This window comes from Nocardioides sp. Z38_18, assembly GCF_058215695.1.
This window is the reverse complement of the sequence record NZ_JBZAJE010000001.1, coordinates 1,909,109-1,964,405: the sequence shown is the minus strand read 5'-3', so window position 1 is coordinate 1,964,405 and position 55,297 is coordinate 1,909,109. Positions and strand designations below refer to the sequence as shown.

57 protein-coding genes and 1 pseudogene (2 of these 58 cut by a window edge) are annotated in these 55,297 nt (G+C 70.2%); 33 read left to right on the top strand and 25 right to left on the bottom strand.

Annotated elements, in window-relative coordinates; all coding sequences use genetic code 11:
• From AC4BGC_RS09500 to AC4BGC_RS09490, 3 genes are all read right to left on the bottom strand, one after another.
• Positions 1-155, bottom strand: partial view of a hypothetical protein gene (locus tag AC4BGC_RS09500; RefSeq protein WP_490555326.1) — the 5' portion only. The gene continues 1,153 nt to the left of window position 1, outside the view; 155 of the gene's 1,308 nt are visible here — the first part of the coding sequence; it begins with the start codon at positions 153-155; the stop codon falls past the left edge of the window.
• Positions 156-240: 85 nt separating this feature from the next.
• Positions 241-1,080 (bottom strand): RCC1 domain-containing protein, encoded by an 840-nt coding sequence (locus AC4BGC_RS09495; protein WP_490555325.1) that lies wholly within the window; start codon positions 1,078-1,080, stop codon positions 241-243.
• A 315-nt stretch (positions 1,081-1,395) separates the two neighbouring features.
• Positions 1,396-2,388: an aldo/keto reductase gene (locus tag AC4BGC_RS09490; protein ID WP_490555323.1), complete on the bottom strand. Its 993-nt coding sequence runs from the start codon at positions 2,386-2,388 to the stop codon at positions 1,396-1,398.
• A gap of 174 nt (positions 2,389-2,562) precedes the next feature.
• Between AC4BGC_RS09490 and AC4BGC_RS09485 the strand changes: the two genes are divergently transcribed.
• From AC4BGC_RS09485 to AC4BGC_RS09475, 3 genes are read left to right on the top strand one after another with little or no spacing between them, the layout of a single operon-like run.
• Positions 2,563-3,258 (top strand): class I SAM-dependent methyltransferase, encoded by a 696-nt coding sequence (locus tag AC4BGC_RS09485; RefSeq protein ID WP_490555322.1) that lies wholly within the window; start codon positions 2,563-2,565, stop codon positions 3,256-3,258.
• 28 nt (positions 3,259-3,286) lie between these two features.
• Positions 3,287-3,760, top strand: a complete 474-nt coding sequence (locus AC4BGC_RS09480) for a GNAT family N-acetyltransferase (RefSeq protein WP_490555321.1) — start codon at positions 3,287-3,289, stop codon at positions 3,758-3,760.
• A 36-nt stretch (positions 3,761-3,796) separates the two neighbouring features.
• Complete coding sequence (locus AC4BGC_RS09475) at positions 3,797-5,131, top strand: cytochrome P450 (RefSeq protein ID WP_490544087.1); 1,335 nt, start codon at positions 3,797-3,799, stop codon at positions 5,129-5,131.
• Here the strand turns inward: AC4BGC_RS09475 and AC4BGC_RS09470 are convergent.
• Positions 5,121-5,984, bottom strand: coding sequence for a hypothetical protein (locus tag AC4BGC_RS09470; protein ID WP_490555319.1), 864 nt, complete (start codon positions 5,982-5,984; stop codon positions 5,121-5,123). The genes AC4BGC_RS09475 and AC4BGC_RS09470 overlap by 11 nt on opposite strands.
• A gap of 27 nt (positions 5,985-6,011) precedes the next feature.
• Positions 6,012-6,833: a formate dehydrogenase accessory sulfurtransferase FdhD gene (locus AC4BGC_RS09465; RefSeq protein ID WP_490546765.1), complete on the bottom strand. Its 822-nt coding sequence runs from the start codon at positions 6,831-6,833 to the stop codon at positions 6,012-6,014.
• A gap of 79 nt (positions 6,834-6,912) precedes the next feature.
• Here AC4BGC_RS09465 and AC4BGC_RS09460 point away from each other — a divergent pair, with 79 nt between their 5' ends.
• Positions 6,913-7,542 (top strand): hypothetical protein, encoded by a 630-nt coding sequence (locus AC4BGC_RS09460; RefSeq protein ID WP_490555318.1) that lies wholly within the window; start codon positions 6,913-6,915, stop codon positions 7,540-7,542.
• Between the two features lie 58 nt (positions 7,543-7,600).
• Here the strand turns inward: AC4BGC_RS09460 and AC4BGC_RS09455 are convergent, their stop codons facing one another.
• From AC4BGC_RS09455 to AC4BGC_RS09440, 4 genes are read right to left on the bottom strand one after another with little or no spacing between them, the layout of a single operon-like run.
• Positions 7,601-8,611, bottom strand: coding sequence for an aldo/keto reductase family protein (locus AC4BGC_RS09455; RefSeq protein WP_490544090.1), 1,011 nt, complete (start codon positions 8,609-8,611; stop codon positions 7,601-7,603).
• Between the two features lie 41 nt (positions 8,612-8,652).
• Entirely contained in the window at positions 8,653-9,357 is a 705-nt protein-coding gene (locus tag AC4BGC_RS09450; protein ID WP_490555316.1) for a peptidylprolyl isomerase, read from the bottom strand.
• A gap of 9 nt (positions 9,358-9,366) precedes the next feature.
• Complete coding sequence (locus AC4BGC_RS09445) at positions 9,367-10,212, bottom strand: SDR family oxidoreductase (RefSeq protein ID WP_490555315.1); 846 nt, start codon at positions 10,210-10,212, stop codon at positions 9,367-9,369.
• Between the two features lie 11 nt (positions 10,213-10,223).
• Positions 10,224-10,589 (bottom strand): hypothetical protein, encoded by a 366-nt coding sequence (locus AC4BGC_RS09440; protein WP_490544093.1) that lies wholly within the window; start codon positions 10,587-10,589, stop codon positions 10,224-10,226.
• Between the two features lie 229 nt (positions 10,590-10,818).
• Here AC4BGC_RS09440 and AC4BGC_RS09435 point away from each other — a divergent pair, with 229 nt between their 5' ends.
• Both AC4BGC_RS09435 and AC4BGC_RS09430 read left to right on the top strand, forming a co-directional pair.
• Complete coding sequence (locus AC4BGC_RS09435; protein WP_490555314.1) at positions 10,819-13,128, top strand: LPXTG cell wall anchor domain-containing protein; 2,310 nt, start codon at positions 10,819-10,821, stop codon at positions 13,126-13,128.
• 22 nt (positions 13,129-13,150) lie between these two features.
• Entirely contained in the window at positions 13,151-13,519 is a 369-nt protein-coding gene (locus AC4BGC_RS09430) for a TraR/DksA family transcriptional regulator (RefSeq protein WP_490544095.1), read from the top strand.
• 3 nt (positions 13,520-13,522) lie between these two features.
• Here the strand turns inward: AC4BGC_RS09430 and AC4BGC_RS09425 are convergent, their stop codons facing one another.
• From AC4BGC_RS09425 to AC4BGC_RS09415, 3 genes are all read right to left on the bottom strand, one after another.
• Positions 13,523-14,794: a competence/damage-inducible protein A gene (locus AC4BGC_RS09425; RefSeq protein ID WP_490555313.1), complete on the bottom strand. Its 1,272-nt coding sequence runs from the start codon at positions 14,792-14,794 to the stop codon at positions 13,523-13,525.
• 9 nt (positions 14,795-14,803) lie between these two features.
• Positions 14,804-15,433 carry a GyrI-like domain-containing protein gene (locus AC4BGC_RS09420; protein WP_490555311.1) on the bottom strand — a complete coding sequence of 210 codons (630 nt, stop codon included), beginning with the start codon at positions 15,431-15,433 and terminating at the stop codon, positions 14,804-14,806.
• A 69-nt stretch (positions 15,434-15,502) separates the two neighbouring features.
• Positions 15,503-15,694 (bottom strand): rolling circle replication-associated protein, encoded by a 192-nt coding sequence (locus AC4BGC_RS09415; RefSeq protein WP_490555310.1) that lies wholly within the window; start codon positions 15,692-15,694, stop codon positions 15,503-15,505.
• A gap of 680 nt (positions 15,695-16,374) precedes the next feature.
• Here AC4BGC_RS09415 and AC4BGC_RS09410 point away from each other — a divergent pair.
• Both AC4BGC_RS09410 and AC4BGC_RS09405 read left to right on the top strand, forming a co-directional pair.
• Positions 16,375-16,842: pseudogene (locus AC4BGC_RS09410) on the top strand (putative immunity protein); the annotation flags it as partial.
• Positions 16,803-17,132: a putative immunity protein gene (locus AC4BGC_RS09405; protein WP_490555737.1), complete on the top strand. Its 330-nt coding sequence runs from the start codon at positions 16,803-16,805 to the stop codon at positions 17,130-17,132. The pseudogene AC4BGC_RS09410 and the gene AC4BGC_RS09405, both read left to right, overlap by 40 nt.
• A 207-nt stretch (positions 17,133-17,339) precedes the next feature.
• Here AC4BGC_RS09405 and AC4BGC_RS09400 read toward each other — a convergent pair whose 3' ends face one another.
• Positions 17,340-17,690, bottom strand: coding sequence for a hypothetical protein (locus tag AC4BGC_RS09400; protein WP_490555309.1), 351 nt, complete (start codon positions 17,688-17,690; stop codon positions 17,340-17,342).
• A 142-nt stretch (positions 17,691-17,832) separates the two neighbouring features.
• Between AC4BGC_RS09400 and AC4BGC_RS09395 the strand changes: the two genes are divergently transcribed.
• The 5 genes from AC4BGC_RS09395 (at position 17,833) to AC4BGC_RS09375 (ending at position 23,858) form a co-directional block, all read left to right on the top strand.
• Positions 17,833-18,180, top strand: a complete 348-nt coding sequence (locus AC4BGC_RS09395; protein WP_490555307.1) for a hypothetical protein — start codon at positions 17,833-17,835, stop codon at positions 18,178-18,180.
• Between the two features lie 916 nt (positions 18,181-19,096).
• On the top strand, positions 19,097-21,583 hold the full coding sequence (locus AC4BGC_RS09390) for a thioester domain-containing protein (RefSeq protein ID WP_490555306.1): 2,487 nt from the start codon (positions 19,097-19,099) through the stop codon (positions 21,581-21,583).
• 317 nt (positions 21,584-21,900) lie between these two features.
• A complete protein-coding gene (locus AC4BGC_RS09385; protein ID WP_490555305.1) occupies positions 21,901-22,446 on the top strand; it encodes a hypothetical protein in 546 nt (181 codons plus the stop codon).
• Between the two features lie 3 nt (positions 22,447-22,449).
• Positions 22,450-23,058, top strand: coding sequence for a signal peptidase I (locus AC4BGC_RS09380; RefSeq protein ID WP_490555304.1), 609 nt, complete (start codon positions 22,450-22,452; stop codon positions 23,056-23,058).
• Positions 23,059-23,156: 98 nt separating this feature from the next.
• On the top strand, positions 23,157-23,858 hold the full coding sequence (locus tag AC4BGC_RS09375; protein WP_490555303.1) for a hypothetical protein: 702 nt from the start codon (positions 23,157-23,159) through the stop codon (positions 23,856-23,858).
• A gap of 42 nt (positions 23,859-23,900) precedes the next feature.
• Here AC4BGC_RS09375 and AC4BGC_RS09370 read toward each other — a convergent pair whose 3' ends face one another.
• Together AC4BGC_RS09370 and AC4BGC_RS09365 are read right to left on the bottom strand one after the other, a co-directional pair.
• Positions 23,901-24,284 carry a DUF5709 domain-containing protein gene (locus AC4BGC_RS09370; protein WP_490544106.1) on the bottom strand — a complete coding sequence of 128 codons (384 nt, stop codon included), beginning with the start codon at positions 24,282-24,284 and terminating at the stop codon, positions 23,901-23,903.
• Between the two features lie 41 nt (positions 24,285-24,325).
• Positions 24,326-26,134, bottom strand: coding sequence for a response regulator (locus tag AC4BGC_RS09365; RefSeq protein WP_490555302.1), 1,809 nt, complete (start codon positions 26,132-26,134; stop codon positions 24,326-24,328).
• A 265-nt stretch (positions 26,135-26,399) separates the two neighbouring features.
• On the opposite strand from AC4BGC_RS09365, the gene AC4BGC_RS09360 reads away from it, so the two are divergent.
• From AC4BGC_RS09360 to AC4BGC_RS09345, 4 genes are all read left to right on the top strand, one after another.
• The gene (locus AC4BGC_RS09360; protein ID WP_490555301.1) at positions 26,400-27,926 is read left to right on the top strand and encodes a helix-turn-helix domain-containing protein; all 1,527 of its coding nucleotides are present in this window, start codon (positions 26,400-26,402) and stop codon (positions 27,924-27,926) included.
• A 76-nt stretch (positions 27,927-28,002) separates the two neighbouring features.
• Positions 28,003-28,866, top strand: coding sequence for a glycerophosphodiester phosphodiesterase family protein (locus AC4BGC_RS09355; RefSeq protein ID WP_490555299.1), 864 nt, complete (start codon positions 28,003-28,005; stop codon positions 28,864-28,866).
• Positions 28,863-30,218 (top strand): MFS transporter, encoded by a 1,356-nt coding sequence (locus AC4BGC_RS09350; protein ID WP_490544110.1) that lies wholly within the window; start codon positions 28,863-28,865, stop codon positions 30,216-30,218. The genes AC4BGC_RS09355 and AC4BGC_RS09350 overlap by 4 nt, the downstream gene beginning before the upstream one ends.
• Before the next feature lie 219 nt (positions 30,219-30,437).
• Positions 30,438-30,827, top strand: coding sequence for an RNA polymerase-binding protein RbpA (locus AC4BGC_RS09345; protein ID WP_490544111.1), 390 nt, complete (start codon positions 30,438-30,440; stop codon positions 30,825-30,827).
• A 4-nt stretch (positions 30,828-30,831) separates the two neighbouring features.
• Here AC4BGC_RS09345 and AC4BGC_RS09340 read toward each other — a convergent pair whose 3' ends face one another.
• The 6 genes from AC4BGC_RS09340 to kdd form a co-directional block, all read right to left on the bottom strand.
• The gene (locus AC4BGC_RS09340) at positions 30,832-31,410 is read right to left on the bottom strand and encodes an FxsA family protein (protein ID WP_490544112.1); all 579 of its coding nucleotides are present in this window, start codon (positions 31,408-31,410) and stop codon (positions 30,832-30,834) included.
• A complete protein-coding gene (locus AC4BGC_RS09335) occupies positions 31,407-32,231 on the bottom strand; it encodes a polyprenol monophosphomannose synthase (RefSeq protein WP_490555298.1) in 825 nt (274 codons plus the stop codon). The genes AC4BGC_RS09340 and AC4BGC_RS09335 overlap by 4 nt, the downstream gene beginning before the upstream one ends.
• Positions 32,232-32,668: 437 nt before the next feature.
• A complete protein-coding gene (kal, locus tag AC4BGC_RS09330) occupies positions 32,669-33,067 on the bottom strand; it encodes a 3-aminobutyryl-CoA ammonia lyase (protein WP_490544114.1) in 399 nt (132 codons plus the stop codon).
• Complete coding sequence (gene kamE, locus AC4BGC_RS09325) at positions 33,064-33,843, bottom strand: lysine 5,6-aminomutase subunit beta (protein WP_490555297.1); 780 nt, start codon at positions 33,841-33,843, stop codon at positions 33,064-33,066. Before kamE ends, kal begins: the two co-directional genes overlap by 4 nt.
• 1 nt (position 33,844) lies before the next feature.
• Entirely contained in the window at positions 33,845-35,428 is a 1,584-nt protein-coding gene (kamD, locus tag AC4BGC_RS09320; RefSeq protein WP_490555296.1) for a lysine 5,6-aminomutase subunit alpha, read from the bottom strand.
• Positions 35,425-36,468 carry an L-erythro-3,5-diaminohexanoate dehydrogenase gene (kdd, locus tag AC4BGC_RS09315; RefSeq protein ID WP_490555736.1) on the bottom strand — a complete coding sequence of 348 codons (1,044 nt, stop codon included), beginning with the start codon at positions 36,466-36,468 and terminating at the stop codon, positions 35,425-35,427. The genes kamD and kdd overlap by 4 nt, the downstream gene beginning before the upstream one ends.
• A gap of 159 nt (positions 36,469-36,627) precedes the next feature.
• Here kdd and AC4BGC_RS09310 point away from each other — a divergent pair, with 159 nt between their 5' ends.
• Positions 36,628-38,028: a KamA family radical SAM protein gene (locus tag AC4BGC_RS09310; RefSeq protein WP_490555295.1), complete on the top strand. Its 1,401-nt coding sequence runs from the start codon at positions 36,628-36,630 to the stop codon at positions 38,026-38,028.
• On the opposite strand, the gene AC4BGC_RS09305 is transcribed toward AC4BGC_RS09310, so the two are convergent.
• Positions 38,025-39,362, bottom strand: a complete 1,338-nt coding sequence (locus AC4BGC_RS09305) for an MFS transporter (RefSeq protein ID WP_490555294.1) — start codon at positions 39,360-39,362, stop codon at positions 38,025-38,027. The genes AC4BGC_RS09310 and AC4BGC_RS09305 overlap by 4 nt on opposite strands.
• Positions 39,363-39,476: 114 nt before the next feature.
• Between AC4BGC_RS09305 and AC4BGC_RS09300 the strand changes: the two genes are divergently transcribed.
• Positions 39,477-40,478: a DNA topoisomerase IB gene (locus AC4BGC_RS09300; protein ID WP_490555293.1), complete on the top strand. Its 1,002-nt coding sequence runs from the start codon at positions 39,477-39,479 to the stop codon at positions 40,476-40,478.
• Here AC4BGC_RS09300 and AC4BGC_RS09295 read toward each other — a convergent pair whose 3' ends face one another.
• Positions 40,479-42,383, bottom strand: coding sequence for a flavin-containing monooxygenase (locus tag AC4BGC_RS09295; RefSeq protein ID WP_490555292.1), 1,905 nt, complete (start codon positions 42,381-42,383; stop codon positions 40,479-40,481).
• A 117-nt stretch (positions 42,384-42,500) separates the two neighbouring features.
• Between AC4BGC_RS09295 and AC4BGC_RS09290 the strand changes: the two genes are divergently transcribed.
• Together AC4BGC_RS09290 and AC4BGC_RS09285 are read left to right on the top strand one after the other, a co-directional pair.
• Positions 42,501-43,730 (top strand): GAF domain-containing protein, encoded by a 1,230-nt coding sequence (locus tag AC4BGC_RS09290; protein WP_490555291.1) that lies wholly within the window; start codon positions 42,501-42,503, stop codon positions 43,728-43,730.
• A 53-nt stretch (positions 43,731-43,783) separates the two neighbouring features.
• Positions 43,784-44,269, top strand: a complete 486-nt coding sequence (locus AC4BGC_RS09285; RefSeq protein ID WP_490555290.1) for a VOC family protein — start codon at positions 43,784-43,786, stop codon at positions 44,267-44,269.
• 15 nt (positions 44,270-44,284) lie between these two features.
• Here the strand turns inward: AC4BGC_RS09285 and AC4BGC_RS09280 are convergent, their stop codons facing one another.
• On the bottom strand, positions 44,285-44,722 hold the full coding sequence (locus AC4BGC_RS09280; protein ID WP_490555289.1) for an Lrp/AsnC family transcriptional regulator: 438 nt from the start codon (positions 44,720-44,722) through the stop codon (positions 44,285-44,287).
• A 41-nt stretch (positions 44,723-44,763) separates the two neighbouring features.
• On the opposite strand from AC4BGC_RS09280, the gene AC4BGC_RS09275 reads away from it, so the two are divergent.
• The 12 genes from AC4BGC_RS09275 (at position 44,764) to AC4BGC_RS09220 (ending at position 55,200) form a co-directional block, all read left to right on the top strand.
• Entirely contained in the window at positions 44,764-45,684 is a 921-nt protein-coding gene (locus AC4BGC_RS09275; RefSeq protein WP_490544124.1) for a 5'-3' exonuclease, read from the top strand.
• Between the two features lie 199 nt (positions 45,685-45,883).
• Positions 45,884-47,125, top strand: a complete 1,242-nt coding sequence (gene urtA / locus AC4BGC_RS09270; protein ID WP_490555288.1) for an urea ABC transporter substrate-binding protein — start codon at positions 45,884-45,886, stop codon at positions 47,123-47,125.
• Between the two features lie 86 nt (positions 47,126-47,211).
• Complete coding sequence (gene urtB, locus AC4BGC_RS09265; RefSeq protein WP_490555287.1) at positions 47,212-48,096, top strand: urea ABC transporter permease subunit UrtB; 885 nt, start codon at positions 47,212-47,214, stop codon at positions 48,094-48,096.
• On the top strand, positions 48,093-49,178 hold the full coding sequence (urtC, locus tag AC4BGC_RS09260) for an urea ABC transporter permease subunit UrtC (RefSeq protein WP_490555286.1): 1,086 nt from the start codon (positions 48,093-48,095) through the stop codon (positions 49,176-49,178). Before urtB ends, urtC begins: the two co-directional genes overlap by 4 nt.
• Entirely contained in the window at positions 49,175-49,951 is a 777-nt protein-coding gene (gene urtD / locus AC4BGC_RS09255; RefSeq protein WP_490555285.1) for an urea ABC transporter ATP-binding protein UrtD, read from the top strand. Before urtC ends, urtD begins: the two co-directional genes overlap by 4 nt.
• Positions 49,951-50,646, top strand: coding sequence for an urea ABC transporter ATP-binding subunit UrtE (gene urtE / locus AC4BGC_RS09250; protein ID WP_490555284.1), 696 nt, complete (start codon positions 49,951-49,953; stop codon positions 50,644-50,646). The genes urtD and urtE overlap by 1 nt, the downstream gene beginning before the upstream one ends.
• A gap of 1 nt (position 50,647) precedes the next feature.
• Positions 50,648-50,950, top strand: coding sequence for an urease subunit gamma (locus AC4BGC_RS09245; RefSeq protein ID WP_490544130.1), 303 nt, complete (start codon positions 50,648-50,650; stop codon positions 50,948-50,950).
• 11 nt (positions 50,951-50,961) lie between these two features.
• Complete coding sequence (ureB, locus tag AC4BGC_RS09240) at positions 50,962-51,291, top strand: urease subunit beta (RefSeq protein ID WP_490555283.1); 330 nt, start codon at positions 50,962-50,964, stop codon at positions 51,289-51,291.
• Positions 51,284-52,981 carry an urease subunit alpha gene (locus tag AC4BGC_RS09235; protein ID WP_490555282.1) on the top strand — a complete coding sequence of 566 codons (1,698 nt, stop codon included), beginning with the start codon at positions 51,284-51,286 and terminating at the stop codon, positions 52,979-52,981. The genes ureB and AC4BGC_RS09235 overlap by 8 nt, the downstream gene beginning before the upstream one ends.
• Positions 52,982-53,038: 57 nt before the next feature.
• Positions 53,039-53,710 (top strand): urease accessory protein UreF, encoded by a 672-nt coding sequence (locus tag AC4BGC_RS09230; RefSeq protein ID WP_490555281.1) that lies wholly within the window; start codon positions 53,039-53,041, stop codon positions 53,708-53,710.
• On the top strand, positions 53,703-54,428 hold the full coding sequence (gene ureG / locus AC4BGC_RS09225) for an urease accessory protein UreG (RefSeq protein WP_490555280.1): 726 nt from the start codon (positions 53,703-53,705) through the stop codon (positions 54,426-54,428). The genes AC4BGC_RS09230 and ureG overlap by 8 nt, the downstream gene beginning before the upstream one ends.
• Entirely contained in the window at positions 54,409-55,200 is a 792-nt protein-coding gene (locus AC4BGC_RS09220) for an urease accessory protein UreD (protein WP_490555279.1), read from the top strand. The genes ureG and AC4BGC_RS09220 overlap by 20 nt, the downstream gene beginning before the upstream one ends.
• On the opposite strand, the gene AC4BGC_RS09215 is transcribed toward AC4BGC_RS09220, so the two are convergent.
• Positions 55,154-55,297: the 3' end of a helix-turn-helix domain-containing protein gene (locus AC4BGC_RS09215; protein WP_490555278.1), read on the bottom strand. It continues 435 nt past the right edge of the window; the window shows 144 of its 579 coding nt (coding positions 436-579); its start codon lies off the right edge, out of view — the gene reads right to left on this strand; the stop codon is at positions 55,154-55,156. The two genes, AC4BGC_RS09220 and AC4BGC_RS09215, sit on opposite strands and share 47 nt — an antisense overlap.

Below are 55,297 nucleotides of genomic sequence, written 5' to 3'. Positions count from 1 at the left end.
GCGGTTGGGGTGAACGTGTCGCCGGTGGCTCCCGCGACCACACTTGCGTCGGCGAGCCATTGGTAGGCGTAGGAGTCCGGTACCGGAGCGACTTCGCCAGCGCCCGCGGTCAGGGTCTGCCCCACGCCGGGGGACCCGGTGATCGTCGCAGTCACGCCCGGCAGGAAGTCCTGCGTGCTATCCGCGAGGATCGCGAGGCTGTGGGCGCCCCCGGCTGCGATCGCTGTGACGCTTCTGCCGTCAAGGCTGGCCGGGACGCGTGCCCCCCCCGTCCGCGTCGTAGCCCCAGACGATGACTTGTCCGGTGGAGGTCAGCGCCAGGCTGTGGGCGCCCCCGGCTGCGATCGCGGTGACGGTCTGGCCCTCAAAACTGTCCGGAACACGTGTCCGGTCATCCGCGGCGTAGCCCCAGGCGATGACCTCTCCGGTGGAGGTCAGCGCCATGCTGAAAAAGCTCCCGGCTGCGATCGCGGTGACGGTCTTGCCGTCAAGGCTGTCCGGGACGCGTGCCTGACCCAACTCGTCGTTGCCCCAGGCGATGACCTGGCCGGTGGAGCTCAATGCCATGCTTTGGTTGTATCCGGCTGCAATCGCGGTCACGGTCTGATCCTCGAGGCTGTCCGGAACGCCTGCCGCGGGATCCGCGTTTTGGCCCCAGGTGATGACCCGTCCGGTGGAGGTCAGCGCCAGGCTGTGGGCACCCCCGGCTGCGATCGCGGTGACGGTCTTGCCGTCAAGGCTGTCCGGGACGCGTGCCTGACCCAACTCGTCGTCGCCCCAGGCGATGACCTGTCCGGTGGAGGTCAGCGCCAGGCTGTGAAAGGTCCCGGCTGCGATCGCGGTGACGGTCTTGCCGTCAAGGCTGTCCGGGATGCGTGCCTGACCATTCCAGTCGGCGCCCCAGGCGATGACCTGTCCGGTGGAGGTCAGCGCCAAGCTGTGGCCGTATCCAGCGGCGATTGCGGTGACGGTCTTGCCGTCAAGGCTGTCCGGGACGCTGCTGCGGCCATCCAGGTTGGAGCCCCAGCCGACGACCGTGCCGCCGGGGGCGGCCTGCGCCGAGGTGGCGGTCAGTGCCACGCTTGCGACCGTGAGCAAGAGCACCGCGAACACGGACAGTGCTCGTCGGGCTCCAGTTGCGGTCAACGAACCGGTCAAGTGGGCATGGGTCGGCGAACTCGAAAGCATGTACGGACCTCGCGCTGAGAGGATCGGTACCCCGAGTGACCGAGTGACCGAGTGACGCGCACGCTGCGTCATCACGCGATGAGATTAGGGTCCGATTTAGGTGGAGCTCTCGAAAACCGGTTTTTCGCCATTCTTTAATGTCCCACCCCCGCCGAAAACGAGGACCTATATCGATTACGACCTCGAGCAGGACGAGAACGTGCTACCTCAGCGGTCGACCATCCTCGCCATCGCCTCGGGGTAGCGGTCACCCTGCACCTGGACGCTGGCCGATGCCTGGTCGAGCTCGTCGAGGTCCTCGGGGGTGAGGACGAGGTCGGCCGACCCCAGGTTCTCCTCGAGCCGCTCCAGCCGCCTGGTGCCGGGGATCGGCACGATCCACGGCCTCTGGGCCAACAGCCAGGCCAGCGCCACCTGGCCGACGGTGGCGCCCTTGCGCTCGGCCACCTCGGTGATCAGGTCGACCAGAGCGAGGTTGGCCTTGAGTGCCTCCTGCTCGAAGCGGGGGAGGGTGGCCCGGATGTCGCCCTCGCCGAAGGTGGTCTCCGCGGTCACCTGACCGGTCAGGAACCCGCGTCCGAGAGGGCTGAACGGGACGAACCCGATGTCGAGCTCGAACAGCACCGGGAGGATCTGGTCCTCGGGCTCGCGCCAGAACAGCGAGTACTCGCTCTGCAGTGCCATGACCGGGTGCACGGCATGCGCACGGCGGATGTTCGAGACGCCTGCCTCCGAGAGCCCGAAGTGGCGCACCTTGCCGTCCTCGACGAGCTCCTTGACCGTGCCGGCGACGTCCTCCATGGGGACGTCCGGGTCGACGCGGTGCTGGTAGAGCAGGTCGATGGTGTCGGTGCGTAGGCGACGCAGGGAGCCCTCGACCGCAGCTCGGATGTTCTCGGGCCTGCTGTTCACGCCACCGGCCTGGCGGCCGGACTCGTCGTAGGCGAACCCGAACTTGGTCGCGATCACCACCTGGTCGCGGACCGGCTGCAGGGCCTCGCCGACCAAATCCTCATTGTGGAAGGGGCCGTACACCTCGGCGGTGTCGAAGAGCGTGACGCCACGGTCCACGGCTGCACGCAGGAAAGTGACCATCTCCTCGCGGGGAGGTCGCGCGCCGAACGACTGGCTCATTCCCATGCAGCCGAGCCCGAGAGCGGAGACCTGGAGGCCGGACGTGCCGAGTGTGCGTGCCTGCATGGGCGCTCCTTGCTCGCGGGTGGGCGTTCCCGCTCCACGTTAGGCCGGGTGTCGAGACCTGCGTCGATCGACAGGTGTTTGCCAGAACGGCAAGCATTCTTGCTTCTGCTCCAGGTGGTCCGCATGCTGGGCTGGAGACGCAGTCCGGCGTCGTACGACGAAGGAGCGGTCACCATGAGTGGGCACCAGCACGAGGACCAGCACGACCAGCAGCACGGGCACGGCCACGCGATGACCGAGGAGGAGGCCGCCTCCTTCTTCGAGCCCGCGGGCTGGGAGGAGCGGTACTCCGGCGACGCCCAGATGTGGAGCGGTGACCCCAACCCGCAGCTGGTCACCGAGGCCTCGAAGCTGACCCCGGGCACCGCGCTCGACGTGGGCTGCGGCGAGGGCGGCGACGTGATCTGGCTGGCCCGGCAGGGCTGGGAGGTCACCGGTGCGGACTTCTCCGCCAACGGGCTGGCCCGCGCGGCCCGGCACGCCGAGCAGGCAGGCGTCGCCGACCGCACCCACTGGTGGCAGGTCGACGCACGCACCTTCGACCCGGCCGGGCGTTCCTTCGACCTGGTCAGCACTCACTTCCTGCACCCGCCGGACGGCGGCATGGTCGAGGTGACCCGCCGGCTCACCGAGGCCGTCGCGCCCGGTGGCCACCTCCTGGTCGTGGGTCACGAGCCGTCCGAGGAGCACACCCAGCTCACCGAGAGCCACCGGCGGGCGATGTTCCTCGCCGAGGACCTGCTCCTGGCCCTGCCCGAGGACTTCGAGGTGCTCGTGGCCGAGCAGCGACCCAGGGTGACCACCCGCGACGGTGTGACGATGCACATCGCCGACTCCACCCTGCTCGCCCGGCGCCGTTCCAGCCGCTGAGGCGGCCCGGCACGGGCACACTGGGGCCATGACCGAGACGGTGACCGGTGGCCCGGACGACGCAGGAGTGCGCGACGCCGCACGGCTGCTGCACGACTTCAACGTGGAGTACGACGAGCCCTCGCCGCCGCCCGACTGGCTGGCCATTCGGCTCGCCGAGCTGGTGGCGCAGGACCAGGTCACGGTGCTGCTCGCCCGGGAGCCGGAGGAAGGTACACCGGTCGGCGTCGCGGTGATGCGGGTGCAGCCCTCGCTGTGGAGCACGGCGGGGGAGGCCTACCTGGCCGAGCTCTACGTCGTACCGGAGCACCGCGGGCACGGACACGGCCGGGACCTGGTCACCGAGGCCCTGCGGGTCGCGCGGGAGCTCGGCGCCGACTACGCGTTCCTGATCACCAGCGAGGATGACCGGCTCGCCATGCGCCTCTACGAGGCAGCCGGGTTCCGGAGCACCGAGGGTGAGGGCGGACCGGCCATGGTCGCCTACGAACGGGAGCTGTAGCCTCCCCGAGCACGTCACCGATCCCGGAGGATCCGCATGGCCCAGCTCCGCACCGTCCCCGTGAGTCCCGTCCCCGTGACGCGCGCCGCCGTGCGGTGGTCGCTCGGCCATGCGCTGCCGCGTGCCGTGCTCCGGCGGGCCGCCAGGCAAGGCGACCTGCACGGGCGGATGTTCGTCGCCACCCACTCCGGCCGGGGCAGCGACCTCGACCCGATCCTCGACGAGCTGCGGGAGCAGGGGCCGGTCTACCGGGGGAGGTACGCCGCGGTCAGCGCCGACAACGCAGCGGTGCGGGAGCTGCTGTCGAGTCCCGACGCCCGCGCCGCCTTCGGCACCGTCGAGGGGGAGGGCGCGCTGGGCCGGCTGCAGGCCTGGTCGATGCGGGACGCGCCGCTGGGCCCGCTGACGCCACCGTCGCTGCTGGTGACCGAGCCGCCGGACCACACCCGTTACCGCAAGCTGGTCTCGCGCGTCTTCAGCGTGCGCGCGGTCGAGCAGTTGCGCGCCCGTACCCAGGAGATCGCCACCGGCCTCCTGGACCGGATCGACCCGAGCAGCCCCGCGGACATCGTCGCGTCGTACTGCAGCCTGCTGCCGGTCACCGTGATCGCCGAGATCCTCGGGGTCCCGGAGAAGGACCGCGACCAGGTCCTCCGGTTCGGCGAGGCCGCCGCGCCCAGCCTCGACCTCGGCCTGTCCTGGCGGGAGTTCCGCCACGTCGAGTCCGCGCTGCGCGAGTTCGACCAGTGGCTCGACCAGCACCTTGCGGGCTTGCGACGGCAGCCGGGCGACGACCTGCTCAGCCAGCTCGTCGCCGCCCAGGAGGACGGCATCGGGCTCACCGACGCCGAGCTGAAGTCCACGGCCGGGCTGGTCCTGGCGGCCGGCTTCGAGACCACCGTGAACCTGCTCGGCAACGGCATCGCGATGCTCGCCGCTGACCCCGACCAGCGAACGGTGCTCGCCGAGCGCGCGGACCTGTGGCCCAACGCCGTCGACGAGGTGCTCCGCCTGGACCCGCCGGTGCTGCTCACCGGGCGGATGGTCAGGGCCGACACCGAGGTCGGTGGTGTCGCGATGCGCCGCGGCACGGTGATGGTCGGGCTGCTGGTGGGCGCCAACCGTGACCCCGGAGTCTTCCCCCGGCCCGAGACCTTCGACGTCGCCCGGGAGAACGCCCGCGACCACGTCTCGTTCTCCGCCGGCCGGCACTACTGCCTCGGCGCAGCGCTCGCCCGGATGGAGGGAGAGGTGGGGCTGCGCACACTGTTCGAGCGCTACCCCGACCTGCGCCTCGAACAGGGCGCCACCCGCCGGCGGACCCGGATCCTGCGCGGCTACGCGCAGCTGCCGGTCACGCTCAGCCCTTGAGCAGGGCAGCGACCTCGGGCGAGGAGTAGAACGGCTCGAGCTCGGCGCGCAGGACCCGTTCCAGGTCGCCGCTCTCGCGCAGCACCTCGACGACCCGTGGGGCCACCCGGACCACGTCCTCGACCAGGTCCTCCTGGTCGAGGTCGAGCTCCTCGAGCAGCTCGGTCACGGTGCGCTGCCCGAACCGGTCGAAGAACCCCTCCACGACCACGTCCGCCAGCCGCGCGACACCTTCGTCGCGGCCCTGTTCCTCGGTGAGCAGGTCCCAGGCCTCCAGGACGGCGTCGTGGGTGGTCGGGTCACGCAGCGTCTCGACCAGGATCCGGTTGAGGCGGCGCACGGCGAAGGTGCCGCCCTTGCCCATCGTGTCCCCGATGAGTCCCTCGAACTGCTTGTCGGCGGCGCCCATCATCCTCGAGGCGGCACTGGTGCCGAACGACATCAGCGACCCCAGGCCGGGGACCTTGTCGGTGACCGCCTTGTTGGCCTGGAGCACCTCACCGACGATGCGACCCATGAACCGCGAGGCCATCAGGCCGACCTCCGGGCCGGTGGTCAGCTGCTCGAGGGCCTGCTCGACCACGGGCAGGTGCTCGGGAAGCTCGTCGAGGACCTGCTCGAGATGCTCCCTGCGCAGGGCGTGGTCGAGGGCCCCGACCACCACGGTGGTGACCGCGTCCCGGTCGAGGAGGTCGTCGAGCCGGTGCTGTCCGACGGCGCCCAGCAGCTCGGTGGCGAGATGGGACAGCGTCGGTGCGAGCAGGTCGCCGCTGAGCCGGTCGAGGTGGTGCGCGACCTGCGCGTCGAGCAGTCGCCGGGCGGTCGAGTCGTCACGCGGGGCAGTGGAGGGCACGGGCAGACGCTACGGGAAGGACGGTCGTCAGTCCGTGACCCGGTCGCCGCCGGCGTACACCACGCAGCGCGAGGCGCGGGTGAACCCGGCGAGCAGGAGCCCGGCGTCGCGGGCCAGCGAGGTCGCCAGGGAGGTGGGGGCGCCGACGGCCACGATCGCCGAGACCCCGGAGACCACGGCCTTCTGCACCAGCTCGAAGCCCACCCGGCCGCTGAGCGTGAGCACCGGCGGCACCGGTTCGCGGGCCAGGATGCGGGCGCCGACGGCCTTGTCCACCGCGTTGTGGCGCCCCACGTCCTCGCGTACGACGACCGCGGCCCCCGTCGCGGTGAACAGGCCGGCCGCGTGCAGGCCGCCGGTCCGGTCGAACCCGGGCTGGTGCTCGCGGAGCCGGTCGGGCAGGGACAGCAGCACGTCGCGGGCCAGGGTCACCGGCTCGGCCGGCCTGGCGGCCGCGAGCACGTCCTGGACCGTCTCGGTCCCGCACACCCCGCACGCCGAGTTGACCAGCCGGGCGGTGGGCAGCGTCAGCGGGGGAGCGGCGAGGTCGACCGTGACGACGTTGAACTCCTCGAGGTCGGAGAGCGTCGAGTCGGTGCAGTACTTCACCGCGGCGATCGCCTCAGGCGTGGTCACGCCCTCGTGGACCAGCCAGCCCGCGGCGAGCTCGAAGTCCTGCCCAGGGGTGCGCATGGTGACCGCGACCCGCTGGGCGGGCAGGCCCGGCGCCGCCACCCGGATCTCCAGCGGTTCCTCGGTGGCCACCCGGTCCTCGTGCTCGAGCCGGGAGCCGTCACGGTGCTCCACGACGCGGATGCGCACCGAGGGGCCTGGCCGCCTGGACTTCATCGTGCTCACGTGGCCGACTCTAGACGCCGACACGGTGGCGGACCCGGGGGCTGGGACGGTTGCGGACTACGGTGACGCCATGACGGAACCGTTCGGCGACCGCGTGCGTCCCATCCCCATGGTGCGCAGACTGGTTCTTCTCGTGGTTGCCCTCGTGGCAGCGGTCCTGCTGGCAGGGTGCGGCTCGGCCGGGGACGGCACGTCGACGTCCAAGTCGACGTCGACGGAGGCCTCGGTGCCGCCCACCCCGACCGGTTCTCCGACCCTGCCCGCCGGTGAGCCCCCGGTGACCGAGTCGTTCAAGGTCGACGTGCCGGGGCTGCAGAGTCCGTTGTTCGCCATCCGCCAGGACCACCCGCGTGGTGGGTTCCAGGTCCGGCTGTTCGCACCCGACGAGGGGGCCTGGACCGAGCTGGAGGTCGAAGGACGTCCGCTGGTGCCGTTCACGGCCACCGACGTGCAGGAGCACCCGCTGAGCGTCGACTGCGGGACCGGGGGAGTGGTGGTCACCGAGGCGGTCCCGCACAAGCCGGCCGGCTCCTCGCCCACGTGGGACATTCTGCGGACGTCGTACGCCGTGGACGGCAGCGTGGTCACTGCGACGCCCACCGAGCGGGTCGAGGCGGACGTCGCGCCCGGCGAGCTGTCGGGCAGGTGGGCATCGCTGGTGAAGCACACCATGTTCGAGAGCTGCCGCGCCGCCGGCTGACAGGTCAGCCGACGGCGAGGCCCGCCCGATGGTGTCCAGGCCGTGCCCAGGATCTGGCTCAGGCGACCCGGGTCTGCGGTGAGTTCTCCGCGGTCTTGGCGCCGTCACGCTCCACGACGTCGCCCAGCGCGTCGTCGATCTTCGCCATCAGCTCGGCGGGGATCTTCACCCCGGCGGCCTTGACGTTCTCGCTGACCTGCTCGGGCCGCGAGGCCCCGACGAGGGCTGCGGCGACGTTCTCGTTCTGCAGCACCCACGCCACGGCGAGCTGGGCCATGGTGAGGTCGAGCTCCTCGGCCACCGGCTTGATCGCCTGCACGCGGGTGAGCACGTCGTCGTCCATGAACCGCTTGATCATGTTCGCGCCGCCCTTCTCGTCGGTGGCGCGCGAGCCCTGCGGCGGTGCCTGGCCGGGAAGGTACTTCCCGCTGAGCACGCCCTGGGCGATCGGCGACCAGACGATCTGGGAGATGCCGAGCTCGTGACAGGTGGGGACCACCTCGTCCTCGATGACCCGCCACAGCATGGAGTACTGCGGCTGGGAGGAGATCAGCTGGATGCCGAGGTCCTTGGCCAGCGCGTGGCCGTCGCGGATCTGGTCGGCGGTCCACTCGCTGACGCCGATGTAGAGCGCCTTGCCCTGGCGGACGATGTCGGCGAAGGCCTGCATCGTCTCCTCGAGCGGGGTCTCGGTGTCGTAGCGGTGTGCCTGGTAGAGGTCGACGTAGTCGGTCTGCAACCGGGTCAGGGACCCGTTGATCGACTCCATGATGTGCTTGCGGGACAGGCCGGTGTCGTTCTTGCCGCCCGGACCGGTGGGCCAGTAGACCTTGGTGAAGATCTCCAGCGATTCGCGTCGCTCGCCCTTGAGGGCGTCGCCGAGCACCGACTCGGCCTTGGTGTTCGCGTAGACGTCAGCGGTGTCGAAGGTGCTGATGCCCTCGTCGAGCGCGGCGCGCACGCACTGCGTGGCGACGTCGTTCTCGACCTGGGAGCCGTGGGTGAGCCAGTTGCCGTAGGTGATCTCTGAGATCTTGAGGCCTGAGTTGCCGAGGTATCGGAATTCCATGGATCGACCATACAAACCCGGCGAAGGCCCCGCCTGCGGGGTTACTTCACCGAGGTGATGGTCACCGGGGTGTTGGGGGCCGTGTTGCCGGTGGCGTCCGGCTCCTTGGCGCCGGCGGCGGCGATCTTCTGCACGACCTTCAGGCCCGCGGCACTCATCCGGCCGAAGGGGGTGTACGCCGCAGGCAGGGGGGAGTCCTTGTAGACCAGGAAGAACTGCGAGCCATTGGTGTCCGGGAGGCCCGCGTTCGCCATCGCCAGGGTGCCCGCGGTGTAGGTGCACACCTCGGTACCGGTGGCGGCGTCCACCTCGCACGGCTGCAGGCGGGGGTCGTTCTCCACGAGCTCGTCGTCGACGGAGTAGCCGGGGCCGCCGCTGCCCGTCGCCGACGGGTCGCCGCACTGGAGCACGAAGATGCCCTCGTCGGTCAGCCGGTGGCAGACGGTGTTGTCGAAGTAGCCCTGCTTGGCCAGCGACAGGAACGAGTTCACGGTGCACGGCGCCTTGTCAAGGTCGAGGCTCACCTTCACGTCGCCCTGGTCGGTGCCGATGGTGATCTCCTTCGGCGCGTCCTCGTCCAGGTCGCCCGAGGGCGGGTCGACCGGCTTGGCCGCGGTCCCGTCCTCGGCGTAGCTGCAGTCGGAGCTCTCGCTCTTCGGCGTCTTCGCCTCGTCGCTGCCGCAGGCAGCCGAGAGGGCGAGGATCGGGAGCACGAACAGCATGGAGAGTCGACGTAGGGAAGTCACCCGGCGATGCTAGCCACCGGGGCCCGAGCCGGTGGGCACCGGCGTGCGGGTGAGCCCGAACTTCCGTGAGGTCACGGTCTCGACCAGCGAGCGGGGGAGGGCGCGCCGCAGGGCGAAGACCGCGCCGGCGTTGCTGCCGACGGCGTACAGCGGAGCCGGCTCCGCTGCCTCGATCGCGCGCACGATCGTATCCGCGACCTGCTCCGGGGTGATGCCGGAGCGCTCGTTGGCGTCCAGGATGCGCAGCATGGTGCGGAACCGGTCGAGGTGGGGGGAGTTTTCGGCGATGTACCTGGTGCGGCGCTCGCTGATCCCGGTGTTGATCGAACCGGGCTCGACGGTCGTCAGCCACACGCCGTACGGCGCCACCTCGTAGCGCGCCGCGGTGGCGAACCCTTTGATGGCGGCCTTGGTGGCGACGTACGACGACCGGTAGGCGAGCGGGAAGCTGGCCAGCATCGACCCGACCATCACCACCCGGCCGAAGCCGCGCTGGCGCATGCGGGGGAGCAGCAGCTGGGTCAGGCGGACGGGACCGAGCACGTTGAGGCGGAACAGCCGCTCGAGGGCGTCCACCGGGAGGTCCTCCAGCGGCCCGCTCTGGGACTCACCGGCGTTGTTGACCACGATGTCGACGGCGATGCCGTCCGCGGACAGGGCGTCGACGAAGGCATCGACCCCGGCCAGGTCGGTGAGGTCGAGCGGCCGGTAGTCCACCCCCGCGAGACGGTCGTCCCCGGGGATCGAGCCCGGGTCACGGCTGGTGCCGATGACGCGGTGCCCGCGCTCGAGGAGCAGCTGCGCGGTGGCTCGGCCGATCCCCGAGGAGGCGCCGGTGACGAGAGCCGTTGTCACGGGGGAGTGGCTCAGCTCTTCAGCGCGCGGCGATCGGCGACCAGCGCCGCGGTGTTCAGTGCCGCCCAACCGAGGGTCACCGCGAGCACCTTCTTCCGCACGTCCGGCTTCGAGGTGCCCGTGCTCAGGACCAGGGCGTCGGAGAGGTCGCCCAGGATCCGCAGGGCCATCATCGCGCTGATCACCGAAGGGTTCTTCGACGCCAGCGCGATCCCGGAGATGGACAGGTCGCGGCCGGCATAGGTGTAGGCCATCCGGTCGAAGGCCGGGGCCTGGTCCTGCGGTGCCTGGAGCGCGTCCGCGAGGTGGCGCGGCTTGGCAGCCGCATACGCGCCGTAGCCGGCGGTGGCGAGGGTGATCAGCTTGGAGTACAACATGTGCAAAATCTAGGACTCCACCCCAAGACAGGTCACCCGTTGACCGGGCTGTGCGTCAACGTTTCAGATTCCGCCGCATCAAACAGGCTGTCAATGCCTGGGCAGGGCTGGGCCAGTCCGGACCCATCGGCGCCCCGCTGCGCCCTTGATGCGCTATGAGGCCGGTGCCACGCTGCTGAAGCGGGCGATACGGGCATTGCCCCGCGATCCTCTCGGGAAGGTGTCTGTGGTGGACAAAGATCACAACTCTCATGAGTTCCGCGCCATCCGCGCCCTCCGCGCCATCCGCGCCATCCGTGTCGCCGTGTCGGTGCGTTCTCGGGAGCTCCTCGTCTCCTTGGTAGCGGTGCCTCTTGCGTTGGCCCTGCTGGTGCCGGTGGCGGCCGCTGCCGAGGACAGCCAGCCCGATGCGGGAGCAGCGTCGACCGGGGATCTGAGCGCTGGCCCAGGCACTGAACCGGCGTCGGAACCGGCTGCGGGTCCCACCGACGCGGCGACCGCTGGACCCGAACCGGAGGAGCCGGCTGCCGAACCGACGGCCGAACCGACGGCCGAGCCGGGCGACGAGGCGACCGATGGGCCGTCTGCGGAGCCTGAGCCATCTGTAGCGGCGGAGCCGGAGGATACGGATAACAGCGTCGAACCCGCGCCCGACGAGGCGGTACGGGAACTGGCTCTCGCGGCGCCTCCGAGGAGGGTGACGATCTGTCACCGGACGGGATCGCGGACCAATCCGTACAACCAGCAGACGGTGACGATCCCACAGGCGGAGGGGCACGCGCGCCAGCACAACGGCCCGATCTTCACCCCCGACGGGCCAGCTGGGTGGGGCGACATCATCCCGCCGATCCCCACGGTCCCGGAGGGGCGGAACTGGCCCGAGGGCCGCGCCATCCTGGAGAACGGTTGCGAGGTGGCTCCGGACCCGGGCCCGCTGCCGTCGGCCTTGATCGCGGACGTCGAGTGCGACGGCGTCGTCCCGCGTGTCCAGGCCACCGTCTCGAACGCGGCGGACGCAACCGACCAGGCGATCGTCGACTTCTTCATCGACGGCGATTTCGATCAAAGGGTCACGGTCGCGCCCGGGGACACCCAGACGGTGGCACTGTCCAGCGCCAGTCTGGCAGCTCGAGGGACCGACCCGTTCCCGATCGAGGCACGCACCGGCGGCACCGTGCTCACCAGCAAGGTCGTCACCGTCGACTGTGCCGAGCCCACGCCGCCGGAGGTCGAGATCAATGCGGAAGTGACGTGCGACGGTCCCGACGCGATTGCCACCGTCACGGCCACGAACAACGGTGAAGAGGCGGTCACGGTCACCACGTCGATCGACGGCGAGCCGTTCGGCGAAGGGCTCGTCGTCGCTGCTGGGGGGACAGCGACCAAGACCGACAACATCTCGCAGTTCGAGGACCAGACCGTCACCATCGAGGTGTTCGTCGACGGTGATCTCGTCGCCACCTACACCCCGACGCCGGACTGCCAACAGTCACCCGACCCGGACCCGGGTCCGCTGCCGTCGGCGTTGATCGCGGACGTCGAGTGCGACGGCGTCGTCCCGCGTGTCCAGGCCACCGTCTCGAACGCGGCGGACGCAACCGACCAGGCGATCGTCGACTTCTACATCGACGGCGAGTTCGATCAAACCGTTGGCCCTGTCGCGCCTGGGGAGAGCCAGACGGTGGCGCTGTCCAGCGATCTTCTCGCAAGTCGAGGGAGCGATCCGTTCCCGATCGAGGCGCGCTCCGGCGGCGCCGCGGTCGCCAGCAAGGTCGTCACCGTCGACTGTGCCCCACCCCCGCCCGGGGTCGAGATCCTTGCGGAGCTGGCCTGCGACGGTCCCGACGCGCTCGCCACCATCACGGCCACGAACAACGGTGAAGAGGCGATCACGGTCACCACGTCGATCGACGGCGAGCCGTTCGGCGATCCGCTCGTCGTCGCTGCTGGGGAGACGGAGACCAAGACCGACAGCATCGCGCAGTTCGAGGACCAGACCATCACCATCGAGGTGTTCGTCGACGGTGAACTCGTCGCCACCTACACCCCGACGCCGGACTGCGACCAGACAGCCGTCCCCAGGGTCGCGGTTGCTGCTCTTCAGTGTCCGCCGGGGTCCGCGACCGCGACCTTGGCCAACGACGGAGATCCCGCCTCGTCGGTGGTGTTCACCGTGCTCGTCAATGGCGGGGTCGAGCAGGTGAGCGCGCCGCTGTACGGCGGTGACGTGACGACGATCGTCGGTGACCTAGAGCCGTATGAGGACCGGAACGTCGTCATCGACCTCCTTGCCAACGGCGAGGTCCTGGGCAGCCGCACGATCTACGTGGACTGCCGCCGGAACCCCAGTACCGTTGCCGGGCCGGGTGCGGGCGGCTCGGGCAACGGCTCGGGCTCAGTGCAGGTCGGGGTCGTGGCGGAGGTGTTGCCGGCGACGGGCGCCGCGTCCGACCGCTGGCTCGGCGGTCTCGGGGGGTGCCTGGTGCTCGGCGGTGCGTTCCTGCTCCTGGTCGGGCGACGCGGCACCACCTCGAGCTGATGCGGCGTGGTTGGGTCGGGGTATGCCGGAGACCCCGAAGCCCCCGCACGTGGACGCCGGAGGTGCGGCGCGGAGACTCGAAGGGGAGAGGGCCGACACGCGAGAGCGACTGGCCGCCCTGCGGGAGGACTTCACCGGTGTGGTCGACGCGAGCCGGGACACGAACGCCGACGACGAGCACGATCCCGAGGGTCAGACCATCGCGTGGGAGCGGTCACAGACCGGAGCGTTGATCCGTCAGGCCGAGCAGCACCTGGTGGAGATCGACGCCGCACTGCGGAAGGTGGAGGGCGGCATCTACGGCATCTGCGAGAGCTGCCACCGGCCGATCGCACCGGCACGGCTGGAGGCACGTCCCACGGCGCGCACCTGCATCGCCTGTGCTGGTTGAGGATCAGGCCTCAAGCAGCTCGAGGAGCAGGTGCAGCGCGACGACCACGGAGCGGGCCCGGACGCCGGCCCTCGAACCCGGCAGGACGACCCGGCGCGAGATGGTGCGGTCCGCGGTGGAGACACACAGGTGCACCAGTCCGACCGGCTTCTCCGGCGTACCCCCACCCGGGCCGGCGATGCCGGTGATCCCGACGCCGATCGTGGTGCCCACGCGTTCCCGGGCGCCGTCGGCCATCGCCTGCGCGACCTCGGCGCTCACCGCGCCCACGGTGTCGAGCAGCTGCTGGGGGACTCCGAGCAGGTCGCGCTTCGCCTCGTTGGCGTAGGTCACCAGCCCGCCGAGGAGGTACGCCGAGGAGCCGGCCCGGTCCGCGAGCCGGCCGGCCAGGAGGCCCGCGGTGCACGACTCGGCCGTGGCGATCGTCCACCCGCGCTCCAGGAGGGCGTCCGCGACGAGCTCGTCGATGGTGCGGCCGTCCGCGGAGAAGACCGTCTCGCCGTGCCGGCCCCGGACCGCGGCCACCAGGGCGGCGTAGGCGTCGGCGGAGTCAGGGGAGTAGCGGGTGACGATCTCCAGCTCACCCTCGCGCAGGCAGGTGGTGATCTCCAGGCCAGCCAGCTCGGCCTCGTGGTCGCGCAGCGTCGCGGCGAGCTCGGACTCCACCGTGCCCCAGAGCCGCAGCGTCGACTGGCGCAGCTCGGAGCGGCCGGCGATGGCGGCGCGGACGACCTCGTCCTCCAGGGCCGCGGGCCACATGCCCTGGAGCTCGCCGGGAGGTCCGGGCAGCACGAGCGCGGGCGGGCCGTCGCGCCCGTCAGCCACGGGTACGACGAGACCGGGAGCCGTGCCGACCGGGGGCAGGACGGAGGCGCCGCGGGGGACCCAGGCCTGCTTGCGGGTACCGGCCGCGGTGGCCTCCGGGTCGGTCACCCGGCCGCGGGCGGCGTTGAGACGCGCGACGATCCCGGCGATCTCCAGCTCCAGGTCGGTGTCGAGCTCGGGTTCGCGTCCCTGGAACGAGGCGACGATCTCGGCGGTGAGGTCGTCGGCCGTGGGGCCGAGCCCGCCGGTGGTGATCACCAGGTCGTGGTCGGCCGCGAGGTAGGCCAGCGCCCGGCGCAGGTCGTCGGGACGGTCACCGACGACGACGATCTGGCCGACGTCGACGCCGAGCCCGAGCAACTGCTCGGCCAGCCACGGGCCGTTGCGGTCGCTGACGCGTCCGGTGAGCACCTCGGTGCCGGTGACGACGATGCCTGCACGAGTGCCCATGGGTCGATCCTAGGGAGCGGTCCCGGAGACCGGCTCGACCGGCTGGCGCAGGATCGTGCGCAGCTTCGCCGGCTCCACCCGACGAGGGTCGCTGAGGTAGATCTCGTGGTGCCTGCCGGTCAGCCGCAGTCCCTGCTCGGGGATCACGTGGTCGTGCAGCTCGCTGAGCACCCCGGCCTCGGCGTCGTACGGGCCGACGTGGAGAGTCTGTACGCAGGTGCCCTCGTGGAGCGTCTGCATCCGGACCCGGTCGAGGCTCGCCGGACGGTCACCGGCCGATACCACTGCAAGAGCTTCCTCGAACAGGTGTTCGGTGATCCAGTCGGGCACCATCAGCATCGCGGTCCAGTCCCATTGGGACTTGTCGCGCGCGGTCGTGAACGTCGCCATGTCGTCGGCCCACCACAGCGCCTCCAGCGGCGGTACGACGTAGTCCTGGTCCAGGTGACGTTTGCTGGCGAACTTGAGCTTGTAGGCGACCGGGTACAGCGCGGCGATCGCGTCGGCGTACTCGACGCTGGTGTTCGGATCGCCGTGGCCGTCGACCATTAGGTACTGCAGCGTCGGCACCTCGACGACCCGGAACTCGCCGACTCTCGCCCGGTAGCAGTCCAGGGACTTCTTGAAGTCGGTCTTCATCGCGGGGAGAGGGGTTGGAGCCCCAGAACTCCGTAAGTTGACATAATGTACCTTATCGGCGGTTCGGTTTCAGTAGACAGCCAAGTGCAGATGGGGTGCTCCGCGGCGTTGCCACTCCACCACAGCGTGCCAGCGCAGCAGGCCGGGCAGCCGGTTGGCGCGCTGTAGGAAGATCTTGACCAGCCGGACCCACTCATCATCGGTCGGTACATCGCGCAGCGTGAGCGTCACGCCGTCGCCCTGGCCGTCGAGCTGCAGCACGTCGATGGAGTACAGCCACCGCGTGTGACGTCGGACCGCTCCGGCGGTCCGGCCGCTGATTTCACCGCGCATGCCACCCGTTGGGGCCGGATTTCCGATCCCTCCGGACGAGCCTGATAGGTACGCTTTGAACGTCGGCATCAGTTATCCCTGATCCGGCCATGCCCCGCGAGGTTGCAGCCTCGGCGGGGCTCTTTGTTTGCACTTGTGGACTGGGCCTGTTGGGGCCCGTGGTCTGATATGCAACTACTAATCAAGGGCCACCACCTGACGAGCCCCAGAGCCCGGCACCATCACTCAGCGCACAGAGCAGATCGCGGCAGATGCGGACGTTGACGAGCCGTTGAGCTGTTCTCGGGCGCTACGTGCTCATCTCCCGGGGCAGGCCAAGCAAGTCGGCGACGCGAACAGTTTCACTCCCCATTCGTGTGCGTGCGTTGTTCGAGTTCCACTGTTGGACGCCAACGAGCCTCAGAGGTTTTCGGTCGCGACGGTGAACCACGTAGGCCACTCGTGGTGGCGCGCCCGAGCCTGGTCCTAGGCCGAAGCCGACTATCTCTTGTGCGGGGACGTGGGCTCGAATCAGCCCGCTTCGGTATCGAATTCCTGACGAAGTCACCAGCGCTCGCGAAGTCGCGAGACTCAGGCCCGTTGCGGCGAGCGCTGCGCCAGCGAGCAGCATGACTGCGAGGGTCACCCGGTCGTCTGGCTCGACAAAACCCGATGCTCCAAAAGCGATTCCGGACCCGACGAAGGTCCAACCCATGACCCGTCCAAGTATCGGCGGGCGCAACACAATCTGCGCGATTCCACTTGGTTGCTGGGGCATCTGCAGAATGTCTCACGATGATGGGCGCGCCTCGCGTCGACCTGCCAGTGAACGGATCGCGGCAGATGCGGAAGTTCTCAGGCAGACTTCGGCCATGATCCTCCCGAAGGTTCGGGACCCACGTTTGGTGACGATACGTCGCGGGGGGACCCTCTCCGACTCGGATCACCATCTCCTGGCGCTCTGGGCAGCCGCGTGCGCTGAGCATGTTCTTGATCTGTTTGAGTCGGCTCAGCCCTATGACCCTCGACCGCGGCGGGCGATCGAGCATGCGCGCGCCTGGGTGCGTGGCGAGGTCAAGATGATGCAGGCACGCGCGGCCGGGGGCCATGCCATGGGTGCGGCCAGACCCATACTTGGGGCGGCGCGCCATGCCGCGTACCCGCTGGCCAGGCCGGGGCGGTCGCCCACGTAGCCGCACACGAGCTCGGCGCAGCGGCCTATGCGATCAAGGCCGTTCGTGCAGCGGCGCCCGACGGCGAGGGGGAGCTAGCCGGGCGGCTCGAGTGCCAGTGGCAGCGGGAGCAGATCCCGGGGCCGATTCGCGAGCTCGTCCTTGATGACCAGAGGTTGCGGAACGACATCTGCTGGTCAGTGTTCGAGTGCTAGCGAACGTCACTTGTGGCGGGGACATTCCGGCGCGCGGATCGCGGCAGAAGCGGACGTTCGTGGGTCAGCAGAAACCCGTTAGGTAGAGGAGCTGATTGCCGTCCTCGTGGACACGGGCTCGCCGTCTGCGGCGTGCTCGTCGCGAGCGCACAATCAACGGCAGATGCGGTTGGCCGCAGCGCAGATCGTTTGCGGCAGCCGAGCGGATCAGAAGCTGCGCCAGAGAACCTGAGCATGTTCGGGATGGTGCACCAGCCAGACGACCACCCCAACGAGCGCGAGCCCCGAGATGGTGAGCGACGCGGCAGCGAGGTTTCTCGACCAGGTGCGTGAACTCCCATGAATGACGAAAGTCGACACCAAGGCGATAAGCAGAAGCGCGAGACTCAGCACCCCCAACTTCACGACGAACGAGCCGAGGTAGTGCCCTGCCTCGCTGTCGTCTATTTGCGGCGCTACCTCCGCCCCCCACCACAAGCCGAAAACGGTCACGACGCCGGCTGCGATTGTGGACAGCACCAGGAGAGCGTGATCGGCGCCCCTGCGGGTGTCCGTCACTGTCCGAAGCATGGTCGAGTAGAACACCTTTCGCACGACTGCGCGGGTGAAGGGGTCGTTGCGGTCTGCAGCAACATCCGCTCATCGGCATGACCGCGCGGATCGCGGCATGAGCGGACGTTTCGTCCGGCATGATCGCCGCATGAACGCAACCGAGATGCGTCAGGTCGTTCTCGACCTGGGCCTGGAGGACCTCATTCCGCTATGGGAGGTTGCCATGACGTGCGCGGTTGCAGGCCCCCATGCCCCAGCGGACGAAGGCGACCGACAAGACCGGCTCGACGCGCTCATAGCAACGCTTGTCGACCTGCTTGAGTCGCACCGCATCCGAGTCTTCGTCGGACCGTGGCAGGACGATGACCCGCCCGAGGTCGTGGGGGACGAAGCCAATGCGCTGCTCTCCGACCCTCGGAGGTACTTCGTCGAGCGAGAGGCGCCTGAGGGCCTGGGCCGCGTGTACTACGTGAACGTCGAAAATCTCCCGCACTGAGCTGACCGCTCATCGGCATGTCAGTGCGTTGGTCGAGTTGGGTGACCATCGTGTGGAGGCGGCATCGCTCCCCTGCGACCCGAGAACCGCCGCCGCCCGTCCCCACCTGGGGCGACGGTTGCCGATCAGGTCCCTTTGAGAGTTCCGTCCCACCCAGCAAGTGCGGCCATCGGGAGCAGCAGCGATGCAGGGACCCACTCGGAGAACCCGCGCACTGAGGACCGGGCCCGGTCGGGATCCTTCCCGGCACGCCGGAGATAGCCGACTCGATGCCATGCCGCCCGAGCCTTCTTGACCTGGCCCAAGCGCTCGTATCGAAGGGCGTCTGCTCGTGCTGAGGCCAGGGCATAGGACCGCACCATGCGCCGCAGTCGCCACATCTGCTGGATGCTCAACTCCCGATGCACAGGGTCGATAACCGGCCACCCGGACCGCGAGTGACGCCACAACCGGCCAGTGTTCCGCCAGCCCGCAGGACGACCCCAACGCTGGTAGTGCCGAACACCGCGAGCCGCGTGCTTGGAGAGGTACTGCAGCCAACCCAGAGGCCCGGTGATCGGCGTGACGAACTGCGCGCTGGACGAGACCCCGTACTCCCCTGCCACGTCGCGCCAGATGGCCACCACCGCATGGCCTGGGCCAGCAGGAACAACCCCCGTGTTACAGGTCGGGGGTCCACCGAGGCTGTGTCCTTATCGGCGGTTAAGTCGCAGCTGGGGCAGAGGTCGCCCTCCAGGCGCCAACCTTTGACGGTGCGCCTCGGTATTACAGCAGGTCAACACCCGGTTTCAGGTGGACCAGTCCGCAGGCTTCGGGTCCCCCCGTGGATGGTTGCTGCCCATCCGCTCGGGTGCAAGTCTGCTGAAGCGGAGCGAGACGGGCATTCCTCCGCGATCTTCTCGGGAAGGTGAATCTCGTGGGCGCAATTCGAAATTGTTTCTCGGCAGTCCAGCTCCGGACGGCGCTGGCACTGGTCCTGGCGGTGATCTGCGTCCTGGCGGGATCCCCCGCCCACGCCGAACCCATCGTCGGCAGTGGGACCCGGGCCGGGGGGACGGCCTTCACCGAGCTCCAGATCCAGCCGATCACCGGGGAGCTGGGCCTCAGGAACGTGGCTGGGTACGACGTACCGGGACTCGATCCGGAATCGGGCTACCCGACGACGCCCCCGGCAGGATCGACCCCTCACACCATCGCGTACGCAGGGGCGATTCCCGCCCGGGACCCCTCCGGCACCACGGTCCTCACCTACTGCATCGACCTGTTCACCGACACCCAGTCCGGCGTCACCTATGAGCGTGGCGAGTGGAGCGAGGCCAACGTCCCCAACCTCGACCGTGTCCACTACATCCTTCAGAACTACTACCCGAACAATCCGAACCAGCCGGCGGGCGTGGCCGACAACGTCAAGGCTGCGGCGGTGCAGGCCGCGATCTGGTTCTTCACCGACAACTACGTGGTGGCCACCAACGCCAGTAACAACCTCTACGCACTCACGTCCGCCATCGTGGCCGACGCTCTCGCCAGCGAGCCCGTGCCCGAGCCCGAGCCGATCAACCTGACCATCGAACCGGAGGCGGCAGCGGCTCCCCTGACCGGCGAGCTGGTGGGTCCGTTCACGGTCAGCACGAACGGTCCCGCGACGTTGCGGCTCACCCCCGGGGTGGAGGTGTACGCCGACGCCGCCGGAACACAGCAGCGTGCGGAGGGTGACACCGTGGCGGACGGCGACCAGCTGTTTGTCCGCGCCACCAGCACCACTGCGGCTCAACAGGGCTTCTCGCTGGAACGGCTCGAGACCATCCAGGAGAGCACCGTCTATCTCTTCGACGGGAGCGACCCCGCCCGTGAGACGGCGCAGAAGCTGGTGCTGGCGCAGAGCAGAGACCTCCAGGCCCGCGGTTCGGTGCTGATCACTCCGTACACCGCCGGAGGGATCGCGGTCACCAAGACCATCGCCGGCACCGGTGCAGGCCTCCAGGACGATGTTGTCGTCGCCATCGTGTGCACCCCGCCCGACGGCGGCGACCCGATCGAGCGCGAGGTGACGATTCCGGCCGGAACAACGGGCGATTTCGCCCCAGACCCGATCACCGGGCTGCCCGTGGACACCACCTGCACCGTCACCGAGGTCGAGAACGGCGACAACGAACGGGTCGACGTCACCGCCACCTCCATCACACCCGGCCCGGAGATCACAATCGTCGAGGGAGAGAACACTCCGGTGACGGTCACCGACACCTACGCCCTCACCGGAGGGATCGCGGTCACCAAGAGCATCACCGGCTCCGGCGCCGGCCTCCAGGGCGAGGTGGTCATCGCCATCTCGTGCACCCCGCCCGACGGCGGCGACCCGATCGAGCGCGAGGTGACGATTCCGGCCGGAACGACCGGCGAAGTCGCCCCCACCCCGATCACGGGGCTGCGCGCGGGGAGCACCTGCACCGTCACCGAGCCAGAGAACGGTGAGAACGGGCTCGTCAATCCCCCGGTCATCACCCTGCCCGAGAACGTGACGATCCTCGAGAACGCCAGCGTCCCCGTGACGGTCACCAACGACTACGAGCGTGCAGTCGGGGCCCTGAGCCTGGCGAAGGTGATCACCGGCTCCGGCGCCGGCCTCCAGGGCGAGGTGGTCATTGCCATCGCGTGCACCCCGCCCGAGGGCGGCGACCCGATCCAGCGGGAGGTGACGATTCCGGCCGGCAGCACCGGAGAGACCGAGCCGCAGACAGTCAGCGGGCTCCCCGCTGGAGCCACCTGCACCACCACCGAGCCAGAGAACGGCGACAACGGGCTCGTCAATCCCCCGGTCACCACGCTCCCCGAGAACGTGACGATCATCAAGAACGCGGGGGCGTTCCTGACGGTCACCAACGAGTACACGCGCGCGTCCGGTGGTCTCCGCCTCACCAAGGTGATCGCCGGTCCCGCCGCTGGCCGCCAGGGCGAGGTGGTGATCGCCCTGGACTGCGACGACCCTGAGAACGCCTTCGACCAGCAGTTCACCGTTCCCGCCGGCTCCCCCGCCGGTGCCTACCCGCAGGAAGCCGTGACGGGCATCCCGGCCGGCACCGAGTGCAGCGTCACCGAGACCGCCACTGGCGCGACCGGGGCGGTCCAGCTGGACTCGCAGGTGATCACACCGACGTCGATCGACATCGTCGACGCAGAAATCACGGAGGTCACCGTCACCAACACCTACCGCGAGGAAGGCAAGGGCGGCGGGAACGGTGGCGGGGACGATGTCACCATCTTCGCCCCCGGTGGTGGCAACCTGCCCAGCACCGGGGCAGCGGCGGACGCCGTGCTCCTCGCAGCGCTCGGAGCAGGACTCGCCCTGTGCGGGGCAGTGACACTGGTCATCGCCCGCCGCCGGGACGCGAGCTGCTCTCGCGCCTAGCAAAACGGCGCGCCCGCGGTGGCGCCGCACGAGCCGGAGAACAAGAACGACACCTGCAGGAATGACCAACGTCACTTCCGGCGAGGTTGGTCGGTGGCCCCGGGTTCCTCGAAAATGTGCTTGTAGTGCGAGCGTCCATGACGGCCGTCGGGTCGCGGCTCCGCCGCCCCGGTCGTGCAGCGACCTCCTTCCGCTGGCATGCCCGGCGGCACAAGCGCCTTCGAACACACGTGGGCCGTCGGTAGGTCATGCCCGGACGTCTTGGCGCGCGCGCCGACAGTGACCGGCATACGCCGAACCGAAGAGAGGAGTAGGACATGACTACGACTGACGCCGTCACCGCCGACCAGGACCGCGACAAGCGCCGCCGCCGCGGAGCGATCGTCCGCTTCGGGCTGGCCACCGTCGCCGTTCTGGGTGTCGGAGCGGCCCTGACCAGTGCGGTGTGGACCGACGACGCATGGTTCGACGGCGGCGCGAGCGCCGTGGAGAAGGTCGAACTGCAGGCCAGCGTCGACGGTGGTAGCACCTGGTACGACGCCGACACTGAGAACCAGGCCGTGTCGATCCCGGCGGACGCGTTCGACAACCTCAACCAGGGCGCCGACGAGACCATCACGCTGCACCTGAAGAACGCCAGCAGCGTGCCGCTGACGCTCGGCAAGGGCGTGCTGAACACCAGCGGTGCCATGTTCGCAGGGAACGCTCCGGCGACCGCCACGGTCACCGACCCGAGCGCCACCCAGCTCGCTCCCGGTGCCACCGACGAGGTGACCCTGCAGGTCACCACTCCTGGCGATTGGCCCGAGCAGTACCAGGGCGCCGAGGGGACGATGACCCTGCAGTTCACCGGAGAGTCCTGACCGGTGGCGGGCCGCGCGCTGGTCGTGCGCATCCTGCGCACGGCCGCCGATGTCCTGGTCTGGGGACTCGCGGTCATCGGGGTCCTCAGCCTGGCGGTGTGGGGCGCGACCACTCTGGGTGTGATCAAGCCGCTCATCGTGGTCTCCGGGTCCATGGAGCCGGAGATCATGACCGGCGACCTGGTGGTCGCGAGGCCCGTCCCGATCGAGGAGGTCAAGGTCGGGGACGTGCTGTCCCTGCACAACGACGTCTCGGACCGGCTTGTCACGCACCGCGTCGTCGAGGTGAAGCAGCACGACGACGGGTCGTGGCACGTCCGAATGCAGGGCGACGCCAACGACAGCCCGGACGCCGGTGAGTATGTCGTCACCGACGACACGGTGCTGTCCCCGCGCTGGCAGTTCGCGGGTGTGGGTGACTTCCTGATGGGGCTGACGCGCCCGAGCGTTGCCGTACCGCTCGTGATCGCGGTCGCAGCGATCCTCGCCCTGAGCCTGATGCCCCGCCCGGGCCCGACCCCGGCGGGCAGGCGCCAGGACGTGGCGCGCGACCCGCAAGATGACGAAGCGGCACGCGAACTGGTCGGCGCCTCGTCAAGTCGGACCCCATAGGGGTCCTCCTGGGCGCGGCCGTGCCCGGCACGGCCGCGCCCAGCCTTACGCCAGCTTCACTTCAACCATGAACCGTGCCGAAGGAAAGGAGACAGCGCATGACCTGGCCCGCCACGCGCCGACGGCTGGTCGCCGCGATGGGCACGCTCGTGGCGGTCGTTCTCATCCTCGCGACGACCGCGACCCGGACGGTCGCGGCGTGGACCGACAGGGCAGTGTTCACCGCCCGGGCCACGTCCGGCACCTGGGCCACCGTGGGCGGCGACAACTGCGAGGTGCTTAACGCCACCACCGGCGAGGTCGTCGGGACCTGCTCCGTCGACGGGGTGACCTTCATGGGCGCGTGGGAGCAGGGCACCAGGTTCAGCGTGGCTGTCGGCGGGTTCCAACCGAGCAATGACAGGGTGGCCAGGGTGAGCGTCGACCTGTCGCAGTACAGCTCGGAGTGGAACTGGGCCACCGGCTTCGCGCAGATGGACAGCGCGCAGAACGTCAGCTGGTCCGCGCCCGTGATCACCTTCACCACTTACCCGTGGGGCTTCTCCCCGTTCACCGGCACTTACATGCAGGGCGCTTCCCGGACCGGGCCGCCATCGGCGGGCGGGCCCGAGGACTCGGCCGGCGGGTCGGAGTCGGAGTCCGCAGAACCAGATGGCCCATCCAAGCCTGAGGGCCCGGCCGACGAGTCGGAGCCGGAGTCCGCACAACCAGATGGCCCATCCAGGCCTGAGGACCCGGCCGACGGGTCGGAGCCGGAGTCGGAGTCCGCAGAACCAGATGGCGCAGCATCCCGGCCTTGATCGTGGGCGATTCCGGGTCTGACCAGGCCTGACCAGGCCTGGTCAGACCTCGTCGTCGTCGATCGTGTGCATCGCGGCTTCCTCGGCGCTCGCCCCGGCGCCGTCGATGCCCTCGTCCTCGGCGATCAGCTCGGAGTCCACGTCCTCGCCGGTCCCCTCGTCGGGTGCCATCAGCCGGCCGGTGCGTTCGCGGCCCACCTCGCCGCCGACGTCGCCGTCGAGGATGTCCACGTCGAGCTCGGCGATCGCCTCCTCCCAGACCTCGGGTTCCTCCCGGTCGAGCTGCTCCTCGAGCGTGCCCCCGCCTTCGGGGTGACGCAGGTGATCGGGCTCGCGCTCGGGCGGAGAGAATCCCTCGTCGAGCACGTCGTCGACGCCGCGGTCCTCGAGGCTGTCCTCTGGCTGGATCTGGTCGCTGTTGCTCATGACTCGACCGTAACGGGTGTTCAAGAGCCGCGGGCCGCAGGTCAGGAGGCAGGCTGGAGCAGGGAGTCCACGAGCTCCAGCAGTCGCGTCATGGAACCGCCCTTGACGACGTAGTGGTCCGCGCCGGCCTCGAGGGCCTTCTGGGCGAGAGTGCTCTGGTTGAAGCCGGACAGCACGATGACGCGTACGCCGGGCACGGCTGCCCGGATCAGCGGCAGCGCCTCGAGACCGTCCATGCGCGGCATCGCCAGGTCGAGCAGCACCAGGTCGGGCTGCAGCTCAGCGGCCATCTCGACCGCGGCGATCCCGTCGGCTGCCTCCCCCACGACCGTGAGCCCCCGGCAGGACTCCATCCGGGTGCGTAGCAGCAGCCGCAGGTCGTCGGCGTCGTCGACCACGAGGACGCTGTGGGTGCGCGGCAGCTGGGGCACGGGAGCCCGTCCGTCGAGCTCGGGGTCGAAGTCGGTGCCGAGGGTCGCAGCAGCGGTGCGCACGAGGTCGCCCGGCTGGAGACCGGCCCCGTCAAGGGGGTCGAGGAGGTCATCCATCATCGCGCGGGCCGCGGTGAGGGTCCGCTCGAGGTAGGACAGGGACGCCTCGCTCTCCCCCACCTCCAGCGCATAGACGGCCGCGACCAGCCCCTGCACCACGTTGTCGTTGATCTCGAGGGCCTGGCGGCGTCGCAGCTGTGCCTCGTCGAGCCGCGCGACGACGCTCTCGCCGTCGAGCCGCGGGCGGGCGTCCCTGAGGAACAGCGCCACCAGCGAGCCGCCGGGATCGCTGCCGGCCGTGGAGTCGACACCGGAGGTGATCACGTCGAGCTGGAGCGGGGCCCCGTCAAGCGACACGGCCGAGACGCCGGCGCTTCCGGACCCGGGCCACCCCGGGATGAACGCCTCGATCGACCGCCCGCGCGGGTCTCCCCCGAGCAGCTGGTGGGCGCGGTGGTTGGCCTCGAGCACGCAGTGGTCCGCCCCCAGCAGCAGGATGGCGTCGGGAGCGGCGTCGACCAGGCCCTGGAAGCGGGCCGCGCTCCGCTCGCGCTCGCGCTCGGCGAGGACCTGCTCGGTGATGTCGATGCAGGTGCCGCGCATCCGCACCGGCTGCCCGTCGGCGTCCCGGATGACCTCGCCGGTCGAGGACAGGAACCGCACCCTGCCATCGGGCCGGACGATCCGCTCCACCATCTGGTAGGGCTCGCCGGTCGCGTAGGCCTGCTGGTGCAGGGCGGAAACCCAGTCACGGTCCTCGGGGTGGAGCAGCGAGATGAACTTGTCGTACGACGGCTGGAACGACTGCGGCTCGTAGCCGTAGATGCGGAACAGCTGGTCGGACCACGTGCTCACGTCGGAGGGGATGTGCCAGTCGTAGTCCCCCATCTGGGCGAGCTGCTGGGCGGACTCGACGCGGCTGATGAGGTCGTCGTACTGCGCCTGGAACCGGCCGCGCGTCAGGGCGAGGTCCAGGATGCCGAGCGCGAGCTCGAGGGCGGACGCGTCCTCGGGGGCGGGAGCCGTCCACGCGAGGACGAGGGTGCCCAGTCCCTCCGGCAGGTGGTGGATGCCCACCTCCGCGACTCCCCGGGACCGCCAGGTCTCCGGTGTCTCGCAGGCGATGAAGGACCCGCCGCCCGGGGGCACCTCGATCGACGCCGTGGCGTCGAGGTGGAGCCCGGCCTGCGCCGGCCCGAAGGAGACGTCGTGGCGTGGCGCGAGCACGAGTGCCGCAGCGGCGCCGGTGATGCTCAGCAGGGTGGGCAGGCCGGCCTCGACGACCAGCCGCGGCGAGTCGTGCCCGGCGAGCTCGTCGGCGAGCTCGCGAAGCTTTCCCATCCGGCTGGTCGAGTCCATGTCCCTTTCCTGGGCGTTCCTGAGGCGTGTTCCGGTGTGCCGAGCCCACCTGTCACTCCGGAACGGCCGTCGGGCTGACCCCGGAGTCTGCTGCGCAGCGACTCTATGGCTGGGGCACGGGGGCGGCGACGAAAACGAGGTACTGATGTACAGCACCCGTGACCGGTCTAGTCCGGACGGCCAACCGGGAATGTGGGCCATTCGGCACCCCCGACACGCAGCTACCCCATGCTTGGCTATCTCATATCTGAGATACAGTCGTTTGGTGACTGAGGGCTACCTGCGCCGTATCGGCAACCTGATCCGCGATGCACGCAAACACCGGGGGTGGACGCAACAACAGCTGGCTGAGGTGCTCGGCACCAGCCAGAGTGCTGTGAACCGGATCGAACGAGGTCATCAGAACCTCTCCCTGGACATGCTCGCGCGGATCGGTGAGGCGCTCGACTCCCCGCTGGTGAGCATCGGGCAGGGTCCGACCCACCTGCGCGTCAGCGGACCCACGACGCTGCGCGGCTCGATCGAGGTGAAGACCTCCAAGAACGCCGGGGTCGCGCTGCTGTGCGCCTCGCTGCTCAACCGCGGCCCGACCACGCTGCGCCGGGTCGCGCGGATCGAGGAGGTCAACCGGCTCATCGAGGTGCTCGAGAGCATCGGTGTGAAGGTCCGCTGGCTCAACGCCGAGAACGACCTGGAGATCACTCCCCCGCCCAACCTCGACCTGAGCCGCATCGACCAGGAGGCGGCGCGCCGTACCCGCTCGATCATCATGTTCCTGGGCCCGCTGATGCACCGCAACAGCGACTTCGAGCTGCCGTACGCCGGCGGGTGTGACCTCGGCAGCCGCACCGTGGAGCCCCACATGACCGCGCTGCGGCCCTTCGGGCTGCAGGTGAAGGCCACCGAGGGCAGCTACCACGCGCAGGTGCAGACCGGCATCGTCCCGACCCGGCCGATCGTGCTGATCGAGCGCGGCGACACCGTGACCGAGAACGCTCTGATGGCCGCGGCGCTGTGCGACAGCACCACCACGATCCGCAACGCCAGCTCCAACTACATGGTCCAGGACCTGTGCTTCTTCCTGCAGAAGCTCGGCGTCCAGATCGAAGGCATCGGCACCACCACCCTGGTGGTCACCGGCTGCACCGACATCGACGTCGACGTCGACTACTCCCCGAGCGAGGACCCGATCGAGGCGATGTCGCTGCTCGCAGCCGCGATCGTCACCGACTCCGAGATCACCGTGAAGCGGGTGCCGATCGAGTTCATGGAGATCGAGCTCGCGGTGCTCGAGGAGATGGGCTTCCGCTACCGGCTCTCCGAGGAGTACCTCGCGGCCAACGGCCACACCCGGCTGGTGGATGTGAGCACGCTGCACTCCGTGCTCCGCTCCCCCATCGACAAGATCCACCCGATGCCGTTCCCCGGCCTCAACATCGACAACCTGCCGTTCTTCGCCGTGATCGCGGCCACCGCGCAGGGCCAGACGATGCTGCACGACTGGGTGTACGAGAACCGGGCGATCTACCTCACAGAGCTGAACAAGCTCGGGGGCAAGGTCACGCTGATGGACCCGCACCGGGTGATGATCGAGGGGCCCACCCGTTGGTCGGGCACCGAGGTCGTCTGTCCCCCGGCGCTGCGTCCCGCGGTGGTGATCCTGCTGGCGATGCTGGCCTCGAAGGGCACCTCCGTGCTGCGCTCGACCTACGTGATCCACCGCGGCTACGAGGGCCTCGCCGACCGGCTCAACGAGCTGGGCGCGCAGATCGAGACCTTCCACGACCTGTGAGTGACTCACCCCGTGCGGGGTGAGTAGGAACGCGGATGCCCGGCGGCGATTCGAGGAGCATCATCGACTCGTGCCGGTGAATACTGCGACCGTGATGGAGGAGCCGAACCCGCGCTCGCCCGGTGTCCCTGTGACCGGGTTCAGCTATCTCGACGACCGCCCGCCCGGGTCGGTCGTGGCGATGGCCCACCGCGGGGGCGCCCTGCACCCCGACCTCCCCGGCGCCGAGAACACGATGCACGCGTTCCGGCACGCGGTGTCCCTGGGCTACCGCTACCTGGAGACCGACGTGCACGCGACCAGCGACGGTGTCCTGCTGGCGTTCCACGACGCCGCGCTCGACCGGGTCACGGACCGGGTGGGCCTGCTCGCCGAGCTCACCTCCGAGGAGGTGGCCCTGGCGCGGATCGCCGAGGTGCACGCCGTGCCCACGATGGCCGAGCTGCTCGCGGAGTTCCCCGACTGCCGGTTCAACATCGACCTGAAGTCCCCCGGAGCGGTGGCTCCCCTGGTGGAGCTCCTCGACCGGGCGCAGGCCCACGAGCGGGTGTGCGTCGGGTCGTTCTCCCGGAAACGGATGCGGGCCTTCAGGCGGGCGACCGGCGGCCGGGTCGCCTCCAGTGCCACCCCCGACGAGGTGGCGGCCGTCAGGTTCGCGCTGCCGCTGCGGACCAGGGGCGCCGCGGTGCTGCAGGTGCCCTGGCGGCACAAGCGCCGCAGAATCACGGTGACCACTCCCGGGTTCGTACGCCGGGCACACCGCGCCGGCCTGCACGTGCACGTGTGGACCGGCGACGAGAACTCCCGGTGGGTCTCCATCGACGACCCGGAGAGCCTGCACGCCCTGCTCGACATGGGCGTCGACGGGCTGATCGTGGACCGCACCGACGTGCTCAAGGACGTGCTGACCGACCGAGGACTATGGAGGGACCCCGCATGACCAGCTCACCACCGGCCGGGATCGCAGACCTGGAACCGCTCGCACGCCGCAAGGAGCAGCGCGCGTGGTACTTCTACGACTGGGCGAACTCCGCGTTCAGCACCACGGTGGCCGGTGTCCTCTTCGGCCCCTACCTGATCGCGATCGCCAAGGAGGCCGCGGTCGACAACCGGATCCAGGTGCTCGGGCTCTCGATCGCGCCGGGTGCGCTGCCGTCGTACACGATCACCGCCTCGACCCTGCTCTCCGCGGTGCTGCTGCCGTTGCTGGGAGCCGTCGCGGACCGGACCTCGCGCAAGAAGGACCTGATGGCGGGGTTCGCCTGGGCGGGCGCCGCCGCGGCGTCGCTGCTGTTCTTCGTCCAGGGCGACAACTGGCAGCTCGGCGTCGTGGCGTTCATCGTGGCCAACCTCTGCTTCGGTGCGGCCGCGGTGTTCAACGACGCGCTGCTGTGCCTGATCTCGACCGAGGACGAGCGTGACCGGGTCTCCTCGACGGGCTGGGCCTACGGGTACGCCGGCGGCGGCCTGCTGCTGGCGCTGAACTTCGTGCTGGTCAGCCTGCAGCCGTTCGGGCTCACCGAGGGGATGGCGGTGCGGATCAGCCTGCTCTCCGCCGCGCTGTGGTGGGCCGGGTTCACCCTGATCCCGTTCCTGGGGCTGAAGAACCGGCCGCCGGAGCACGTGGTCCCGGAGACCGGGGGCTACGTCTCGCGCAGCTTCGGCCAGCTGTGGTCCACGCTGAAGAGCCTGCGGGACTACCCGGTGGCGCTGACCTTCCTGGTCGCCTACCTGTTCTTCAACGACGGCATCCAGACCGTGATCGCCTCGGCGTCGATCTACGGCGTGGAGGAGCTGGAGTTCTCCACCGGCACCGTCCTGGCGACCTACCTGGTGGTCCAGTTCGTCGCCGTCTTCGGCGCCCTCGGCTTCGGCCGGTTCGCGGCCCGCTACGGCGCCAAGTCGGTGATCCTGGCCGGCCTGGTCATCTGGATGATGATCGTCACCGCGGCGCTGTTCGTCCCGAAGCGGCAGCTCGTCGCGTTCCTGCTGCTCGCCGTCGCGATCGGGATCGTGCTGGGCGGCACCCAGGCGCTGGCGCGCTCCTACTTCAGCCTGCTCATCCCCCGCGGCCGTGAAGCGGAGTACTTCAGCTTCTACCACGCGATGGAGCGGGGCACGAGCTGGTTCGGGACGCTCGTCTTCGGCCTCGTCTACCAACTGACGGACTCCTACCGGCCCGCGATCTTCGCCCTGATCATGTTCTTCGTGATCGGCGGCCTGATCCTGCTCAAGGTGGACACGGCCAAGGGCATCCGGGAGGCCGGAAACCAGGCTCCAGCGACGGTGTGACCAAGAACATCCACGGCTGGAGACCCTCGCAGATGTGCGTGGGAATCCTTGATGCGTCACACTCGTTGGACAACGTGATGGCCCGGGACCACCGGTGCCGACATACCGATCACCCGAACCGGCGTCATGGCCGGGCTTTCGAACCGTCGTCGCGGCGGTACCGATGAGGGGTACGGCGTCCGCGACTCTGGTCGCGGAAGCAGAATTTTGGAGGTTCTCATGGGAGAGCGCACGCTACGCGGAGCCCGACTCGGGGGTCAGAGCTTCGAGGACGAGCGGGGCATCGAGTTCGCCGCCCGTCAGCAGGTCGGCTACCGCTGTGCCCACGGGCACGAGTTCGAGATCACGATGTCGGTCGAGGCCGACGTCCCCGCACTGTGGGAGTGCCCGCGCTGTGGCGCGGAGGGACGAGCCACCTCCGGCATCGAGCCCGAGGTCAAGGACGTCAAGCCGGCCCGCACGCACTGGGACATGCTCCTGGAGCGGCGTTCGCTCAAGGAGCTCGAGGACATCCTCACCGAGCGTCTCGAGCTGCTCCGCGGCGGCGAGATCGGCCCGGCGCACCTGCACCGTCCCAGCGCACGCAAGAAGAAGGCAGCCTCCCGCTGAGTGATCAGCGAGGCGGTTGCTGACCGGCCTCGGGCCCCTCGTCGGGCCAGTCGTCGACGACTTCGCCCTGGACCACCCCGTTGTCGGGGAACCCCGGTCCGGGGCTTTGTCGTGCCCAGCCCGGCGGGGTCCAGGGGGGCTGGGTGCCTCCCTGCCGGTTGCCCGGCTGCGGGGGCGTGGTGAAGGAGGCCCCGAGCAGCCGCCGGCTGATCGCGCCGGCGAGCACGCGCCGCCCCAGGGGCCTGGTGATCGGGAGGATGCACAGGATCCCGAGGATGTCGAGGACGAAGCCCGGCGACAGCATCAAGATGCCGCCCACCAGGACCAGGATCCCGTCGGCCAGCTCGCGGGCCGGCATCCGGCCCTGCTGAAGTGCGGCCTGCAGCGCCCGCCAGGCGCGACTCCCCTCCCGCTTGACCAGCCAGGAGCCCAGCAGGCTGTCGGCGATGAGCAGGAGGATCGTCCACCAGGCCCCGATGACCTGGCCGACCTGGATGATCACGTAGATCTCCACCAGCGGCACCACCACGAAGGCGATCAGCAGCAGCCACCACAGGGAGCTCCGCCTCTTGGTTGTGCTCATGTCTGGTCAACGTCCGGGTGACCGGGGGTGTTCCGGTCTGGCTGTTGCGTACGCCGCTGTTCTCTCTTCTGGTCTCTCTTCTGGGCCAGGCGCGGGCTGAGCTGCCGGAGCCGCTCGCTGATCCCCCACCGGGTGATCCGCTTGAGCGACTCCGTCGCCACGTCCGCGCTCATCTTGGAGTCGCCGCGCTCGCGCTCGATGAACTCGATCGGCACCTCGACGACCCGCATCCCCGCCTTCGCGGTTCGGTAGGCGAGATCGGCCTGGAAGACGTAGCCCAGCGACTGGATCTCGTCGAGCGGGAGCCGTTCGAGCGTCGTACGACGGAACAGGCGGTAGCCGGCGGTCGCGTCGCGCACGTGGACGCCCAGCAGCAGCCGGATGTAGAGGTTGCCGCCCCGGGAGAGCAGCTCGCGCCGCAGCGGCCAGTTCACGATGCTCCCGCCGCGGATCCACCGGGAGCCGATCACCAGGTCGGCCTCGGCCAGGGCCTCCAGCAGCCGGTGCAGCTGCTCGGGTTGGTGGGAGCCGTCGGCGTCCATCTCGCCGATGACGTCGTAGCCGCGGTCCAGGGCGACCCGGAAGCCGTGCAGGTACGCCGCGCCGAGGCCCTGCTTCTCGGCCCGGTGGAGGACCGTGACGTGCGGGTCGGACGCCGCGATCCGGTCCGCGAGCTCGCCGGTGCCGTCCGGGGAGTCGTCGTCGACGACCAGGATGTCGAGGTCGGGCTGTGCCACCCGGAGACGATCGACGACCACGCCCAGGTTGAGCGCCTCGTTGTAGGTCGGCATCACCATCACGGTGCGTCCGGGGCCAGTCATGCGCTGAACCTATCCGGAGTCTCGTGGCCGGTCGCGATGGGTGCTGGGGGCAGGGCGGGGGGAGCTAGGGAACCTTCGGACCGCTCACGCCCTGACTGGATGTCAGAGTCGCATGCGTTGTCTACTGGTCGCCGCACTCCCCCCGTGTCCTCCCGCCGTTGCCACGCTGCCCGACCCGCCAAGTGCAGCCTCCGCGACCATCTTGGTGAGATGGCCCGAAACTGCATCCGTCGGGCGAGTGACTGACGTTCTGCCCGGAGTAACGCCGAAACCCTCACCCGCCCGGCTAGTTGCTGTCAACACCGGTCCCACCAGCCGTGACACGACGAAATCGCAGGTCAGCGCGTTGTGCAGGACTGAAGGAAAAATCTGTGATTTGTTCTACGGGGCGGCGTGTCGTGCCGGACACGCCGCGGTGTGGTCCAGTGCTGGTCCACCTACGGGACCACCACGGTGCCGGTCGCAGTGGTCGCCACCACTGGCTCGTCGAGGACCCGCGCCGAGGAGCCGGAACCACCGCTGGTGTCCCCGCGGGCGACCACCAGCAGCTCGAACTCGATCAGCCGCGACCGCCGGCCCTTCCGGACCAGGGTGCCCCTTGCCTCCACCACGTCGCCCGCCCGCACCGGGGCGCGGAACTGCACGTCGGAGTAGGAGGCGAACAGCCCTTCGTCGCCGTCGGTGCGGATGCACAGCTCGGTGGCCACGTCGCCGAACAGGCCCAGGCCCCACGCGCCGTCGACCAGGGAGCCGGCGTAGTGCGCGTGGGCGTAGGACACGTAGCGACGGTGCACGACCGTCAGGCCGACGCCTGCGGGCTCTGCGGGGGTGCTCACGACGCCTCCTGGGTGCTCGCCAGCCGGTGCACCAGGTAGCTGGCCACCTCACCGGGCGTCGTGCCGCGGGTGAAGACGCGGTCGACCCCCAGCTCCTCGGACATGGTCTCGTCGAACCGCGGGCCGCCGACCACGAGCAGCGGCCTGCGCGCGGGCGGGAACGCCTCGCGGAACGCCGCGGACATCTCCCGGGTGTTCAGCAGGTGCGCGTCGCGCTGGGTGACCACCTGGGAGACCAGGACCGCGTCGGCCTGCTCCGCCACCGCCGACTCGACCAGCTGCGGGACCGAGACCTGGGCGCCGAGGTTCACGACCTTCAGCTCGCGGTAGTACTCCAGCCCCTTCTCCCCCGCGAACCCCTTGATGTTCAGGATCGCGTCGATGCCGACGGTGTGGGCGTCGGTGCCGATGCAGGCCCCCACGACCACCAGCCGGCGGCGCATGGACGCCCGGACGGCCGCATTCACCTCGGCCGGGGTGAGCAGCTCGTAGTCCCGCTCGACCACCTCGACCGCCGAGGGGTCGACCAGGTGGTTCACCCGGCCGTAGACCACGAAGAAGGTGAAGTCCGGGCCCATCGGCTTCGCGTGCGCGACCAGGGCCGGCTGCATCCCCATCTTCCCGGCCAGCTGGATCGCAGCGCCCTCGGCGACCTTGGAGTGCGGCATCGGCAGCGTGAACGACAGCTGCACCATCCCGTCCCCGGTCGTGTCGCCGTACGGCCGCAGCAACCGCTTCCCGCCGTCATCACTGGCGGTTGAGCTTGTCGAATCCACGTCACTCCTCCAGGATCTCGGTTGCGGGGTTGTAGTACTCCGGTGCCTTCTCGACGACCCCGTCCAGCCCCCGCCCGGCGTCGGCCGGGCGCTTCATCAGGCCGAAGGTGCCGTCGGCGATCGCCGCGAGCAGGGGCGGGTGGCCGCTGCTGTCCCGGTCGCCGGCGATCCGGTCCAGCAGGTCGATCGCCTCGCCGAGCACCTGCCGGGCACGCTGGACGATGAAGCCGTCCGGGGCAGGACGGAAGTCCTCGTGCAGCGACCCCGCGGCCTCCAGCACGTAGCGGACGTTCTGCAGGGCCAGGTCGCGGTCGCTGATCCACGGCGTCACCACGGCCTCGGTCATCATCCCGACCAGCAGGATCCCCTGGCCGGTGAGCGCGCCCGCGAGGTTGAAGAACCCGTCGAGCAGGTAGCCGCGGAAGATGTCGCCGGTCATGTGGCGCGTGGGCGGCATCCACTTCAGGGGGGCGTCCGGGAACAGCTCCCGGGCGAGCAGCGCATGAGCCAGCTCCATCCGGAACGACTCCGGGACCGCCGGGTCGATCTCGAAGGCGTGGCCCAGGCCCAGCTGCCAGTCCTCGAGGCCGGCCTCCTTGGCGAAGTACTCGTTGAGCAGCTGGCTGGTGGTCACCGTGTGCGCCGCCTCGACCGCGTCGGCGGTGGTGAGGTAGTTGTCCTCGCCGGTGTTGATGATGATCCCGGCCCGCGCGTGCACCTGCCGGCTGAACCGCTGGTCCACGAAGGTGCGCACCGGGTTGATGTCGCGGAACAGGATCCCGTACATCGAGTCGTTGAGCATCATGTCGAGGCGCTCCAGGCCCGCGAGCGCGGCGATCTCGGGCATGCACAGGCCGCTCGCGTAGTTGGTCAGGCGCACGTAGCGCCCCAGCTCCCGGCTCGACTCGTCGAGCGCCGCGCGCATCAGGCGGAAGTTCTCCTGCGTGGCGTAGGTGCCGGCGAAGCCCTCCCGGGTCGCCCCCTCGGGCACGTAGTCGAGCAGCGACTGCCCGGTCGAGCGGATCACCGCGATCACGTCGGCGCCCTCGCGGGCGGCCTGCTGGGCCTGCGGGATGTCCTCGTGGATGTCCCCGGTGGCCACGATCAGGTAGATCCACGGTTGCCGGGGCGCGTCCCCGATCTCGGCGACCAGCTGCTCGCGCTCGCGCCGGCGCGCGTCGATGCGGCGTACGCCGGCACCCACCTGGGCGCGGGCGGCCTCCCGGGCACGCTGGGCCGCCGGCCCCTCGGGGACGCCGAAGCGGGCCGAGCCCGAGGACGCCTTCTGGGCCAGGGTCTCGAGGTCGTCGGCCTCACCGCGGAGCAGGGCGTCCCACACCGGCAGCGCGAGCCCGTGCTCGAGACCGACGTCGGCACGCACCGCATCTGCGAGCCGGTTGACCCACGGGGTCCCGTCCGGGTCGGCGCCGGCGAGCCCGGCCAGCCGGAGCGTGGCCCGCTCCACCGAGACCGTGGTGTGGGCCCGGGCCAGCTCGACGATCGGCTCCCCGACGGTGCGGGCCAGGCTGCGGGCCCGGCTCACCGTCGCGGGGTCCAGTCCCAGCTTGTTCTCGATGCCGCTCACGCCTCGAGCCTCCTGTCGAAGAGCCGCCGGACAGCCGGTTCGCCCCGGACGATCTCCAGGGCGAGCTCCGCGTGGCCGGGGACGTAGCCGTTGCCGACGATCATGGTCACGTCCGCCGCGAGTCCCTCGGCGCCGAGGGCCGCGGCACTGAACGAGGTGGCCATCGAGAAGAACACCACCGTGCCGCCGTCCGCGGTGCACAGGATCGCCCCGCCCTCGCACCCGGGGACGTCGACGCACACGATGGTGAGGTCCGCGGGTCCCCCCGCGGCTGCGGTGACGGCGTCGCGCAGCGCCACCGGGTCCCGGGCGTCGCAGGTCACCACCACGTCGGCGAGACCGGCACCGGGGCCCTCGGGACCGAGCAGGTCGGCCTCCCCCTGGGTGGGCACGACGGCGACGGTCCGCCGGGCGCCGGCGCGGCGGGCGGCCGCGAGGCACAGCGACCCGGACTTCCCGGCCCCGCCGATCACCACGACCACCGGGTCGGCGTACCTGCGCACGTGGCGCTCGGCCAGCGCGGGCGCACCGCACACGTCCATCACCGCGAGCGCGAGCGAGGCCGGCAGGTCCTCCGGCAGCCTGGCGGCGACGCTGCGGCCGAACAGCACGGCGTAGCCGTCGGCGGGCACCTGCTCGGACCGGCCGTCCCAGCGGGCGAGCCCGTCCTCGATCACCAGCGGGGTCAGGGTCAGGGACACCAGCGTCGCCACCCGGTCCCCCACGGCCAGGCCGAGGGGCGAGGCCTCCCCCACCTCCTCGACGGTGCCGACCAGCATCCCGCCGGAGCCGGTGACCGGGTTGTGCATCTTGCCGCGGCTGGCAACGATCTCGAGCACCTCGCGTCGTACGGCGTCCCCGTCGCCGTCGTGCTTGGTCTCCAGCTGCCGGAAGGAGGCGGCGTCGAGGTTGAGCCGCTCGATCCGCACCCGGACCTCGGTGTCGCGCACGACCGGGTCCGTGTCCAGCCTCCACGCCGCCTGCGGGAGCACCCCCGACGGTTCCAGCACCCGGTGCATCCCGACCGGGTCACCTGCCATTTGTCCCACGACTGACGCAATCCTTCCGGTGAAATCCAATACGTACAGGAGATCTTGCGGTTCACAGTTGGTGTACCCGCAAGATGATGCTCATACTGTCTCAGGTAGGGGACGGCACAGCCAAACACCGCGCACGGCCCGGCGTAGGAGGAGAAGCACATGAGCATCGAGACGCCCATCGCCGCCGTCGGCCACGGGCTGAACGGGCAGGCGGCTCAGCCCTACTCCTACCGCCGGGTGGACCTGGTCGAGCCGGACTGGACCCGGTTCCCGGGGTGGCGCGAGGTCACACAGGCGCAGTGGGAGAGCGTCCAGTGGCAGCGCGCGCACTGCGTGAAGAACCTCCGCCAGCTCCGTGAGCTGCTCGGCGACCTCCTCGACGAGCGCTTCTACGCCGATCTGGAACGCGACCAGGCGGAGCGGGCGACGATGTCCATGCTCGTCACGCCGCAGATGATGAACACGATGGCGCCCGACCTGGTCCCGGCCGGGCCGGGGTCGCTGACCGAGGCGTTCTACGCCGACCCGGTACGCCGCTACATGATCCCGGTCTTCTCCGACCGCCGTACGGACTGGACCTCGCACCCCTACGCGAGCCGTGACTCGCTGCACGAGCACGACATGTGGGCAGCCGAGGGGCTCACCCACCGCTATCCCACCAAGGTGCTGGCCGAGCTGCTGCCCACCTGCCCGCAGTACTGCGGGCACTGCACCCGGATGGACCTCGTCGGCAACTCGACCCCGACGGTGGACAAGCTGAAGTTCCTCGGCAAGCCGGTGGACCGGCACGCCGGGATGCTCGACTACCTGCGCGTCCACCCCGAGGTGCGTGACGTGGTGGTCTCCGGCGGCGATGTCGCGAACATGCCGTGGGCGCGGCTCGAGGAGTTCCTCACCAAGCTGCTGGAGATCGACAACGTCCGTGACGTCCGGCTGGCGACCAAGGCGCTGATGGGCCTGCCCCAGCACTGGCTGCAGGACGAGGTCCGCGAGGGGATGGAGCGGGTCTGCGCAACGGCCCGGACCCGTGGCGTGGCGATCGCGCTGCACACCCACGTCAACCACGCCAACTCGGTGACGCCGCTGGTGGCCCGGGCGGCGGCGGCGATGTTCGAGGCGGGCGTGCGGGACGTGCGCAACCAGGGGGTGCTGCTCGGCGGCGTCAACGCCGACCCGCACGCGCTGCTCGACCTGTGCTTCCGGCTGCTCGACGGGGCGCAGATCATGCCCTACTACTTCTACCTGTGCGACATGATCCCGGCGGCCGAGCACTGGCGGATCCCGGTGTCCGCGGCCCAGGACCTGCAGCACCACATCATGGGCTACCTGCCCGGGTTCGCGACCCCGCGCATCGTGTGCGACGTGCCGTTCGTGGGGAAGCGCTGGGTGCACCAGCTCAGCGACTACGACCGGGAGCGGGGCATCTCGTACTGGACGAAGAACTACCGCACCTCGATCGAGGCCGAGGACACCGACGCCCTGACCCGCACCTACGAGTACTACGACCCGATCCACTCGCTTCCGGCCGAGGGCCGGGCATGGTGGTCCTCGGTCCGCTAGTCCGCCAGCGGGTGCGCGAGCTCGTCCTGCGGCATCCGCGCCCACACGATCGCGACGATCGCGACCACGCCGGGGAGCAGCCCGGCGATGAAGAACGTCGTGCGCATGCCGAGCAGGTCGGAGACGGGGGCGGCGAGCGCCATCGAGACCGGCATCAGGCTGACCGAGAGGAAGAAGTCCAGCGAGGCGATCCGGCCGAGCATGTGTGCGGGCACCCGGCGCTGAAGCAGCGTTCCCCAGATGACCATCGGTGCCGAGAACATCGCGCCGAAGACGAACGCGGCGACCACGATCATCCACACCTCGGTGGCGAGCCCGATCACGATCATCGGCAGGCAGCCGATGCCCCAGAGCAGGTTCATCACCGTCAGGTAGCGCCGTGGCAGCTTCACCGCCGCCACCGCCAGCGCCCCGATGGCGCCGCCGATGCCGAAGGCAGCCATCACCAGCGCGTGGTCGCCCGGACCTCCGCCGAGCTTGTCCTTGATCAGGAACGGGATCAGCACCTCGAAGGGCCCCATGATCGCCAGCAGCATCACCGAGACGAACAGCAGCGACGCCAGCAGCCACGGCGTACGCACCATGTAGCCGAAGCCCTCGCGCACGTCGCGCAGGGCCGAGGACACTGCGCCACCCTGCTCCGCCGTTTCGAAGTCCCGGCGGACCGCCGTGAGCGGCACCAGTGACAGCGCGAGCAGACCTGCCAGCGAGGCACCGGCCGCGACAGCCACCGCTGCGCCGGCGGAGGCCGCACCCACCACGGCGCCTGCAACGCCGGGTCCCACGGCCTGGCCCAGAGTCGGACGGACCATCCCCTCGAAGCCGTTGACGGCCTGGAGGTCGGTCTCCTCCACCAGCGCCGGCAGCCAGGCCGAGTAGGCCGGGTAGTAGAAGGCCATCCCCGTGCCAGCGACGAAGGAGACGGCCGCGAGGTGCCACACCTGGGTGAGGTCGAGCAGCGAGAGCACCGCCACCAGGGACATCCCGGCGAGCTCGACCGCGGCGACGCAGAGCAGGATCCACTTCTGCGGCACCCGGTCCGCGACGACGCCGCCGAGCAGCGCAGGCAGCAGTACGCCGACCGCACCGGCCGTGGAGACCAAGGACAGCTGTCCCGGGCCGCCCCCGATGCGGATGACCTCCCAGACCAGGGCGACCACCCACACCCCCGACGCGAACGTCGACAGGGCGAGGGCGAGGGCAAGCCGGCGGTAGGGGCCCCGTCGGAACGGGCGCAGGGCACGGGCAAGCGACGGCCCGCCGCCCGCGGGCGCGCGGCCCGCAGCAGCGTCGTTCGTCCCGGTCGCCCCGGACCGGGTGGCCTGCTCCGTCATGGTGTCCTCCGGGACCAGTGTGCGGGCGGGGACTGACAGTGCCCACTGGTTTTCGTGCGCGTGCTGGCACGAATCACCGGCATACCGGCCCGTGCGTGGGGGAACATCTCCTCCATGCCACGACTGAGGACGGTCTCCCCGAGCAGCACGGGCCTGAGCCGGCGGCGCGCGGGGTCGGGGTTCTACTACCTGGACCAGGCGGGCCTGCGGATCACCGACCCCGACGAGATCCAGCGGATCCGGTCGCTGGCGATCCCGCCGGCCTGGAAGGACGTGTGGATCTCGCCGTACCCCAACGGGCACATCCAGGCCGTGGGGACCGATGACGCCGGCCGTCGCCAGTACCTCTACCACCCGCACTGGCGGATCAAGCGGGACCAGATGAAGTTCGACCGGGTGCTCACCGCGGCACGCCAGCTCCCGGCAGCCCGGGAGGCGATCTCGCGCGACCTCGCCCTGGAGGGGATGCCCCTGGAGCGGGCCAGCTCGGTCGCCGTACGCCTGCTCGACCTGGGCTACTTCCGGATCGGCAGCGACATCTACGCCGAGACCAACGGCTCCTTCGGCCTGACCACGCTGGAGAAGCGGCACGTACGCAAGCAGCGGGACCGGCTGGTGTTCAAGTTCACCGGCAAGTCCGGGATCGAGCACAGCATCGAGATCGACGACCCGGAGGTGCTCGCGGTGCTGGAGTCCCTGCGCCGGCGCCGCGGCGGCAGCGCCCGGCTGCTCGCCTACCAGCTGCAGCGCCGCTGGCGCGACCTCGACTCCACCTCGGTGAACGCCTACCTCAGCGGGCACCTGCAGGACCTCACCGCCAAGGACTTCCGCACCTGGCACGCCACCGTGCTGGCGGCCGCCGCCCTGGCCGCCTCCTCCGAGCCCGGGGACACCAAGCGTTCGCGGCAGCGGGCGATCAAGGCGGCGGTCTCCGAGGTCTCGGAGTACCTCGGCAACACCCCGACGATCGCGAAGAACTCCTACATCGACCCGCGGGTGATCGACCTCTACGAGAACGGCACCACGATCGACCCCGAGCTGGTGAGCAGGGAGTATGACTCACCCGCGGAGAAGCAGCGCACCCTCGAGGCGGCGGTGCTCGACCTGCTCAGCTGACTAGGAGGTGTGGTGCACCTCCTGCAGCCCGTAGACCGGGGTGTCGATCCCCTCGTGACGGGCCTTGAGCTGGAGCGCGAGGTAGAGCGAGTAGTGCCGGGACTGGTGCAGGTTGCCGCCGTGCATCCACAGGTTCTCCACCTGCGTCGGCTTCCACATGTTGCGCTGCTCCCCTTCCCAGGGACCGGGGTCCTTGGTGGTGTCGGACCCGAGGCCCCAGACCTTGCCCAGCCGGTCGGCGGTCTCCTGGTCGATCAGGTCGGCGACCCAGCCGTTCATCGAGCCGTAGCCGGTGGCGAGCACGACCACGTCGGCGGGCAGCTCGGTCCCGTCCTCGAGGACGACGGCGTCCTCGGTGAGGTGGTCGACCTGGCCACGCACCAGCTTGACGTCGCCGTTGGCGACCAGGTCGGCCGCGCCCACGTCGATGTAGTAGCCCGAGCCGCGGCGCAGGTACTTCATGAACAGGCCCGAGCCGTCGTCGCCCCAGTCGTGGTCGAAGCCGGCGCCCTCGAGCCGCTCGTAGAAGTCGCGGTCCCGCTCGCGCATCTGGTCGTAGAGCGGGATCTGGAAGGTGTGCATGATCCGGTAGGGCAGCGAGGCGAAGACCATGTCGGCCTTTTCGGTCGTCATCCCCGACGCCACCGCCCGCTCGGAGTAGAGGTCCCCGAGGCCGATCTCCATCAGGCTGTCGCTGCGCACGATGTGAGTGGAGCTGCGCTGCACCATCGTCACGTCGACGTCGTTCTCCCACAGCGCGCCGCAGATGTCGAAGGCGGAGTTGTTGCTGCCGATCACCACCACCTTCTTGCCGCTGTAGGGGTCGGGTCCCGGGTGGGCCGAGGAGTGGTGCACGTCGCCGCGGAACAGGTCGGTCCCGGGGATCTCCGGGATGTTGGGTTTGCCGGACATGCCGGTGGCGAAGACGAGCTGGGTGGGCCGCAGGGTCAGCGGCTGCCCCTCCCGCTCCACCTCGACGGTCCACTCCCCTCCCCCAGAATCAGCGGAGCCCGGTGACCAGGTGGCGCTGGTGGCGGTGGTGCTCGACCAGTAGGGCACCTCCATCACCTTGGTGTAGGACTCCAGCCAGTCGCCGATCTTGTCCTTGGGCGCGAACACCGGCCACGTGTCGGGGAACTTCAGGTAGGGCAGGTGGTCGTACCAGACCGGGTCGTGCAGGCACAGCGACTTGTAGCGGTTGCGCCACTGGTCGCCGGGCCGCGGGTGCTTGTCGATCACCAGGGCGGGGACCCCCAGCTGGCGCAGGCGGGCCCCGAGGGCGATGCCGCCCTGCCCGCCCCCGATGACCAGCACGTAGGGCTGCGTGGTGCTGCCCAGGCTCTCTGCCTCGTCCTGGAGCTTCTCCTTCCACGTACGGCGATCCTTGTTGGCGCCGTGCTCGGCGCCCATCGGCCGGTGGGTGCCCCGAGGCTCCTCGTGACCCTTGAGCTCGTAGAGGGCGGTGAGCAGGGTCCACGCCCGGTCATGGGCCCGGTCATGGGCCCGGTCATGGGCGCGGTCCACCGGCTCCTCGTCGCCGTTCTCCTGCCTGAGCCGGAGCAGGCCGCGGCCGCGCCCCACGCCGGTCTCGAAGGTGATCCAGGCGGTGATCACCCCGTCGGCCTCCTCGGGGGGCTCCTCGGTCGCGAAGCCGGACGGATCGGTGCCCTCGAGCGTCTGGGTGAGCAGGTCGGTGACTCCCTCGCGCCCCTCGACGGTCCTCAGGTTCCAGGTGAAGGCGACGAGGTCGCGCCAGAAGCTGTCGGTGGAGAACAGCCCCGCCGCCCGGTCCACGTCGCGGGCCTGCAGCGCCGACTCGAAGTCGCCGAGCCAGGCGTCGACGCGGGACTGGGGGGTGGGGCCGGTGGGAGCCTGCACGTTCTCCCGCTCGGGGGCCTGGGTCATGGTCTCTCCTTCGCCTACATTGGTGTGACCGAGCACACACCACCGGGAGGTCCCGGTGACAGGGTTGCAGCACGTTGCAATCCCTGTCGTGCGGCGGGGAGGTCACTGGGAGGCGACATGGACGAGCTCCAGCTGCACCGCAGCCGCGACGCCGTGCTCTCCGGCGATGGTGCTCCCGACGCTCCCCGCACCACCGTGGCCGCCTCCTGGCGCCGCGTCGCCGCGTGCGGGCTCGAGCCCGGCTCGGTCCCCGACGTCCCCCCGCTCTCCGGCTCCGAGCTCGAGGCCCGTCGCGTCCGCAGCGGCCTGGCCGAGTTTGTGCCCCGGCTGGCCGAGACGCTCTCGCCGGTGACCGACGCGGGTCAGCTGGTCGTGGTGGCCGACGCCGAGGGCCGGGTGCTGTGGCGGATCGGGTCCAGCGGCGTACGCCGGATGGCCGACGGTCTCGGCTTCGTGGGCGGCTCGGCCTGGACCGAGAGCAACGTCGGGACCAACGCCATCGGGACCGCCCTGGTCCTCGGTGAGGGAGTGCACATCCAGGGGCCCGAGCACTTCGTGGAGTCCCACACCGCCTGGGGGTGTGCCGCGTCCCCGCTGCGGGACCCGTGGTCGGGGCGGACCCTGGGGGTCGTGGACGTGAGCGGCCCCTCGCGCGGGATGCACCCCGCCGAGCTGGCGCTGGTCGAGATGGCCGCCCGGCTGACCTCGATGGAGCTCGTCGAACGCCGGCGGGCCGACCTGGACCGGCTGCGGTCGACGGCGGCGCCGTTGCTGGCAACGATCGCGGGCGACGCCCTGGCCGTGGACGCCGACGGCCACCTCGCGGCAGCGGTGGGTGCCCGGATGCCGGAGCGGGTCGCGCTCCCGGACGACCTCACCGGTGGGGCGGTGTGGCTGCCGCACCTCGGCCGGGCCCACGCCGAGCCCTTGGCGGGCGGCTGGCTGCTCCGGCTCGACGCCGAGCCCCACCAGGCGCCCTCGTCCCTGGTCCTCGACCTGACCGGGACACCCTGCCTGCGGGTCGAGGGACCGAGCGGGGCCTGGGCGCGCCGGCTCTCGCCGCGCCACGCCGAGATCGTCGCCGCGATGGTCGAGTCGGGTCACGGGGGACGCACCGCCACGGGGCTCGCGCTGGACCTGTTCGACGACGAGCAGCGGGCGGTCACGGTGCGTGCGGAGATCTCCCGGCTGCGACGGGTGGTGGGCAGCGTGCTGCTCTCGAACCCCTACCGGATCGCGCCCGGCGTGGCCTGCTCGGTGGCGCTGCCGGCCGAGCGGGCGGCTGTGCTGCCGGGCTCGAGCGCCCCCGTCGTGCAGCGGCTGCGCGACAGGACCCCGGAACGATGATTCTCGCGCCCTTCCCGGGTCAGTCCCGGCGACACCGAACCTAGGAGAAGCCGATGCAGAAGATCGTCCCGTACCTGTGGATCAACGACGGCAAGATCGAGGAGGCGGTGGACTTCTACTGCGCGCTCTTCGAGGACAGCCGGATCCTCGACAGCACCGAGCACGGCCCCGACGCCGGCGCCTACGCCGGACAGAAGATGACGATCGACTTCGAGCTGATGGGCCAGCCCTTCGTCGCGCTCAACGGCGGCGACACCAGGTTCGAGGCCAACGAGTCGGTCTCGTTCTCGGTCCCCTGCGACACCCAGGAGGAGATCGACCGGTGCTGGGACACCCTGGTGGAGGGTGGCGAGCCGTCGATGTGCGGCTGGCTCAAGGACCGCTACGGGTTCAGCTGGCAGGTCGTCCCAACCGTGCTGGAGAAGATGATGTCCGACCCCGACCCCGAACGGGTGCAGCGGGTCGTCGAGTGCTTCATGAAGATCGACCGTCGTGCGTTCCGCATCGACGAGCTCGAGGCGGCGTACGCCGGGTCCTGAGCCGTCCTCGGCGAATCAGTGCGCCGGACGGTTCTCGTACGGCGTGGAGAGCACGATCGTGGTGCGCGTGGAGACGTTGGCCGTCGCGCGGATCCGGGCCAGCAGGTCCTCCAGGTCCGCGGGCGTCCCCACTCGGACCTTGAGGATGTAGGACTCCTCCCCCGCCACCGACCAGCACGACTCGATCTCGGGGATCGCCTCGAGCCGCTGGGGGTAGTCGTCGGGCTCGGAGGGGTCGAACGGGGTGATCGAGATGAACGCGGTGAGCGGCTTCCCGGCTGCCGCGTGGTCGATGGTGGCGCCGTACCCCAGGATCAGCCCGCGCTCCTCCAACCGCTTCACCCGCTGGTGGACCGCGCTGGTCGAGAGACCGGTCGCCTTGCCGAGGTCGGTGTAGGACATCCTCCCGTCGTCGGCGAGAAGTCCCAGGATCTGACGATCGATGTTCTCCACGGCCGAAGCCTAGGGGGGCTGTGGGCGCCTAGACTCCCCGAGTGGCTGATCGGCTGATGCTCCTGGACACCGCTTCGCTCTACTTCCGCGCCTTCTTCGGGGTGCCCGACACCGTCCGTGCCCCGGACGGGACGCCGGTCAACGCCGTTCGAGGACTGCTGGACTTCATCAGCCGCCTCGTGGACGAGTACGAGCCCACCCACCTGGCCTGCTGCTGGGACAACGACTGGCGCCCGCAGTGGCGGGTTGACCTGCTGCCGTCGTACAAGGAGCACCGGGTGGTGGCACCCCGGGCCGAAGCGCCCGACATCGAGGAGGTCCCCGACCCCCTCGAGCAGCAGGTCCCGCTGATCCGGGCCACGCTCGAGGCGTTCGGGATCGCGATCGTGGGTGCCGACCACTACGAGGCCGACGACGTGATCGGCACCCTCGCCACCGACGCGGGGATGCCGGTCGACATCGTCACCGGCGACCGGGACCTCTTCCAGCTCGTCGACGACGACGCGCAGGTGCGCGTGCTCTACACGGCCCGCGGTGTCGGCAAGCACGAGCGGGTGGACAACGCCTGGGTGCGGGAGCGCTACGACGTGAACGCGGACCAGTACGCCGCCTTCGCGACCCTGCGCGGGGACTCCTCCGACGGGCTGCCCGGGGTGGCGGGGATCGGCGACAAGACCGCGGCCCTGCTGCTGAACAGGTTCGGTGACCTCGACGCGATCATCGCGGCGGCCCTCGACCCCGACGGGGACATGGGCCCGGGACCACGCGGCCGGATCAAGGCCGCCCTGGACTACCTGGAGGTGGCCCCGAAGGTCGTCGCGGTCGCGCGCGACATCGATCTCGGCGCGCCCGACCTGACGCTCCCGGACTCCCCCGCCGAGCCGGAGATGCTCGCGGCGATCGCGGAGCAGTGGGGCCTGAGCAGCCCGGTCGCGCGGCTCGTGAACGTGCTCGAGAACTGACCCACCCGGAGAAACCCCTTGTGCAGAGGGGAAATCTCCCTCTCCACCTGCGTGCTCCGGGTTAGGTAATCAGCCGGAAACGATTCGGGTAGGACCGCGAAACAAGCGCTCCCTACGTTGCTCGCAATTGCGGAGCACACCGTCGTGCGCCACCGGTACGGGCCCATCAGGGGCGCACGTCGAGAGGGAACCCAATTCCATGAAGCACCGTCGCCTGCGCGCGATCACGACCACATCCGTCGCCCTCGCGGCCGCCCTGGCGCTGAGCGCCTGCGGCGGCGCCAAGACCGGAGAGGAGTCGGCGTCCGCGAAGTCCTGCGTGAAGACCGACGGTGACAGCGTCAAGATCGGTCTGCTGAACTCCCTGTCGGGCACCATGGCCATCAGCGAGAGCACCGTCTCCCGCTCCCTGAAGCTGGCGGCGGAGGAGATCAACGCAGCCGGCGGCGTCGACGGCAAGCAGCTCGACGTCGTCCAGGAGGACGGCGCCTCCGAGCCGGCGAAGTTCGCGGAGAAGGCCACCAAGCTGATCCAGAAGGACTGTGTCGCCGCGGTGTTCGGTGGCTGGACCTCGTCGTCGCGCAAGGCGATGCTGCCGGTCTTCGAGGGCAACGACGCGCTGTTGTTCTATCCCGTGCAGTACGAGGGCCTCGAGTCCTCGCACAACATCTTCTACACCGGTGCCACCACCAACCAGCAGATCGTGCCGGCGATGGACTACCTGAAGAAGGAGGGCGTCAAGTCGATCTTCCTGGTCGGCTCCGACTACGTCTTCCCGCGCACGGCGAACAAGATCATCAACGCCTACGCGGAGGCCAACGGCATCGAGGTCCTCGGCGAGGAGTACGCCCCCCTCGGGCACACGGAGTTCTCCACGATCGTGAACAAGGTGAAGGCCTCGAAGGCGGAGGCGGTGTTCAACACGCTCAACGGCGACTCCAACGTCGCGTTCTTCAAGCAGTACAAGAACGTCGGCCTCACCGCCGCCAAGATGCCCGTCGTCTCGGTGTCGATCGCCGAGGAGGAGGTCGCCGGTGTCGGCGTGGAGAACCTCGTCGGCCAGCTCACGGCTTGGAACTACTACCAGACGGTGGACTCGCCGGCGAACCAGAAGTTCGTGGCCGCATTCAAGAAGAAGTACGGCGCCGACAAGGTGACCTCCGACCCGATGGAGGCCGCCTACACCTCGCTCTACCTCTACAAGGCGATGGTCGAGAAGGCCGGCTCGTGGGACGTGGAGAAGGTCATCGACGCCTCGGACGGCGTCAGCTTCGAGGCACCCGAGGGCACGGTCACGATCAACGGCGACAACCACCACATCGCCAAGACCTTCCTGATGGGCAAGGTCGGCAAGGACGGCCTGATCCGGACGGTCGGCTCCTCGGACGGCCCGATCGAACCGGACCCGTTCCTCAAGGGCTACGACTGGTGGAAGAGCTGAGTCTCCACTCCTGAATCGGGTTCCCGGCCGGACCTCCCACCGGCCGGGAACCCCTCCTCTCGACTCACCCGCGAGAAAGGCACAGCGTGGAATCCCTGCTGCTCCAGCTCTTCGTCGGACTCTCCGTCGGATCGGTCCTGCTCCTCGTCGCCCTCGGCCTGGCTCTCACCTTCGGCCAGATGGGGGTGATCAACATGGCGCACGGCGAGCTGATCATGGCCGGTGCCTACACGGCGTACGTCGTGCAGCAGATCGTCTCCGACGCCGGCGCCTCGATCCTGCTGTCCATCCCGCTGGGCTTCCTCGTCGGTGGCCTGATCGGCCTGCTGCTCGAGATGACCATCCTCAGGCGGATGTACCACCGGCCGCTGGACACGCTGCTGGTCACCTTCGGGGTCTCGCTGATCCTCCAGCAGCTGGCGCGCGACATCTTCGGCGCTCCCGCCAAGGAGGTGAACGCCCCGTCCTGGCTGTCGGGTTCGGTCTCCTTCGGCACCGTGGACCTGCCGATCGCGCGGCTGTTCATCCTCGGGCTGGCCGTGGTCTGCGTGCTGCTCGTCGCCGCGCTGCTGCTGCTCACTCCCCTGGGCCGGCGGGTGCGGGCCACGGTGCAGAACCGCGACCTCGCCGAGACCCTCGGGGTCTCCACCCGGCGTACCGACCAGGTGACGTTCTTCCTCGGCTCCGGACTCGCCGGGATCGCCGGGGTGGCGCTCACGCTCCTCGGCTCGACCGGACCCAACCTCGGCACGGCATACATCGTGGACGCGTTCCTCGTCGTCGTGGTCGGCGGCATCGGGCAGATCAAGGGGACCGTGATCGCGGCGTTCTCCCTAGGGGTCCTCCAGGCCACGTTCGAGCACTCCATGACGGCGAACATCGCCAAGGTGCTGGTGCTGCTGCTGATCGTGGCGTTCATCCAGGTCCGTCCGCAGGGCCTGTTCACGGTGCGCACCCGGAGCCTGGCATGACTGCGACGCGGAACCGGTCGCTGCGCTCGGCCCCTTCCTGGGCCCCTTTCTGGGCCCCGCTCGCCGGGTACGCCGCGCTCGCCGTCGCCCTGCTCGTCGTGGCACCCGCGGTCCTCGGTGACTTCCGGCTGACCCTGCTCGCGCGCTTCTGCTGCTACGCCATGGTCGCGGTGGGCATCGGCCTGGCCTGGGGACGCGGCGGGATGCTGACCCTGGGCCAGGGACTCTTCTTCGGACTCGGCGCCTACGCGATGGCGATGCACCTCAAGCTCGCCGACGCGACCCAGACCGACGGGGTGCCCGACTTCATGACCCTCTACGGCGACGGGGTGGTGCCGTGGTGGTGGGAGCCTTTCGCCGACCCGCTGTTCACCGTCGCGGCGATCGTGCTGCTCCCCGCGATCGTGGCGACCCTGCTCGGGGTCGCTGTGTTCAAGCGCCGGGTCAAGGGCGCCTACTTCGCGATCCTCTCCCAGGCGCTGGCCGCGGCCTTCGCGATCCTGCTGGTGGGACAGCAGAAGACGATCGGCGGGACCAACGGGCTCAACGGGTTCCAGTCGTTCTTCGGCTACTCCCTCTACGACCCGGCGAACCGGGTGATGCTCTTCTACATCGCGGCCGGGACCCTGCTCGCCGCCGTGGCGCTGGTCGCCCAGCTCTACCGCAGCCGCTACGGCGAGCTGCTCGTCGCCGTCCGCGACGGTGAGGAGCGGGTGCGGTTCCTGGGCTACGACCCGGCCAACGTCAAGCTCGTGGCCTACGTGCTCTCGGCGGTCCTCGCCGGCATCGGCGGCGCGCTGTTCGTGCCGATCGCCGGGATCATCTCGCCCGCCGACGTCGGTGTGCTCCCCTCGATCGCGTTCCTGATCGGGGTGGCCCTCGGCGGGCGTACGACGCTGCTCGGCCCGGCCGTGGGGGCGATCGCCGTGGCGTGGGCGCAGTCGAGCCTCTCCGAGACGTTCCCGTCCTTCTGGTCCTATCTGCAAGGAGGACTGTTCGTGCTGGTGATCCTGTTCCTGCCCGGAGGCCTTGCCCAGCTGCCGCGGCTGTTCCGGCGTACCCGACAGGCGGCGAGCGCATGAGCGGGGACTACCTCGAGGTCGTCGGCCTGCGGGTCGAGTTCGACGGCTTCGTCGCTGTCGACGGCGTCGACCTCACCGTGCTCCAGGGCGACCTGCGGTTCCTGATCGGGCCCAACGGCGCCGGGAAGACCACGCTGGTGGACGCGATCACCGGTCTCGTGCCCGCCTCGGGACGGGCGATCTTCGGCAACACCAACCTGCTCGACCGCAAGGTGCACCAGATCGCGCGGCTCGGGGTGTGCCGGACCTTCCAGACCGCCACGGTCTTCGAGGAGCTCACCGTGCTGCAGAACCTCGACATCGCCGCCGGCGCCAGGCGCAAGGTGCACACGATGCTCCGCGCCCGGCGAGGGGTGCCGCCCGAGGTCACCGACGCGCTCGAGACGATCGGGCTGGCCGGCCTCGCCGACCGCCCTGCCGGCGTGCTGGCCCACGGCCAGAAGCAGTGGCTGGAGATCGGGATGCTGCTGGTGCAGGACGCGCGGGTGCTGCTGCTGGACGAGCCGGTGGCCGGGATGAGCGCCGAGGAACGCGCTGAGACCGGCGAGCTGCTCCGCAGGATCGCGCAGCGCCGCACCGTCGTGGTGATCGAGCACGACATGGACTTCGTGCGCACCTACGCCGACTCGGTGACGGTGATGCACGCCGGGAAGGTGCTCACCCAGGGCACCGTCGCCGAGATCCAGGCAGACGACCGCGTCCAGGAGGTCTACCTGGGCAGGACCGTGGAGGCCGCCGTGGAAGAGGCCGAGCAGGAAGCAGGAGCGAGCTGATGCTGGAGCTGCGTGGCGTGACGACGGGATACGGCCGGACCCTGGTGGTCCACGACGTCGACCTGGTCGTGCGCGAGGGGACGGCCGTGGCCGTGATGGGCCACAACGGTGCGGGCAAGACGACCCTGCTGCGGGCCGCGGTGGGGCTGCTGCCCGTGCGCTCGGGGCAGGTGCTGATCGACGGCGAGGACGTCACCCGGCTCAAGCCACACGCCCGGGTACGCCGTGGCCTCGCCTACGTGCCCCAGGGGCAGCAGTGCTTCGCCCAGCTGACCACGCTGGAGAACCTCCAGCTGGTCACCGACGGTCGCCGCGGTGGCGCGGGCACCAGCATCGAGGACACGCTCGAGATGTTCCCGGCGCTGCGCCCGCTGCTCTCGCGCCGTGCCGGGCTGCTCTCCGGCGGCCAGCGCCAGCAGCTGTCCATCGCCCGGGCGCTGCTGACCGATCCCCGGCTGCTGATCCTCGACGAGCCCACCGAGGGCATCCAGCCCAACGTGGTCGCGGAGATCGAGCAGGTGATCCTCGACCTGACCCGGCGCGGCGACCTCTCCGTGCTGCTCGTCGAGCAGCACGTCGGCTTCGCGCTGCGCTCGACCGACCGCTACTACGTGCTCGAGGCCGGGCGGGTCACCTCCAGCGGTGACGGCGGCGCGGACGCCGTGACCGACGTGCGCGCGGCGATGGCGGTCTGAGATGCACCTGACTCCCTCGGACACCGAGAAGCTGCTCCTCGCCGTGGCCGGGATGGTCGCCCGCGACCGGCACGCGCGCGGCGTGAAGCTGAACTACCCCGAGACCGTGGCCCTGCTGAGCACCTGGGTGATCGAACGGGCCCGCGACGGCCTCTCGGTCAGCGACCTGATGGAGCTCGGCCGCGAGGTCCTGAGCCGCGACGAGGTGATGCCCGGAGTGGGCGAGATGCTCACCGACGTGCAGGTCGAGGCCACCTTCCCCGACGGGCGCAAGCTCGTCACCCTGCACCAGCCGATCGCCTGAGGAGGGCACCGATGACCCACCAACAGGCAGGCCCCGGAGCGATCCGCGTCGCCGAGGGGACCGTCGTCCTCAACGCCGACCGCACCCCGGAGGAGCGCCGTACGCTCGTGATCGTGAACACCGGGGACCGCCCGGTGCAGATCGGCTCGCACATCCACCTCGCCGAGGTCAACGAGGCACTGGCCTTCGACCGGTCCTCCGCCGAGGGGTTCCGGCTCGACATCGCCTCGGGCACCTCGCGCCGCTTCGAGCCGGGTGCGTCCCGTGAGGTCGACGTGGTCGCCCTCCGGGGTCGCCGCTCGGTCCCCGGCATCCAGGTCAAGGACGCCACCGATGGCTGAGCTCACCCGGGCGGAGTACGCCGCCCTCTACGGCCCCACCACCGGCGACCAGGTCCGTCTCGCCGACACCGACCTGTGGATCGAGGTGGAGGAGGACCTGACCTTCGGCGGCGAGGAGGCCGTCTTCGGCGGCGGGAAGTCGATCCGCGAGTCGATGGCGCAGTCGACGCTCACGCGGGCAGAGGGCGCCCTGGACACCGTGGTCACCAACGCACTCGTGCTCGACCACTGGGGCATCGTCCGCGCCGACGTGGGCATCCGCGACGGACGCATCGTGGCGCTGGGCCGCTCGGGGAACCCGGACATCGCCGACGGGGTGCATCCCGGCCTGGTCATCGGTCCCTCCACCGACGTGATCTCCGGTGAGGGCAAGATCCTCACCGCCGGCGGGATCGACGTGCACGTGCACCTGCTCTCCCGCTCCCAGCTCGCGGAGGCGCTCGCCACCGGAATCACCACCGTGGGCGGCGGTGGCACGGGTCCCTCCGAGGGGTCCAAGGCCACCACGGTCACGCCCGGGGCCTGGCACCTGCAGACGGTGCACCGTGCCCTGGACCCGCTCCCCCTCAACGTGCTGCTGATGGGCAAGGGCAACACGGTCAGCGCCGCCGGTCTGGCCGAGCAGGCCCTGGCGGGGGCGGCGGCGTACAAGGTGCACGAGGACTGGGGCGCCACGCCTGCCGCCATCGACTCCGCGCTCCGGGCGGCCGGCGAGTTCGGGCTCCAGGTCGCGCTGCACTCCGACAGCCTCAACGAGGCCGGCTACCTCGAGTCGACCCTGCGAGCCATCGGCGGCCGGTCGATCCACGCCTTCCACGCCGAGGGCGCGGGCGGTGGCCACGCCCCCGACATCCTGCGCGTGGCCGGGCAGCCCAACGTGATCCCGGGCTCCACCAACCCGACCCTGCCGCACACCGTGAACACCGTCGCCGAGCACCTCGACATGCTGATGGTCTGCCACCACCTCAACCCCCGGGTGGCCGAGGACCTCGCGTTCGCCGAGTCCCGGATCCGCGCCACCACGATCGCCGCCGAGGACGTGCTGCACGACCTCGGGGCGCTGTCGATCACCTCCTCGGACGCGCAGGCGATGGGCCGCATCGGCGAGGTGATCTGCCGGACCTGGCAGGTGGCCCACGTGATGAAGCACCAGCGCGGGGACCTGGGCGGTCCCGCCGACAACGTCCGCGCGAAGCGGTACGTCGCCAAGTACACGATCAACCCGGCGATCGCCCACGGCATCGACCACGAGGTCGGCTCGGTCGAGCCCGGCAAGCTCGCCGACCTGGTGCTCTGGGAGCCGAAGTTCTTCGGGATCCGGCCGAGCGTGGTGATCAAGGGCGGCGCCCTGGTGTGGGGCGCGCTGGGTGACCCCAACGCCTCGATCCCCACCCCGCAGCCGGTGCTGATGCGACCGACCCTGGTCGACCAGGACGGCGCCGACCACGCGGTGACCTTCGTGTCCCCGGCGGCCCTGGAGGACGGACTGGCGGACCGGCTGGGGCTGCGCAGGCGGCTCGCGGCGCTGCGGCCCACCCGCGAGGTCGGCAAGGCGCAGATGGTGAACAACTCCGCCCTGCCGCGGATCGACGTGGACGCCGAGACGTTCGCGATCCACATCGACGGCGAGCTCGTCGTACCCTCCCCCGCGACCGAGCTGCCCCTGGCGCAGCTCTACTCCCTGTTCTGATGGGCCTGTTCTGATGGGCCTGTTCTCGATGGACCAGTCTTCGATGCGGCCGGCGTGATGTCCGAGCTGGTCCTGATGCTTCTCGCGGACGCCCGGCTGCCGGTGGCGGGGCACACCCAGTCCGCGAACCTGGAGCCGGCGCTCCGGGCGGGCCCCGACCTGGGACTGGACCCCGCCGAGGTGCCGGCGTACCTCGCCGCTCGGCTGCGCTCGGTGACCCTGGTGGAAGCCGGCACGGCGGTGGTGGCGCTGCACCATCTGCGCTCGGGTGAGTCGCTGGAGCCGGTCGAGGAGGCCTGGGCCGCCCGGACGCCCAGTGCTGCGATGCGGACCACTTCCCAAGCGATGGGCCGGGCGATGCTGCGGCTCGCCACCGCCCTGTGGCCCGACGCGGCGTCGGTGCGCGTCGCCGGAGCGCTGCGCACGCCCTCGCGCGCACTCGTCCTCGGAGCGGTCGCGGCCGCAGCCGGGCTGGCACCTGCGTCCCTGGCCCGCCTCATCGGGTACGACGACGTGCTCACCGTGACCTCGGCCGCCCTCAAGCTCGCGCCGCTGGACCCCGCGGTGACGACCCGCTGGGCCCTGGAGGCGATGCCCGCCATCGAGCAGCTCGCTGCCTCGGTGTCGACCCTGACCCACCCGGAGGCCATCCCGGCCACCGGCTCACCGCAGATCGAGGCGTGGGCCGAGGCCCATGCCCGCACCACACGGAGGTTGTTCAGTGCCTGAGTTCCCCGCTGTCCCGCACCCCACCGCCAGGAGAGCGCTGCGTCTGGGGGTCTGCGGCCCGGTCGGCACCGGCAAGAGCTCGATCATCGCGCTGCTGTGCCGTGAGCTGTCCGCGACCCACGAGCTGGCGGTGATCACCAACGACATCTACACCGACGAGGACGCCCGTTTCCTGCGCTCGGCCGGCGTGCTGGACCCCGAGCGCATCCGCGCGGTGGAGACCGGAGCCTGTCCGCACACCGCGATTCGCGACGACATCACCGCCAACCTGATCGCGGTCGAGTCGCTCGAGGAGGACTTCACCCCGCTCGACCTCGTCCTCGTGGAGTCGGGCGGCGACAACCTGACCGCCACCTTCTCCCCCGCGCTGGTCGACGTGCAGATCTTCGTCCTCGACGTCGCGGGCGGTGGCGACGTGGCCCGCAAGGGCGGGCCCGGCATCGAGCGTGCGGACCTCCTGGTGGTGAACAAGACCGACCTGGCACCCCACGTCGGCGTCGACTGTCCGCAGATGGTCCTCGACGCGACCGCCGCCCGGGGTGGGCGCCCGGTGGTCGCACTTTCCCGGCACGACCGCGCCTCGGTCGGCGAGCTCACCGAGTGGGTGCGGGGGCGGCTGCGCACGTTCGCGGAGGGTGACCTGGTGCCGGTCGACCCGGGCCCGATGGCCCGGCACTCGCACTCCCACGAGCACGACCATGAGCACGCGCACGCCTGAGCGGGCGGCGGCGTTCCGGCCGACGGCGCGTACGGAGGTGGTGGTCGCCGCGGTCCCCGGCGGCCGGTGCCGGGTGCGGATGTGGACCAGCGCGCCGGACGGTGCCGCCTCGCTGCGCGCGATGCTGCTCTCCTCGGGTCCGGACCACGCCACGGTGGCCCTGGTCCCCGAGGGGGCGATGCTGCTCGCAGGAGACCGCATCGAGGTCGGCTGCCGCGTCGGTGCCGGAGTCACGCTCACGGTCGTGGAGCCGGCCGGCACCGTCGCCTACGACATGCGCGGCGGCGAGCCCGCACGCTGGGACGTCGACCTGACGGTGGAGGACGACGCCACCCTGGTCTGGCAGGGCCTGCCGTTCGTGGCGGCAGCGGGGTCCGAGGTCGACCGGCACACCCGGGTGGAGCTGGCCCCGGGCGCGGCCCTGCTCCTGCGTGAGACTCTCGTGCTCGGACGGTCCGGGGAGCCGGCGGGGACGATCCGCTCGCGCACCCGGGTCACCAGCAAGGGCCGTCCCGTGCTGGTGGAGGACCTGGAGCTCGCCTGCGCCACGCAGGTGCCCGGCCTGCTCGGGCAGCACCGCGTGCTCGACTCGATCCTCGAGATCGGCTCCCCCGGGGCGGTGGCCGCCCCCGGTGCGCTGGAGCTCGCGGGCGGCGGCCGGCTCCACCGCGAGCTGGCGCGGGAGACCCACGAGAGCGGGCTGGGTCAGGCCTGGGCGGCCGCGCTCACGTCGTACGGGCCCGGACGTGCATCCGCTCGCCCTCGCGGCTGAAGATCGACAACACCTCGACCGGGCGCGCGTCGGCGCCGCCGAACCAGTGCGGGACCCGGGTGTCGAACTCGGCCGCCTCGCCGGGCTCCAGGACCAG

Excerpts from the sequence above, each read along its gene's own strand:
- kdd (WP_490555736.1), bottom strand. The coding sequence starts at position 36,468 with ATGGCAGGTGACCCGGTCGGGATGCACCGGGTGCTGGAACCGTCGGGG.
- AC4BGC_RS09455 (WP_490544090.1), bottom strand. The coding sequence starts at position 8,611 with ATGGAATTCCGATACCTCGGCAACTCAGGCCTCAAGATCTCAGAGATC.
- AC4BGC_RS09480 (WP_490555321.1), top strand. The coding sequence starts at position 3,287 with ATGACCGAGACGGTGACCGGTGGCCCGGACGACGCAGGAGTGCGCGAC.
- AC4BGC_RS09350 (WP_490544110.1), top strand. The coding sequence starts at position 28,863 with ATGACCAGCTCACCACCGGCCGGGATCGCAGACCTGGAACCGCTCGCA.
- AC4BGC_RS09245 (WP_490544130.1), top strand. The coding sequence starts at position 50,648 with ATGCACCTGACTCCCTCGGACACCGAGAAGCTGCTCCTCGCCGTGGCC.
- AC4BGC_RS09290 (WP_490555291.1), top strand. The coding sequence starts at position 42,501 with ATGGACGAGCTCCAGCTGCACCGCAGCCGCGACGCCGTGCTCTCCGGC.
- AC4BGC_RS09365 (WP_490555302.1), bottom strand. The coding sequence starts at position 26,134 with ATGGACTCGACCAGCCGGATGGGAAAGCTTCGCGAGCTCGCCGACGAG.
- AC4BGC_RS09300 (WP_490555293.1), top strand. The coding sequence starts at position 39,477 with ATGCCACGACTGAGGACGGTCTCCCCGAGCAGCACGGGCCTGAGCCGG.
- AC4BGC_RS09440 (WP_490544093.1), bottom strand. The coding sequence starts at position 10,589 with ATGTTGTACTCCAAGCTGATCACCCTCGCCACCGCCGGCTACGGCGCG.
- AC4BGC_RS09490 (WP_490555323.1), bottom strand. The coding sequence starts at position 2,388 with ATGCAGGCACGCACACTCGGCACGTCCGGCCTCCAGGTCTCCGCTCTC.
- urtE (WP_490555284.1), top strand. The coding sequence starts at position 49,951 with ATGCTGGAGCTGCGTGGCGTGACGACGGGATACGGCCGGACCCTGGTG.
- AC4BGC_RS09370 (WP_490544106.1), bottom strand. The coding sequence starts at position 24,284 with ATGAGCAACAGCGACCAGATCCAGCCAGAGGACAGCCTCGAGGACCGC.
- AC4BGC_RS09345 (WP_490544111.1), top strand. The coding sequence starts at position 30,438 with ATGGGAGAGCGCACGCTACGCGGAGCCCGACTCGGGGGTCAGAGCTTC.
- AC4BGC_RS09220 (WP_490555279.1), top strand. The coding sequence starts at position 54,409 with ATGAGCACGCGCACGCCTGAGCGGGCGGCGGCGTTCCGGCCGACGGCG.
- AC4BGC_RS09340 (WP_490544112.1), bottom strand. The coding sequence starts at position 31,410 with ATGAGCACAACCAAGAGGCGGAGCTCCCTGTGGTGGCTGCTGCTGATC.
- urtC (WP_490555286.1), top strand. The coding sequence starts at position 48,093 with ATGACTGCGACGCGGAACCGGTCGCTGCGCTCGGCCCCTTCCTGGGCC.
- AC4BGC_RS09285 (WP_490555290.1), top strand. The coding sequence starts at position 43,784 with ATGCAGAAGATCGTCCCGTACCTGTGGATCAACGACGGCAAGATCGAG.
- AC4BGC_RS09485 (WP_490555322.1), top strand. The coding sequence starts at position 2,563 with ATGAGTGGGCACCAGCACGAGGACCAGCACGACCAGCAGCACGGGCAC.
- AC4BGC_RS09425 (WP_490555313.1), bottom strand. The coding sequence starts at position 14,794 with ATGGGCACTCGTGCAGGCATCGTCGTCACCGGCACCGAGGTGCTCACC.
- AC4BGC_RS09235 (WP_490555282.1), top strand. The coding sequence starts at position 51,284 with ATGGCTGAGCTCACCCGGGCGGAGTACGCCGCCCTCTACGGCCCCACC.
- AC4BGC_RS09385 (WP_490555305.1), top strand. The coding sequence starts at position 21,901 with ATGACTACGACTGACGCCGTCACCGCCGACCAGGACCGCGACAAGCGC.
- AC4BGC_RS09295 (WP_490555292.1), bottom strand. The coding sequence starts at position 42,383 with ATGACCCAGGCCCCCGAGCGGGAGAACGTGCAGGCTCCCACCGGCCCC.
- ureB (WP_490555283.1), top strand. The coding sequence starts at position 50,962 with ATGACCCACCAACAGGCAGGCCCCGGAGCGATCCGCGTCGCCGAGGGG.
- AC4BGC_RS09465 (WP_490546765.1), bottom strand. The coding sequence starts at position 6,833 with ATGAAGTCCAGGCGGCCAGGCCCCTCGGTGCGCATCCGCGTCGTGGAG.
- AC4BGC_RS09430 (WP_490544095.1), top strand. The coding sequence starts at position 13,151 with ATGCCGGAGACCCCGAAGCCCCCGCACGTGGACGCCGGAGGTGCGGCG.
- AC4BGC_RS09375 (WP_490555303.1), top strand. The coding sequence starts at position 23,157 with ATGACCTGGCCCGCCACGCGCCGACGGCTGGTCGCCGCGATGGGCACG.
- AC4BGC_RS09475 (WP_490544087.1), top strand. The coding sequence starts at position 3,797 with ATGGCCCAGCTCCGCACCGTCCCCGTGAGTCCCGTCCCCGTGACGCGC.
- AC4BGC_RS09460 (WP_490555318.1), top strand. The coding sequence starts at position 6,913 with ATGACGGAACCGTTCGGCGACCGCGTGCGTCCCATCCCCATGGTGCGC.
- AC4BGC_RS09420 (WP_490555311.1), bottom strand. The coding sequence starts at position 15,433 with ATGAAGACCGACTTCAAGAAGTCCCTGGACTGCTACCGGGCGAGAGTC.
- urtA (WP_490555288.1), top strand. The coding sequence starts at position 45,884 with ATGAAGCACCGTCGCCTGCGCGCGATCACGACCACATCCGTCGCCCTC.
- AC4BGC_RS09335 (WP_490555298.1), bottom strand. The coding sequence starts at position 32,231 with ATGACTGGCCCCGGACGCACCGTGATGGTGATGCCGACCTACAACGAG.
- AC4BGC_RS09230 (WP_490555281.1), top strand. The coding sequence starts at position 53,039 with ATGTCCGAGCTGGTCCTGATGCTTCTCGCGGACGCCCGGCTGCCGGTG.
- AC4BGC_RS09395 (WP_490555307.1), top strand. The coding sequence starts at position 17,833 with ATGAACGCAACCGAGATGCGTCAGGTCGTTCTCGACCTGGGCCTGGAG.
- AC4BGC_RS09305 (WP_490555294.1), bottom strand. The coding sequence starts at position 39,362 with ATGACGGAGCAGGCCACCCGGTCCGGGGCGACCGGGACGAACGACGCT.
- urtD (WP_490555285.1), top strand. The coding sequence starts at position 49,175 with ATGAGCGGGGACTACCTCGAGGTCGTCGGCCTGCGGGTCGAGTTCGAC.
- AC4BGC_RS09310 (WP_490555295.1), top strand. The coding sequence starts at position 36,628 with ATGAGCATCGAGACGCCCATCGCCGCCGTCGGCCACGGGCTGAACGGG.